Annotated in this window: 54 protein-coding genes (1 of these 54 running past the window's edge); 30 read left to right on the top strand and 24 right to left on the bottom strand. The window is 44.1% G+C overall.

Features of this window, described 5'->3' with window-relative positions:
- Positions 1-1,007: the 5' portion of an arylsulfatase gene (locus tag JZ784_RS08620; protein ID WP_346314563.1), read on the bottom strand. Its footprint begins 622 nt before the window's first position; the window shows 1,007 of its 1,629 coding nt (coding positions 1-1,007); the start codon lies at positions 1,005-1,007; its stop codon lies off the left edge, out of view.
- A 209-nt stretch (positions 1,008-1,216) separates the two neighbouring features.
- Between JZ784_RS08620 and JZ784_RS08615 the strand changes: the two genes are divergently transcribed.
- The 3 genes from JZ784_RS08615 (at position 1,217) to ruvB (ending at position 4,553) form a co-directional block, all read left to right on the top strand.
- Positions 1,217-2,557: a deoxyguanosinetriphosphate triphosphohydrolase gene (locus JZ784_RS08615; RefSeq protein ID WP_346314562.1), complete on the top strand. Its 1,341-nt coding sequence runs from the start codon at positions 1,217-1,219 to the stop codon at positions 2,555-2,557.
- A gap of 141 nt (positions 2,558-2,698) precedes the next feature.
- Entirely contained in the window at positions 2,699-3,301 is a 603-nt protein-coding gene (gene ruvA / locus JZ784_RS08610; protein ID WP_346314561.1) for a Holliday junction branch migration protein RuvA, read from the top strand.
- Between the two features lie 244 nt (positions 3,302-3,545).
- Positions 3,546-4,553: a Holliday junction branch migration DNA helicase RuvB gene (gene ruvB / locus JZ784_RS08605; protein ID WP_346314560.1), complete on the top strand. Its 1,008-nt coding sequence runs from the start codon at positions 3,546-3,548 to the stop codon at positions 4,551-4,553.
- 32 nt (positions 4,554-4,585) lie between these two features.
- On the opposite strand, the gene JZ784_RS08600 is transcribed toward ruvB, so the two are convergent.
- Positions 4,586-5,242 (bottom strand): hypothetical protein, encoded by a 657-nt coding sequence (locus tag JZ784_RS08600; protein WP_346314559.1) that lies wholly within the window; start codon positions 5,240-5,242, stop codon positions 4,586-4,588.
- Between the two features lie 352 nt (positions 5,243-5,594).
- Positions 5,595-6,176, bottom strand: a complete 582-nt coding sequence (locus JZ784_RS08595) for a hypothetical protein (protein WP_346314558.1) — start codon at positions 6,174-6,176, stop codon at positions 5,595-5,597.
- A gap of 300 nt (positions 6,177-6,476) precedes the next feature.
- Here JZ784_RS08595 and JZ784_RS08590 point away from each other — a divergent pair, with 300 nt between their 5' ends.
- From JZ784_RS08590 to pal, 8 genes are all read left to right on the top strand, one after another.
- A complete protein-coding gene (locus tag JZ784_RS08590) occupies positions 6,477-7,826 on the top strand; it encodes an amidohydrolase (protein WP_346314687.1) in 1,350 nt (449 codons plus the stop codon).
- A gap of 311 nt (positions 7,827-8,137) precedes the next feature.
- Positions 8,138-8,548 carry a tol-pal system-associated acyl-CoA thioesterase gene (ybgC, locus tag JZ784_RS08585; protein ID WP_005008678.1) on the top strand — a complete coding sequence of 137 codons (411 nt, stop codon included), beginning with the start codon at positions 8,138-8,140 and terminating at the stop codon, positions 8,546-8,548.
- A gap of 25 nt (positions 8,549-8,573) precedes the next feature.
- Positions 8,574-9,272 (top strand): protein TolQ, encoded by a 699-nt coding sequence (tolQ, locus tag JZ784_RS08580; protein WP_130147075.1) that lies wholly within the window; start codon positions 8,574-8,576, stop codon positions 9,270-9,272.
- The gene (gene tolR / locus JZ784_RS08575) at positions 9,272-9,721 is read left to right on the top strand and encodes a protein TolR (protein WP_346314557.1); all 450 of its coding nucleotides are present in this window, start codon (positions 9,272-9,274) and stop codon (positions 9,719-9,721) included. The genes tolQ and tolR overlap by 1 nt, the downstream gene beginning before the upstream one ends.
- Before the next feature lie 3 nt (positions 9,722-9,724).
- Complete coding sequence (gene tolA / locus JZ784_RS08570; protein WP_346314556.1) at positions 9,725-11,143, top strand: cell envelope integrity protein TolA; 1,419 nt, start codon at positions 9,725-9,727, stop codon at positions 11,141-11,143.
- Between the two features lie 54 nt (positions 11,144-11,197).
- Positions 11,198-11,716 (top strand): TonB C-terminal domain-containing protein, encoded by a 519-nt coding sequence (locus JZ784_RS08565; RefSeq protein WP_346314555.1) that lies wholly within the window; start codon positions 11,198-11,200, stop codon positions 11,714-11,716.
- 189 nt (positions 11,717-11,905) lie between these two features.
- Positions 11,906-13,189, top strand: a complete 1,284-nt coding sequence (gene tolB / locus JZ784_RS08560) for a Tol-Pal system beta propeller repeat protein TolB (RefSeq protein ID WP_346314686.1) — start codon at positions 11,906-11,908, stop codon at positions 13,187-13,189.
- 35 nt (positions 13,190-13,224) lie between these two features.
- On the top strand, positions 13,225-13,794 hold the full coding sequence (gene pal / locus JZ784_RS08555; RefSeq protein WP_130147065.1) for a peptidoglycan-associated lipoprotein Pal: 570 nt from the start codon (positions 13,225-13,227) through the stop codon (positions 13,792-13,794).
- A gap of 106 nt (positions 13,795-13,900) precedes the next feature.
- On the opposite strand, the gene JZ784_RS08550 is transcribed toward pal, so the two are convergent.
- Positions 13,901-14,101, bottom strand: a complete 201-nt coding sequence (locus JZ784_RS08550) for an NF038105 family protein (RefSeq protein WP_005008666.1) — start codon at positions 14,099-14,101, stop codon at positions 13,901-13,903.
- Positions 14,102-14,285: 184 nt separating this feature from the next.
- Between JZ784_RS08550 and JZ784_RS08545 the strand changes: the two genes are divergently transcribed.
- The 5 genes from JZ784_RS08545 (at position 14,286) to JZ784_RS08525 (ending at position 17,569) form a co-directional block, all read left to right on the top strand.
- A complete protein-coding gene (locus JZ784_RS08545; protein WP_346314554.1) occupies positions 14,286-15,260 on the top strand; it encodes a class 1 fructose-bisphosphatase in 975 nt (324 codons plus the stop codon).
- Positions 15,261-15,307: 47 nt separating this feature from the next.
- The gene (locus JZ784_RS08540) at positions 15,308-16,084 is read left to right on the top strand and encodes an RNA methyltransferase (protein WP_346314553.1); all 777 of its coding nucleotides are present in this window, start codon (positions 15,308-15,310) and stop codon (positions 16,082-16,084) included.
- Between the two features lie 156 nt (positions 16,085-16,240).
- Positions 16,241-16,855, top strand: coding sequence for an RNA polymerase sigma factor (locus tag JZ784_RS08535; protein WP_005008662.1), 615 nt, complete (start codon positions 16,241-16,243; stop codon positions 16,853-16,855).
- Complete coding sequence (locus JZ784_RS08530) at positions 16,852-17,175, top strand: hypothetical protein (protein WP_005008661.1); 324 nt, start codon at positions 16,852-16,854, stop codon at positions 17,173-17,175. Before JZ784_RS08535 ends, JZ784_RS08530 begins: the two co-directional genes overlap by 4 nt.
- On the top strand, positions 17,165-17,569 hold the full coding sequence (locus JZ784_RS08525) for a DUF3106 domain-containing protein (protein ID WP_346314552.1): 405 nt from the start codon (positions 17,165-17,167) through the stop codon (positions 17,567-17,569). The genes JZ784_RS08530 and JZ784_RS08525 overlap by 11 nt, the downstream gene beginning before the upstream one ends.
- A 148-nt stretch (positions 17,570-17,717) precedes the next feature.
- On the opposite strand, the gene JZ784_RS08520 is transcribed toward JZ784_RS08525, so the two are convergent.
- From JZ784_RS08520 to cxpE, 4 genes are all read right to left on the bottom strand, one after another.
- Positions 17,718-20,123, bottom strand: coding sequence for a CSLREA domain-containing protein (locus JZ784_RS08520; protein ID WP_346314551.1), 2,406 nt, complete (start codon positions 20,121-20,123; stop codon positions 17,718-17,720).
- 12 nt (positions 20,124-20,135) lie between these two features.
- Positions 20,136-21,965: a rhombotarget A gene (rbtA, locus tag JZ784_RS08515; RefSeq protein ID WP_346314550.1), complete on the bottom strand. Its 1,830-nt coding sequence runs from the start codon at positions 21,963-21,965 to the stop codon at positions 20,136-20,138.
- A gap of 119 nt (positions 21,966-22,084) precedes the next feature.
- Complete coding sequence (gene hda / locus JZ784_RS08510; protein ID WP_005008657.1) at positions 22,085-22,789, bottom strand: DnaA regulatory inactivator Hda; 705 nt, start codon at positions 22,787-22,789, stop codon at positions 22,085-22,087.
- 15 nt (positions 22,790-22,804) lie between these two features.
- Positions 22,805-24,025 carry a chloramphenicol efflux transporter CxpE gene (gene cxpE, locus JZ784_RS08505; protein ID WP_346314549.1) on the bottom strand — a complete coding sequence of 407 codons (1,221 nt, stop codon included), beginning with the start codon at positions 24,023-24,025 and terminating at the stop codon, positions 22,805-22,807.
- 136 nt (positions 24,026-24,161) lie between these two features.
- Between cxpE and purM the strand changes: the two genes are divergently transcribed.
- The 3 genes from purM to JZ784_RS08490 all read left to right on the top strand — a co-directional run bounded on the left by purM (position 24,162) and on the right by JZ784_RS08490 (position 26,542).
- Complete coding sequence (gene purM, locus JZ784_RS08500) at positions 24,162-25,232, top strand: phosphoribosylformylglycinamidine cyclo-ligase (protein WP_005008650.1); 1,071 nt, start codon at positions 24,162-24,164, stop codon at positions 25,230-25,232.
- A gap of 9 nt (positions 25,233-25,241) precedes the next feature.
- Positions 25,242-25,871, top strand: coding sequence for a phosphoribosylglycinamide formyltransferase (gene purN / locus JZ784_RS08495; RefSeq protein ID WP_346314548.1), 630 nt, complete (start codon positions 25,242-25,244; stop codon positions 25,869-25,871).
- Positions 25,872-26,104: 233 nt separating this feature from the next.
- Positions 26,105-26,542, top strand: coding sequence for an META domain-containing protein (locus tag JZ784_RS08490; protein ID WP_346314547.1), 438 nt, complete (start codon positions 26,105-26,107; stop codon positions 26,540-26,542).
- 75 nt (positions 26,543-26,617) lie between these two features.
- Here JZ784_RS08490 and JZ784_RS08485 read toward each other — a convergent pair whose 3' ends face one another.
- Both JZ784_RS08485 and sppA read right to left on the bottom strand, forming a co-directional pair.
- Positions 26,618-27,427: an alpha/beta hydrolase gene (locus JZ784_RS08485; protein WP_346314546.1), complete on the bottom strand. Its 810-nt coding sequence runs from the start codon at positions 27,425-27,427 to the stop codon at positions 26,618-26,620.
- Positions 27,424-28,467: a signal peptide peptidase SppA gene (gene sppA / locus JZ784_RS08480; RefSeq protein WP_346314545.1), complete on the bottom strand. Its 1,044-nt coding sequence runs from the start codon at positions 28,465-28,467 to the stop codon at positions 27,424-27,426. The genes JZ784_RS08485 and sppA overlap by 4 nt, the downstream gene beginning before the upstream one ends.
- Positions 28,468-28,594: 127 nt before the next feature.
- On the opposite strand from sppA, the gene JZ784_RS08475 reads away from it, so the two are divergent.
- Complete coding sequence (locus tag JZ784_RS08475; protein ID WP_346314544.1) at positions 28,595-29,596, top strand: lysophospholipid acyltransferase family protein; 1,002 nt, start codon at positions 28,595-28,597, stop codon at positions 29,594-29,596.
- Here the strand turns inward: JZ784_RS08475 and JZ784_RS08470 are convergent.
- The 3 genes from JZ784_RS08470 to JZ784_RS08460 all read right to left on the bottom strand — a co-directional run bounded on the left by JZ784_RS08470 (position 29,593) and on the right by JZ784_RS08460 (position 34,046).
- Positions 29,593-32,046 carry a DNA internalization-related competence protein ComEC/Rec2 gene (locus JZ784_RS08470; RefSeq protein ID WP_346314543.1) on the bottom strand — a complete coding sequence of 818 codons (2,454 nt, stop codon included), beginning with the start codon at positions 32,044-32,046 and terminating at the stop codon, positions 29,593-29,595. The genes JZ784_RS08475 and JZ784_RS08470 overlap by 4 nt on opposite strands.
- 85 nt (positions 32,047-32,131) lie before the next feature.
- Positions 32,132-32,818, bottom strand: coding sequence for a lipoprotein-releasing ABC transporter ATP-binding protein LolD (gene lolD / locus JZ784_RS08465; RefSeq protein WP_346314542.1), 687 nt, complete (start codon positions 32,816-32,818; stop codon positions 32,132-32,134).
- Complete coding sequence (locus tag JZ784_RS08460) at positions 32,811-34,046, bottom strand: lipoprotein-releasing ABC transporter permease subunit (RefSeq protein ID WP_130147036.1); 1,236 nt, start codon at positions 34,044-34,046, stop codon at positions 32,811-32,813. The genes lolD and JZ784_RS08460 overlap by 8 nt, the downstream gene beginning before the upstream one ends.
- Before the next feature lie 25 nt (positions 34,047-34,071).
- Between JZ784_RS08460 and JZ784_RS08455 the strand changes: the two genes are divergently transcribed.
- Entirely contained in the window at positions 34,072-34,641 is a 570-nt protein-coding gene (locus tag JZ784_RS08455; protein WP_005008630.1) for a PilZ domain-containing protein, read from the top strand.
- Between the two features lie 4 nt (positions 34,642-34,645).
- On the opposite strand, the gene JZ784_RS08450 is transcribed toward JZ784_RS08455, so the two are convergent.
- The 3 genes from JZ784_RS08450 to JZ784_RS08440 form a co-directional block, all read right to left on the bottom strand.
- Positions 34,646-35,554, bottom strand: coding sequence for an EamA family transporter (locus JZ784_RS08450; protein ID WP_346314541.1), 909 nt, complete (start codon positions 35,552-35,554; stop codon positions 34,646-34,648).
- 18 nt (positions 35,555-35,572) lie between these two features.
- Complete coding sequence (locus tag JZ784_RS08445; RefSeq protein WP_346314540.1) at positions 35,573-36,052, bottom strand: YaiI/YqxD family protein; 480 nt, start codon at positions 36,050-36,052, stop codon at positions 35,573-35,575.
- A gap of 247 nt (positions 36,053-36,299) precedes the next feature.
- Entirely contained in the window at positions 36,300-37,088 is a 789-nt protein-coding gene (locus tag JZ784_RS08440; RefSeq protein WP_346314539.1) for a hypothetical protein, read from the bottom strand.
- 422 nt (positions 37,089-37,510) lie between these two features.
- On the opposite strand from JZ784_RS08440, the gene JZ784_RS08435 reads away from it, so the two are divergent.
- Complete coding sequence (locus JZ784_RS08435) at positions 37,511-38,443, top strand: hypothetical protein (RefSeq protein ID WP_346314538.1); 933 nt, start codon at positions 37,511-37,513, stop codon at positions 38,441-38,443.
- A 603-nt stretch (positions 38,444-39,046) separates the two neighbouring features.
- On the opposite strand, the gene serC is transcribed toward JZ784_RS08435, so the two are convergent.
- Together serC and JZ784_RS08425 are read right to left on the bottom strand one after the other, a co-directional pair.
- Positions 39,047-40,126, bottom strand: coding sequence for a 3-phosphoserine/phosphohydroxythreonine transaminase (serC, locus tag JZ784_RS08430; protein WP_346314537.1), 1,080 nt, complete (start codon positions 40,124-40,126; stop codon positions 39,047-39,049).
- A 119-nt stretch (positions 40,127-40,245) separates the two neighbouring features.
- Complete coding sequence (locus JZ784_RS08425) at positions 40,246-40,908, bottom strand: hypothetical protein (RefSeq protein WP_346314536.1); 663 nt, start codon at positions 40,906-40,908, stop codon at positions 40,246-40,248.
- A 158-nt stretch (positions 40,909-41,066) separates the two neighbouring features.
- Between JZ784_RS08425 and JZ784_RS08420 the strand changes: the two genes are divergently transcribed.
- The 6 genes from JZ784_RS08420 to JZ784_RS08395 all read left to right on the top strand — a co-directional run bounded on the left by JZ784_RS08420 (position 41,067) and on the right by JZ784_RS08395 (position 48,890).
- Positions 41,067-42,587, top strand: a complete 1,521-nt coding sequence (locus tag JZ784_RS08420; protein WP_346314535.1) for a TolC family protein — start codon at positions 41,067-41,069, stop codon at positions 42,585-42,587.
- A gap of 18 nt (positions 42,588-42,605) precedes the next feature.
- Positions 42,606-43,787: an efflux RND transporter periplasmic adaptor subunit gene (locus tag JZ784_RS08415; RefSeq protein WP_346314534.1), complete on the top strand. Its 1,182-nt coding sequence runs from the start codon at positions 42,606-42,608 to the stop codon at positions 43,785-43,787.
- A 2-nt stretch (positions 43,788-43,789) separates the two neighbouring features.
- Positions 43,790-44,920, top strand: coding sequence for an ABC transporter permease (locus tag JZ784_RS08410; protein ID WP_346314533.1), 1,131 nt, complete (start codon positions 43,790-43,792; stop codon positions 44,918-44,920).
- On the top strand, positions 44,917-46,014 hold the full coding sequence (locus tag JZ784_RS08405; protein ID WP_346314532.1) for an ABC transporter permease: 1,098 nt from the start codon (positions 44,917-44,919) through the stop codon (positions 46,012-46,014). Before JZ784_RS08410 ends, JZ784_RS08405 begins: the two co-directional genes overlap by 4 nt.
- A gap of 258 nt (positions 46,015-46,272) precedes the next feature.
- A complete protein-coding gene (gltP, locus tag JZ784_RS08400) occupies positions 46,273-47,568 on the top strand; it encodes a glutamate/aspartate:proton symporter GltP (RefSeq protein WP_005008605.1) in 1,296 nt (431 codons plus the stop codon).
- A 158-nt stretch (positions 47,569-47,726) separates the two neighbouring features.
- Entirely contained in the window at positions 47,727-48,890 is a 1,164-nt protein-coding gene (locus JZ784_RS08395) for a type I restriction endonuclease (RefSeq protein WP_346314531.1), read from the top strand.
- Positions 48,891-48,939: 49 nt separating this feature from the next.
- Here the strand turns inward: JZ784_RS08395 and JZ784_RS08390 are convergent, their stop codons facing one another.
- The 5 genes from JZ784_RS08390 to JZ784_RS08370 all read right to left on the bottom strand — a co-directional run bounded on the left by JZ784_RS08390 (position 48,940) and on the right by JZ784_RS08370 (position 56,121).
- Positions 48,940-49,377 carry a DUF5065 family protein gene (locus tag JZ784_RS08390; RefSeq protein ID WP_130147015.1) on the bottom strand — a complete coding sequence of 146 codons (438 nt, stop codon included), beginning with the start codon at positions 49,375-49,377 and terminating at the stop codon, positions 48,940-48,942.
- Between the two features lie 74 nt (positions 49,378-49,451).
- On the bottom strand, positions 49,452-52,433 hold the full coding sequence (gene gyrA, locus JZ784_RS08385; protein WP_346314530.1) for a DNA gyrase subunit A: 2,982 nt from the start codon (positions 52,431-52,433) through the stop codon (positions 49,452-49,454).
- A gap of 820 nt (positions 52,434-53,253) precedes the next feature.
- Positions 53,254-54,186: an FAD-binding protein gene (locus tag JZ784_RS08380; RefSeq protein WP_346314529.1), complete on the bottom strand. Its 933-nt coding sequence runs from the start codon at positions 54,184-54,186 to the stop codon at positions 53,254-53,256.
- Positions 54,187-54,203: 17 nt separating this feature from the next.
- Positions 54,204-54,956: an electron transfer flavoprotein subunit beta/FixA family protein gene (locus tag JZ784_RS08375; protein WP_005008590.1), complete on the bottom strand. Its 753-nt coding sequence runs from the start codon at positions 54,954-54,956 to the stop codon at positions 54,204-54,206.
- 559 nt (positions 54,957-55,515) lie between these two features.
- Entirely contained in the window at positions 55,516-56,121 is a 606-nt protein-coding gene (locus JZ784_RS08370; RefSeq protein WP_346314528.1) for a LysE family translocator, read from the bottom strand.
- Between the two features lie 112 nt (positions 56,122-56,233).
- On the opposite strand from JZ784_RS08370, the gene JZ784_RS08365 reads away from it, so the two are divergent.
- Both JZ784_RS08365 and JZ784_RS08360 read left to right on the top strand, forming a co-directional pair.
- Positions 56,234-56,728 (top strand): Lrp/AsnC family transcriptional regulator, encoded by a 495-nt coding sequence (locus JZ784_RS08365; protein ID WP_346314527.1) that lies wholly within the window; start codon positions 56,234-56,236, stop codon positions 56,726-56,728.
- Positions 56,725-57,366 (top strand): GNAT family N-acetyltransferase, encoded by a 642-nt coding sequence (locus JZ784_RS08360; RefSeq protein WP_346314526.1) that lies wholly within the window; start codon positions 56,725-56,727, stop codon positions 57,364-57,366. Before JZ784_RS08365 ends, JZ784_RS08360 begins: the two co-directional genes overlap by 4 nt.
- Here JZ784_RS08360 and JZ784_RS08355 read toward each other — a convergent pair.
- Positions 57,272-57,643: a hypothetical protein gene (locus tag JZ784_RS08355; RefSeq protein WP_005008580.1), complete on the bottom strand. Its 372-nt coding sequence runs from the start codon at positions 57,641-57,643 to the stop codon at positions 57,272-57,274. The two genes, JZ784_RS08360 and JZ784_RS08355, sit on opposite strands and share 95 nt — an antisense overlap.
- Between the last annotated feature and the right edge of the window lie 28 nt (positions 57,644-57,671).

Here is a 57,671-nt window from a genome sequence, read left to right as displayed (position 1 = left end):
CCAAATACCGGCAAAGCCTCCAGCTGCGCGCCTTCAGCGCCATTATCAGATAAAAAGATGATCATGGTATTGTCATATTGTTGGGTCTGTTTTAAATATTCAATGACACGGCCGACATTCTGATCCAGGCGATCAACCATGGCTGCGTAGACTTCCATTGTCCGTGCAGAAAACTGTTTTTCAGCTTCCGTTAAATTTTCCCAAAATTTAGTTTGCGCCAATACAGGATGAATAGTGGCATTTGAGCTGACCAGGCCTAATTTTTTCACTTGCGCTAAACGCTTTTGACGCAATACCTCTGGCCCTGCATCATACACACCCTGATATTTTTGAATATCTTCCGGATGCGCCTGCAAGGGCCAATGCGGTGCAGAAAAAGGCAAATAGGCAAAAAATGGACGGGTTTGGCGGCTGCCGTCATCTTGTAAATAATCTAATAAACGGTCTGTAAAATAGTCCGAAGAATAAAAGTCTTCTGGCAATGACGTAACATATTCATCATTTTCCGCATATAGGCCACGGGTCACTTTCAATAGGCCTGGAATTTCCTTTTCAGGAATATCGGCTTCAAACGCATAATGATTGGCTGCGCCCGGCAGTAAAGTAAATGATTTTTCAAAGCCGCGGCGTGCAGGAAAGCGTTCTGGCGTTAAACCCAAATGCCATTTCCCGGACATAATGGTGTAATAGCCCGCATCCTTTAACAGCTCTGGCAATGCAGCCACTTGATCATTTAAATAACCTTCATAACCTGTCTGGCCTTTTTGCTCAGGATGAATGGCTTCAGCCATTGCGCCTAAACCCGCTAGATGATGATCTGTGCCAGACAGCAGCATAGACCGCGTGGGTGAACACGTAGACGCTGTATGGAAATTGGTGAGCCTTAGCCCTTCCAAGGCAATGGCGTCTAAATTTGGAGTATGAATTTCGCCGCCAAATGCACCAAGGTCAGAAAAGCCAAGGTCATCGGCAACAATAAGTAAAATATTCGGCTGTTTTGCTGACATGCTATTTTCATCATTTATATAAGAACATGTGCTTAATCTGCCTGAAATCGGCACGTTCAGCCTGTCAAAAACTTGACATTCTCTAGCTCAATTTTTGCAAAGTTAATTACAGTTTCACCCTATTAAAGTGACAGTATATGACGCCTTACCCTAGTTCTTTTTCTGCAAATTTGGCATGATGTTTTGAGTAAATAACTGAATAACGATAAATGATGCAAATGCGTTGGCTAGAACTGCTCTCAACAATCCGTATTGGAAGTAAAAAACAAAATACCGAATTGGCGCGCAGCCCATTCCACAAAGATTATGACCGAATTATTTTTTCGCAAAGCTTCCGCCAGCTGAACCGAAAAACCCAAGTCCATCCGCTGACTCAGCACGACGGCATTCATACCCGCTTAACCCATTCACTTGAAGTGTCCTGCATTGGACGCTCTCTCGGCATGCTCGCAGCGGAAAAAATCAAAGATGAACTGCCGATTTGGATTTCCCCTGCCGATGTCGGAGCCATTATTCAGGCGGCCTGTTTAGCGCATGATATTGGCAACCCGCCGTTTGGCCATGCAGGTGAATACGCCATTCGTGAATGGTTTGACGATGCATCCCATGGCAACTTTTTAGAAAAGCTTTCTGCAGAAGAACAAGCCGATGTGCGCCAGTTTGAAGGCAATGCCCAAGGCCTGCGCCTGCTGACGAAAATTGACTACCATCCGAATGACGGCGGCATGCGTCTGACCTATGCAACCTTAGGGGCTTATTTAAAATATCCATGGCTGTCTAAAACCATCGAGTCGCAAGGCAACACGCCTGCCAGTCAACGCGCCAAATTTGGCTGCTATCAGGCGGAAAAAGAAATTCTGCAGCAAATCGCAGAACAGCTCGGACTGATTCAACTGGGCGATTATCACTATTGCCGCCATCCGCTGACTTATTTACTTGAAGCTGCAGATGACATTTGCTATGCCCTGATTGATCTTGAAGATGGCATTATTTTAAACATGCTGTCTTATGAAGAAGTTGAGCCGATTTTTTTAAGCTTGCTCGGTGAATACAGCGCGCCAACTGAACTGTCGATGCCCGATACCACCTGGCAGCAAAAAATTGCAGCCCTGCGCGGGCGGGTGATGAAGCGTCTGGTTGAAGAAGTCACCTCGGCTTTTGCCAAGCATCATTTTGAAATTTTAAGCGGGCAGCTTTCAGGCAGCTTACTGCAATACTGCGCTGCTGATATTGAGCTAGGCATTAACCGTGCGAAAGATTTAGCGCGCGATAAAATCTTTGAGCATCCGCAAAAAGCCGGCTTGGAAATTATTGCCCATCAAAGCTTGCAGAACATTTTAGATGCCTTTATTCCGCTGACTACCCCGCATAAAACATTGAGCTTTAAAGAGCAGCGCTTAATGGCGATTTTATGCCGTTCTGGCGCGCACTTTGGCAGCAACCATTATGAAAACATTATGCAGGTCTTAGATATTATTTCTAAGTTTTCAGACCACCAAGCCTATAACTTGTCTCAAGAGCTGCAAGGCAATAAGGCCGGCTTAATTTAAGCCAAGACGTTAAAATGAAGCTGTGCAATATGGATTAAGCAGTAAATAGCCTATTTTGCGCTTTTTTAGTTCTCGGCATTTTGTATTTCACCGCAATGCCGATTACTATTCTTTTCATCAACCTAGAAGTGAACAAATTCCATGATCGGATGTTTAATTGGCGAAGTGCTTGCACTGGAAATTTCCACAGTGCTTTTGAATGTGAATGGCGTGGGTTATGAAGTAGATACGCCGCTGTCTACATTCTGCCAGTTGCAGAAAGGTCAGAAAGTTACCTTATGGACGCATTTAGTGGTGCGTGAAGATGCGCAGCTGCTGTTTGGCTTTGCCAATGCGCAGGAAAAAACTATTTTCCGCACCCTGCTCAAAGTCAACGGCGTCGGGCCCAAAATGGCGCTGGCGATTCTGTCGACGTTAAGCGTAGACATGCTGATTCATACTGTAGAACAGGGTGATGTTAAAACCTTGGTTAAAGTTCCGGGCGTAGGTGCAAAAACTGCAGAACGCTTGATGATTGAACTGCGTGACCGTTTCAAAACAATGTCATCCAGCTCTGCGCCAAGCAACTCAACTGCTGAGCAAATCCAGTTTACGGGCAACTCTGCCGTTGCAGAAGCCGAAGCGGCCTTGCAGTCTTTAGGTTATAAGCCTGCAGAAGCACAGAAATTGGTGAATGCAGCCAAAGGGCATTTTACCGAAGCCAGCGACATTATCCGTGCAGCTTTAAAATCGATGAATAAATAACTTTTAGTTTCTAATGAGCTCTGCATCCTTGCCTTTTTGAACTATTGACAATATTTGAGTCATGCAGGCGGCATGGATGCCGCCGTTAAACTGTGCTACAAGGACGTAGCATCAGTTTAACAATTGGGTTTTGTCACTTTTGCCCAGTCAAAAGTGAGAATCGCCTATACAATGGCATATAAAGTTCAATCGCTTTTTGAGGCTGTGATTCCCCCTCAACAATATAGAGATTAGTTAAACACTTATGCAAGACCGTCTCATCAGTGGCTCCGAAAAACCTGAAGACCACTTCGACCGCGCCATCCGCCCGACCTCACTCGATGACTACATCGGTCAGCCTGTGGTCCGTGAACAAATGGAAATCTTTATCGGCGCCGCGCGCGGCCGTGAAGAAGCGCTGGATCATACCCTGATTTTCGGCCCGCCAGGTTTAGGCAAAACCACACTGGCCAATATCATTGCCCGTGAAATGGGCGGCAATCTCAAATCAACTTCCGGCCCTGTTTTAGAACGCGCCGGTGATTTAGCGGCCATGCTCACCAACCTTGAAGAAGGCGATGTGCTGTTTATTGACGAAATTCACCGCCTTTCCCCCGTGATTGAAGAAATTCTTTATCCTGCCATGGAAGACTACCAGCTGGATATTATGATTGGTGAAGGCCCTGCTGCCCGTTCAATCAAACTGGATTTACCGCCATTCACTTTAGTCGCAGCCACGACCCGTGCCGGCCTTCTGACCTCTCCGCTGCGCGACCGTTTTGGCATTGTGCAGCGCTTAGAATTTTACAGCGTTGCAGACCTGACTCATATTGTGACGCGTTCAGCCAATTTGATGGATGTGCCTATTTCCAAAGACGGCGCTCAAGAAGTTGCACGCCGCGCGCGCGGAACGCCGCGTATCGCCAACCGTTTGCTGCGTCGTGTACGTGACTATGCACAAGTCAAAGGTACAGGTGAAGTGACTCAAGACATGGCGCAACGTGCTTTGGATATGCTGAATGTCGATAAAGACGGCCTGGACACACTCGACCGCCGTTATTTAAGCATGCTGCTGGAGCGCTTTGACGGCGGGCCTGCCGGTGTGGAAGCTTTGGCAGCCGCCATGGCGGAAGATTCCGGCACTTTGGAAGATGTTATTGAACCGTATTTGATTCAGCAAGGTTATACCATGCGTACTGCACGTGGGCGTATTGCTACCAATATGGCTTATTTACAGTTTGGTATGACACCACCTGAGCCGAAGGATAAATGATTTAAAAGCAGCTTAGGCTGCTTTTTTAAATATTATTTATAAATACTTTTAAGTTCATCATTCAAATAATTTTGCACCAAAATCTCACCTACTTTAAATTCTTTCACCCATTGATCAAGACTATCACTCAAAGCTAGCTCATTCATATCGGCAGTATATAAACTCCAAGAGAGTAATTGCATTTTTCGAAAATGCTTATTTAGTTTTTCTGAATGTTGGGTTTCATTCCCTAAATATACTCTTAAACGGTTTATAGAACTTTGATAATTATTAAGTAGTATTTTGAAATCCCCGTGATGCCTTGAATGAAAAAAATTATCAAATTTTTGTTGTTGTATCTCACTAATACCTATTTCAATTTGGTTCTGTACATTTCCTGCTAAATAAAGATTATCACCAATTAATTCTTTAATTCTCTGTAGAGTATTATTTTTATTTAATATTTCTAACTCCCTAATTTTTAAAATTTTCTGTTGCTCTATTAAACTTTCATTGGATTGAATTTGACTTTCTGTAGACTTTCTCACTACATAAATTGTAATTAAAAATCCAATAAAACTTATTAAAGCTGATACAAAAATTGATCCAGCCACTACCCAATCTGTGGAATGTGTTAAATCCAGATAAATCTTTTTCTCATTCGACGGCTGTAATACTACTGCCTGCGTGTTTTCTTGTTGGTTTACCAATTTTACCTCTAAAAAATTTAAATAATTTTCAAATATATTTAACTATAAATCATAAACTTATATTTTTATTATTGAGAATTATCACTTCAAAAAAAATCACATGACAGGCGACATGGATGTCGCCCGTTGGATTGACTTGCACTACGCTTTAAAGCAATGCTTAAAGCTTGCTCAGGACATCCTTTCAATCCAACAGAGGAATTTTGATACTTTTGTCCCGTCAAAAGCAAATAGACCAAACCATATAGAAAACTAATCACATCCAACATTAGAAAGAGTATCTGGAACTAAGTTCAATTAGCTCACCCTCTCTACAAAATAATATTCTTGCTTAATTCAACAAATAAAAGATCTAAGACTTAGAAATCACCCTCACTTCTTCCACCAGCATCAACTCGCATGCTCCATTTCCCGTATCTTCACGGCTAAGGGAGCTTCGCCACGTCCAGCCATCTACTGCTTTTACTTCAACCAACTGCCCTTTTAAATAAATCAAATTATCTTGATCAATTTGAGCCAGTTGTTTGGCAATCGCTTTAGTTGCAGGAATTAAATGCGTATTCGCGCTGTGTGTTGAAATTTCATTGACTGGAATTGGCGGATTATTTTCATAACGCCAATAATACCAGCGATTGCTCTGACTAATAGATAACAGCTTATAAACAGCAGGATCAGTCATGCTTCCCCATCCCAAAGCAAAATCAACCGGACTAATTTCAGCCTCTCGTCCAAAACTATAATCTTCGCGTGATAAAACCCGGAACTCCCCCGCATAAGGCTCCAAATTCGTCATGCTATAGCCATCAAACTGATGAACACCTTCAGCCGATTGATAATCAGCTGCATCTGAAATCCCTTGATCCGGTTTCAGCCAATATGACCAAAGCATAAAAGCCATGGCAATCATGATGACAAATTTAAAAAAATGACTCATTTAATACTCTAATACTGCACAGAGCTGTAATGGCCCCATTATCAATTGAATTAAATCGCTGTATCTCAAAGCGAAAAAAGTGTAAACCTAAATGCATAAAACTTAATTTCATATAAAACACATAAATCTACAATACTGAGTACAAAATAAAATTTTGGTATTTCAATCACTAAAACAGAATATACCTTGAAAGTATCTCTTTAATACTTAAAGGGTTTTATCTAGATTTCATTCAGTATGCGATGCTAGAGAGTCACTTTAATTATTTCAAACTCTTCAGGATTGTCCCAAGATATGAACATGTACAAGCAGATTTCTCTTTGCCTGCCGCTGATTTTTTGCAGCCAATTTACCCTTGCTGACTGGATTGATGACGCCGCCAAAAATACCGAAAGCCATGCCATTAAATTACGGCAGCATATTCACCAGCATCCAGAATTGGGCAATATGGAGTTCAAAACGTCTGAACTGGTACAAAAGGAATTAAAATCTTATGGCATTGACGTCCGCAAAGGCTATGCTAAAACTGGCGTAATTGGCGTACTCAAAGGCGCAAAGCCTGGCCCCGTCATGGCGCTGCGCGCTGATATGGATGCTCTGCCCATCGAAGAAAAAACCGGGCTGCCATTTGCCAGCAAAACCAAAGCCATTTATCAAGGCAAAGAAACGCACGTGATGCATGGATGCGGCCATGATGCGCATACTGCAATGCTCTTAGGCGCGGCCAAAGCGCTGGCGGCCAATAAAGATAAAATTGCCGGGACCATTGTTTTTGTGTTTCAGCCGGCAGAAGAAGGCGGAGCTGATATCGACAACTTTACTCAGGGTGATCAGATTGGTTCACGTAAAATGATTGCTGATGGCGCATTGAACAACCCGAAACCTGAAGTCATCTTTGGCATGCACGTTATGGCAGGTATGCCCAGCGGCAATATCTTCTATAAAGATGGCGCGATCCTAAACAGTGCCGACCATCTGCGTATTCAGGTAAATGGTAAACAAGTGCATGGCTCTATGCCATGGCTGGGCCGCGACCCGATTTATGCCTCATCGCAGATGATCAGCAATATGCAAAGCTTAGTCAGCCGCAGAGCAGATTTAACCAAAGGCATGGGCGTGGTCAGTATAGGCAGCATTCAAGGCGGCACTACAGGCAATGTCATTCCAGAACTGGTGAATATGGTCGGCACCATCCGTTCCAACAATGAAGATATCCGTCAAGGCCTTTTAAAAGATTTACCCGCGCTGATCGAACATAATGCACAGGCCAATGATGTGACCGCGAAAGTTGAAATTGCGCCTTATGCGCCTGTCACCAGCAACGATAAAACACTGACCAAACTGATGCAGCCTGCTTTGGCGCAAGTCAATGGCGAAGGGAAGTTGCATGTGCTCGACAGCAATGCCAGCGCCAGCGAGGACTTTGCCTATTATGGGCAACTCATGCCTTCCTTGTTTATCTTTATCGGCGCAACTCAATCAGATCAAGATATGTCAAAGGCTGCGCCCAATCACAGCCCGCTGTTTACGGTCGATGACGCCACCTTGAAAACAGGCATAGAAAGCCATATGCGCTTTGTGATGGAATATCCCAAAGCAGCCGCACAAGTGCAAAATGCATGGCAGCGGAAGCAAAGCCCTGCAAAATAAAATATAAAGAAAAAAAGGTGAATTGTTCCTGTTCACCTTTTTAATGGCTGTGACCGCCATTTCATCTGCAATCTTCTGCAAAACCGCATAAATAAATATCAATTCACAGCAGTATTATGCGAAACATAAAGCACACAAGCGCCCAGGATTTGAAATCTTGTGCCATTGGAGTGAATTTTCAGAGTGCTAAACTGCCCGTCATTGACGCACTTGACGATTTATTGATTTGAAGTCATGTTTAAAACATGCCGATTTCATATTCTCAGTGCAGCTAAAAACTCATCAGATTTAGAAACAGACGGAACACTCTCATGGCGAATAAATTCGAGTTCAATATTCGTGTCTATATTGAAGATACAGATGCAGGCGGCATTGTTTACCACGCCAACCACATCCGCTTCATGGAGCGCGCACGTACTGAATGGCTTCGCGCATCAGGCATTAGCCACTATTGGCATCAAAAAGACTACAACTTTGTTGTGCATAAAATAAATGTGAAATATTCACGCCCTATACTCATGGATGACCTGATTACTGTTACAGCAAGTGTAGTTTCATGTAAATCAACGTCATTTGTATTGCAACAAAATATTTATCGTGGTGAAATCATGCTTGCTTCCGGCGAAGTCGAATTGGCCTGCATCAGCGTAGACGGCATGCGTCCAACACGGCTTCCGGAAGAAATCCGCAAACTGATTCTGAAAGAATTGGAACAAGATTAAAAAAATTAATTGGCTCAATGTAACTATGGCAACTCAACTAGAATCTACCCTTCACGTATCAGATTTAATTTTACAAGCAAGTCCTGTTGTACAGCTGGTAATGCTTCTGCTCTTATTAGCCTCGCTGTACAGCTGGTATCTGATTGCCAAGTTGCATATGAGCTACAAAAAGGCGCAGGCCGATGATGATCATTTTCAAAAAATCTTCTGGTCTGGCGCCGAACTGAATACCCTTTACAACAATGCGCAGCTTAATTCGAAGCGGGTCGGCCTGGAAGATATTTTCTATCAAGGCCTCGGTGAATTTTTAAAGCTGAAAAAACGCAATGCGCCTGCAGCGCAAAGCATTGAAGGCACAGAGCGTATTTTGCGCGTCGGCCTGAGCCGTGACCAAGGCGGCTTAGAGCAAGGCTTGGGCGCTTTGGCCAGCATTGGTTCTGTGGCGCCGTATGTCGGCTTATTTGGCACGGTTTGGGGCATCATGAATGCATTCATTGGTTTAGCCCAAGTTGAGCAAGTGACACTGGCAACCGTTGCCCCGGGTATTGCCGAAGCATTGATTGCCACTGCAATTGGCCTATTTGCCGCTATTCCTGCCGTGTTGGCATTTAACCATTACACAGCCAAAGGTGAAGCCGTCTATTCAGACCGTGCGCTTTTTGCTGAAGAAATGGTGGCCTTGCTGCAGCGCCAGTCATTGGGTTCTGATCAGGAACAGCACTGATGGCTATTCAACGTTCAGGACGCTTCGAGCGCATCAAAAAACCGCTGAAAAGCGATATGAATGTCGTGCCTTACATTGACGTCATGCTGGTGCTTTTAGTCATCTTCATGGTCACTGCGCCCATGATTACGACTGGCGTTAAAGTGGACTTGCCGCAAGCCAACAGCAGCCCGATTCAGTCTGAAGACCGCCCTGCTATTGTAACCTTAGAAGCGGATGGCGCCATTAGGCTGGAAGACGGCGCTCATAAGAATGAAGTGCTGACTTTAGAAGAACTGAAAACAGCGCTGACAGATGCGCAGACACAAGCTCAGGCCAATAATAAACAGCTCAGCGTCCTGATTAATGGCAGTGAATCCCGCCCTTATGGTGAAGTCATCAAACTGATGTCTGCACTGCAGGATGCAGGATTATCACAGGTTGGATTGCTGACAGAGCCGCTAAAGTAATTTATGAAAGATTTTAAAAAGCCACCTTTTAAACAAAAAGCGACTGCAGCTGGATTCACCATCGGTATCCATGTGATTGCAGTTGTGGGCTTGCTTTATCTGGGCATGAGCAAACCGCCTGAGCCGCCCAAGCAAATTAAAACGGTGCTGGTGAAGCCTGAAGATTTAAAGCCGGTGACCCGAGAAGAAACAGAGTTTACTGAAACCGCGCATGAAAATGTCGCCGCTGAGGTCACTCAAACCGCAGAGCCCAGTGTAGAGCCGGCGCCCGTCATTCCTGCGGCACCGCCGCCTGCGCCGGCAGCATTGCCAAAACCTGACGCGGCAAAAGCAGCGCTTCAAGCTCAAGCTGCTGAAAAAGCTGAACGCCTAGCCGCAGCTGAAGCATTGCGCGCTGAACAAAAACGCCAAGCTGATGAAGCCGCCAAGCTGAAAGCCCTAACACAAGCTAAAGCTCAGGCGGATGCAAAAGCTAAAGCTGAGGCTGCACAGCGTAAGATAGATGCAGATGCTAAAGCGAATGCTGAAGCAGCCCAACGCAAAGCCGCAGCTGAAGCAAAAGCAGCTCAGGCCAAAGCCAGTGCAGCTGAGACAAAACGCAAAGCAGATTTAGAAGCGAAACGTCTAGCCGAGAATGCCAAATTAAAAGCGCAGCAAGATGCAAAAGCCAAAGCCGCTTTAGATGCAGAAAAACGCAAAGCAGAAGCTAAAGCAGCGGCAGCTGTGAAAGCGCATGCCGATGCAAAAGCGAAGGCTGCTGCTCAGGCCAAAGCCAATGCAGACGCCGCTAAACGCAAAGCGGATACTGACGCAAAAAATAAAGCCGCAGCCGATGCTAAAGCCAAAGCCGACGCTCAGGCCAAAGCCAATGCAGACGCCGCTAAACGCAAAGCGGATGCTGACGCAAAAAATAAAGCCGCCGCCGATGCTAAAGCCAAAGCCGACGCTCAGGCCAGAGCCAATGCAGACGCCGCTAAACGCAAAGCGGATGCTGACGCAAAAAATAAAGCCGCCGCCGATGCAAAAGCCAAGGCAGATGCCAAAGCCAGATCCGATGCAGAAGCACGTGAACGGGCAGCCGAAGAAGCCAAAGCCTCATCTGCTAAAAAAGCAGCTGAAGAAGCCGCGCAGAAAAAAGCTGAAGCGAAAAAGATTGCATCAACGGCCAAGAGAGATTTTGAAAACAAAATCAAACGCGTTTGGGATACTCCAACCGACTCCGCTGGCAAAACAGCCACCGCCCGAATTACGTTAACTGAAAGCGGTGCAGTGCGTTCAGTGATTGTCTCATCCAGCGATCCAGACATGAAGGCCAGTATTGAAGCAGCTGTACGAGCGGCAGCGCCGTATCCAATGCCTTCAGATCCAGATGCGCGCCGCGAAGCGCAGAATCTGACATCCACCTTTAGATCTTCAAATTGATATAAATCCCCCTGATTCGTCAGGGGGATTTTTTATAGGACTAAGCCCCCAAGAATGCATACCGTTAAACTCTTGCTTCTATTTCCTGTGATGGCAGGTTCAGCGCTAACATTTGCCAGCCCTGCTGACAATCCAATAGCCTCTCAGATTCAGCCCGAAAAAATAGCGGTGAGTTCCGCGAATGCACCCATGGCTGCAGCAAAGGCATATTCTGAGCAATATAAACGTGAACTTGAACGAAAAACAGCAACAGCTAAACGCGCAGCAACAGCTGAGGCTTCTCGTAAATCAGAAGCCAAAAAGCTTGCATCTGAGGCCAAAGCCGAAATTAAGCATTTAATCTTTAGCCATTGGGAAGTACCAGCGGATTCAAGTGAGCAAAAAGCCAATACTAGAATTATTTTAACGCCATCAGGTTCAATTCAGTCTATCGTCATTAGCGACGCACCAAATCAAGCTTTTAAAGACAGTATTGAAAAAGCCATTCACAGTGTTGCGCCTTTTGAACTGCCTGAAAATCCGGATGCTCAACGTGAATCTCGGTTCATTTATATGTCCTTTCAATCTAAATAAGAACATCCGTTAAGCGGAACATTGTATTTTTAAAGAAAGCGTCACCATAAACTGCAATTATTTAGACACGAATTCACAGACGAATAACAGTTTAATCATAATGTTGTTCTTTCAATATTTCAAAAACATGCCATTATGTGACACATTCACAGTAACAAGAAATTCTAGATTTAGAGTATTCAGCGAATGATGGAAATGACGCGAAAACATCTGCTCTGCTTAGCCGTTTTAACAGCACTTAGTCCGGTTTTAATCACACAATCACATGCGCAGCTGCATTTGGAAATCACCAAGGCGCCTGAAGAAGCGCCCAAAATTGCCATTGTGCCGTTCAGTAATGATCAAAACCTGTACCCAATTATTGAAAACGATTTAAACCGTTCTGGAAAATTCACCAGTTCGTCTAAAAATCTGCCTGCAACAGCGGCGATGAACACGCCGAATGCTGAAGCATGGCAAGCCGCCGGTGTGCCTTATGTCGTAACCGGCTCGATGAAGCCTGCAGCTGACGGTTCATTCGAAGTCCACTATCAGCTCTATGATGTGCAGAAGAAAACTTATCTGCTCAATGAGTTGCTGACCATACCGGCTTCCCGCACCCGTCAAGCTGCACATATGATCAGTGATGCGATTTATGAAGCGCTGACAGGCATTCAAGGCGATTTCAGCGGACGCATTGCTTATGTGCTGCGCAACCCGGCAACACCTGAACAGCGCTACACACTGCAAATTGCCGATACTGACGGCGAACAGCCCCGCACTATTTTGACATCCCGCGATCCGATCTTATCTCCTGCATGGACACCGGATGCCAAAAAGATTGCTTATGTATCTTTTGAAACCAAACGTCCTGCAATTTATGTGCAAGACTTGGCAACAGGCAGCCGTGAAAAACTGGCCAGCTTCCTCGGCTTAAATGGCGCGCCAAGCTTCTCGCCGGACGGTAAAAGCATGCTGTTTACTGCTTCCATGCACGGCAATCCTGAAATCTATCAAATGGATTTGGACAGCCGCCAGCTGCAGCGCCTGACCAATGACAGTGCGATTGATACAGAAGCGCGCTATGCGCCAGACGGAAAATCGTTTATCTATACCTCTGACCGAGGCGGTTCTCCGCAAATTTACAAATACAGTTTTGCCGATGGCACCAGCAAACGCTTAACCTTCCGCGGCGCATTCAACGCACGCGGGACATTAAGCGCAGATGGTAAAAAGCTCGCGCTGGTTCACCGGCCGAGCGGCAGCAATTACAAAGTTGCCGTACAGAATATTGATTCTGGCGTGACCAACATCTTAACGCCAACCAGTTTGGACGAATCGCCAAGCTTCTCGCCAAATGGACAAATGGTGGTATATGCGACACGCGAAGGCAGCCGCGGCTTGCTTGCGATTATGTCGCTGGATGGCCGTTTCCGCATGAACTTGCCAAGCGAGCAAGGCGAAGTGCGTGAACCGGCTTGGGCACCAAAATAACGTTTAAATCATAATGAAAGATCATGGAGAGAATCATGAACGCTGTAAAATTATTTGTATTGCCTGTTTTAGCAACTGCCATGATGATGACAGGCTGCGCAAACCGCAAACCGGCTGCCAATGTTGATGCCACTCAAAACCCATCAAGCGCATCGACTGTAAATACAGACGGCTTAAGCGAAGATGCAGCGCTGAATGCGCAAAATCTTGCTGGCGCATCATCAAAAGGCGTAACTGCCGCCAATAAAGCTTTTTTAGCTAAGCGTGTTGTGCACTTTGACTATGACAGCACTGAGTTAAGCAATGAAGACCTGCAAACCCTTCAAGCGCATGCGCAGTTCCTTGTTGCTAACGCAAACTCACGCGTTGCTTTAACCGGCCATACCGATGAGCGCGGTACGCGTGAATACAATATGGCTTTGGGCGAGCGCCGTGCAAAAGCGGTAGAAAGCTTTTTGGTGACCAGCGGTGTCAGCGCAAATCAGCTTGAAGCAGTCAGCTACGGCAAAGAAATGCCAATCAATGCGGGCCATGATGAAAATGCCTGGAAAGAAAACCGCCGTGTAGAAATCAACTATGAAGCTGTGCCTCCACTGTTAAAATAATTTAACGGTGCTGATTTAACTTTATAGAGCGTCCTTCAAAACGGATGCCTATACGAAAAATCGGCATAAAAAAGCACTCATTTGAGTGCTTTTTTATTTGCGAGAATTAAGCCTGCTCAGGCTTTTGCTCCGCAGCTTCTTCATGAGCGCTTTGCATAGATTCAATCAAGTCATGCTTATTGAACTTTTTGTATTCAGGCTTAGACTCATAACCGCTCCAAGCTTCTTTTACATTGTCTTTGGAAATGTCATCCAAATTTAAACCTTCACTCGGAGTTGGAGTCGCATCAAATTTTTGAGTGGTCATTGTTGTGCTCCTTGTCATTCCCTCTGTTTCCTGCTTTCAACATAGCATGTTCTGAGAGACTTGCAAGGGCAAAATCGCGTCAAATAACACAGTTTAATTTTTCTTTTCCCTCATTCTCATCTAAAATGAAGGGTTATTCTATTCCGATCATTTTTGACCGCTTTTCTTTTGGAGCATTCCGGTTATGTCACGTTTAAGCTTATCCCAATTTCTACAACAACAAAGCGGAAATTTAACACCTGCCCTTGCACAAGTTATTGAAACAATTGGAGATACATGCAAAGACATCGACCTTTTGCTTCAAAAAGGCGCTTTAGCGGGCGTATTGGGCAGCGCGCAGCATGAAAATGTGCAAGGTGAAGAGCAAAAGAAACTTGATGTGATTTCAAATGATTATTTAATTGATGCATTAAAAGTTCATCCGCATGTTGGCGGTTTAGCATCAGAAGAGCTTGATGAATTTACCCCAGCGCAAGAAAATGGCGATTATCTTGTCCTGTTTGACCCGCTAGACGGCTCAAGCAACATTGACATCAATATGTGCGTAGGCACAATTTTCTCTATTCTTCCAGCTAAAAATGCCGTAACTCAAGCAGAAGATTTCATGCAGGCAGGCGTTCACCAAGCTGCCGCAGGTTATGTGCTGTATGGCCCTTCAACCATGATGGCGCTGACTGTTGGCGCTGGCGTAGTATTCTTTACTTTTGATCCAGACAGCCAAGAATTCCTGCTGACCAAAGATGCGATTACTGTCGCTGCGGATACTAAGGAATATGCCATCAATGCGTCCAATCAGCGCCACTGGGAAGAGCCCGTGAAGCGCTATGTAGATGAACTCCTTGCAGGCAAAACCGGCCCGCGCGAAAAAGACTTTAACATGCGCTGGGTAGCATGCATGGTTGGCGATATTCACCGTATTCTATGCCGCAGCGGCATCTTCATGTATCCGTACGATTTTAAAGATCCGAAAAAAGCAGGACGTCTGCGTTTAATGTACGAAGCAAACCCAATGAGCATGCTGATGGAACAAGCTGGCGGCTCATCTACCACTGGCCGTGTCCGCATCCTTGACATCCAGCCGACTGAACTGCATCAGCGCGTGCCAGTCATCATCGGTTCTAAAAACGAAGTCGATCTGGTTACCGGCTACCATAACTAATTTAACAGCGGTGATCAGCCTGCCTGATCACCGTGGACTTATCTCCCATGTCTACAATTTTTCTTGAGTCTAAAGACAACCCGAAAATCAAACATTTGCGCGGGCTGATTGAACAGAACTCATACCGCAAAAAACAAGGTCAAACCGTTCTGGAAGGAACGCATTTATGCCTTGCATGGCTGCAGGAAAACAGAAGAATCAATTCTATTTTCACCACAGAACATGCCCTGGCACATCCAGACTTTGAGGAAATTCTCAAAACGTATACAGGCCATATCTTTGTCATTGGCGAGTCGCTGTACAAAGACTTAAGCACCCTAGGCACTACACTGGCCTGCTTAGCGGTGATTGACTTGCCAAGCTCTAGCCAAGCGCTGAAATTTGATGCTGACACTTTAATTCTAGAAAATGTCCAAGATCCAGGCAACGTCGGGACATTGCTGCGCTCTGCAGCGGCGGCCGGCATTAAGCAAGTGGTTTGCACCAAAGGTTCAGCATCACTTTGGTCACCGCGTGTGCTCCGTGCAGGCATGGGTGCGCATTTTTCATTGCATACTTTTGAAAATATCGCGCTCGAAGACATCTTGCCCCGTTTTGAAATTCCTGTATATGTCACCAGTTCACACCGCTCGGCCAGCTTATATTCAAAAGATTTAAGCAAAGCATGTGCATGGATACTGGGCAATGAGGGTCAAGGCGTCAGTGAATACGCTCTGGAAAATGCTGAAGCTGTGGTTATTCCGCAGCCAGGCGGTCAAGAGTCGTTGAATGTTGCCATTGCTGGTTCAATCTGCTTCTTTGAAATGGTCCGCCAGCGCCTGTAATACGTTATTCTATTTGAATGGGCTCCGCCCAGTTTAAAAATAGATTAAACTAGAAAAATAACAATTTATTTGTCAACCAAGCCATCGCTTTTAACGTTATATGTACATGAACTTAAAAGCGATGGTGGGTATCCAATGACAGGATTTTCCATCTCTATGGATTTAGCGCCTAAACAGTCAGATACAGCAGATTCAAGTGTTCTTAAGAGCACGGTAGAATCTCGCCTGAAAAACTTCATGAATGAAGTCACTGGCCGCGCTCTGGTCATGATGGAAAGCGCAACCCAAAACCAGCATGGCATTGCCATGGATTTGGTTCAGGAAGCCTTCATCTCGCTGCATAAGTCATATGCAGAGAAATCCACTGAAGAATGGTATCCCCTGTTCTACACCATCCTGAATAACAAACTGCAAGATTGGCGACGTAAAGAAGCCCGCCGCGCTCAGCCCTTTTCTTTTTTCAGAAAAGTTAGCTTAGACGATGATGAAATCGAGCTGAATGATGTTGTAGATGAATCAACGCCTAATCCGCTTGAATTTATTGACCGTGCCGTAACGGCCGAAGAGATTCAGGAAGCCATCGCACAGCTGCCAGTCCGGCAGCAGCAGGCATTTATGCTTCGTGCATGGGAAGGCTTTGATACACATACAACAGCACAGATTATGAATTGCACTGACGGCAGTGTAAAAACCCATTATCACCGTGCTATACAAGGCTTACGCGCTTCATTAGCACACTTGAATCCGCATCTGGGAGGGTCATCCGAATGAAACAAGATGATTTCTTAAAGCAAGTAACTTCCAAACTTGATGGACTCGCACAGCAACATGCGCACAAACCTGCTGTAATGAATAATGTTCTTGATGAAATTCAAGAACGTGAAACATCGCACTATGGCTTGTGGAAAATGTCAGGCTTTGCTTTAGCAGCTGCGATTGCAGGCTTTATTGTGCTGCCGAATTCAGTGACAACACTGAATGAAAAACCGCAGAATCAAGTTGTTTCAGCACCTAAGCTTTCACCTCAAATGGTTGAAGACTTAGAAATGTTAATGGTTTTAGGCGAGGACAAGGCTCCCCATGGCAGCTAGAAAGTTAGCAATCGCTTTTTGCGCATTCGGGTTCCTGCAAACCAGCTTTGCAGGCTTTGAACGTTTTTGGATTTTTTCCAAAGATGCAGATACTCAAGTGAATGAAACTTGGGATTCATTGTCTGATACTGAACAAGCTGCACTAATCAAGCGTTATCAGTCTCTTAAAGAAATCCCCGCTGAACAGAGTGTCAGCTTACAGCAGCGGATGGATTGGTTTAATCAGCTTCCAGAAACTGAAAAGCAGAAAATGCGCGAAACATGGCAAAAAATGAGCAGCCAGGAACGCCGGGAATTAGCGTCTCGCTTGCAAAAAGCGCCACCCGATGAACGTTCCGCCATCCGCGAAGAGTATATTAATAAATATCTGACACCGGAAGTGACACATCACTGATTTTGAGCGTTATGTTTAGATAAAATAGGGCGAAAAACGCTCTGCCATGCACTCAGTCTAATCTTCTAACCACCGCCTAAACGCCCAATAATCAAAATTTCAGCAACAAAAAGGCCTCCATTAATAGAGGCCTTTTTACTTTTTAAAATCAGCGTCTTGTAAATTTACGCATTCTGAATACCGCAAGGCCAGCCAGAACAATCAAGCCAAAGACATTTGATGAACCGCCGCCGCTGGAGCTTTCATTTGTATTTTTCGCTTGGTTCTGCAGATAGATGATGGCCTCATTCGACTCAGCGCCTTCCGCATCATAAACCTTATAGGTAATTGGATAACTGAACTGACTGAATGCATTCTTAACCGAAAACTTAATCTTGCCGCCATAGCAGACATTGCGCACATCACCGCCAGGGCAAGGGCCGCTGTATTCAGCTGTAAAATTCAAACCCGCAGGAATACTTTTAAAATAAATCGGGGTATTTTTACCGTCTGCATTCTGATGCCAAATAGATTTACCTGCAGGCAAAACTGAATTTGGACCATCTCCGTCATCTGAGTCATTTTCTAAGGGGCTTACTGTCACTTCTAAATTGGTATCAGAACTAATTGCATAAGTATCATCTTTAGCAATCGGCGCGATATTAACAAAACGGGCTTGCATTATGCCTTTGGTGACAACACCGCTGTTTCTGTCCTTAATGGCGTAAGAACAGTACTCCGCTTCAGATGAATTCGTTATCTTGCCATCGGTACGGTACATAATGGCGCGCTTAAGATCCGACTTCCACTCACATATTAAATTTGAATCTTTCACAATTTTAGTCAAATCAATAGTTGAATTTTCACCTGTTTGAACACCTACGCCAAGCGATTCAACCGTAATCTCATAGTTTTCTTCATTGAGCGGCTTGATTAATTGAGCGCTGCTGTTCGGAACAGCTTCTTCCTCACGCAACGTCATACTCAGCGGGTCAACAAATACTGTTCTATAACCTAAATATTGCTGAGTGTATTTCAATAGATCAGATGCAGTATTGTAGTCATCTTGATACATTACCAAATAGTCTTTATTGGTGCTGGAATTATCCAGCAACGCTTTGAGGCGGTCTTTTTCTGCTTTTAAGCCATCGACTAATGTCACTGCAGAAACATTGCTTAAGTTAACAATATCGGCAGCCGTTAAACGTATGCGTTCAACAGAACCGATATCACAAGAGTTACGCTTGGCCGGGTCAAGTGTCAACGTCCCGTCTTCTACTCTCGCTAAGCCGCGCTGGTCTGTACTTGAACAGCCTGTTCTTTCAAGGTCAATCAGATCGTTTGCTGAATTATTTTGTTTTGGATAATACAGCGGTAAAAACAGATTATATTGTGATGCTTCCTGATAACTTGAAAGCACGCTGGATAAGCTCATACTCGCAACATCAATATTGTTTTCAACTTTTAAATCTGTAGTCGCTGACTCTGGCGGTAAAATACACGCATTTGCGCCGGTCAGCGCCAAGGCATTATTTTGAGCCCATACCGATGCCTTTTCTATAAGCACATTGTTACTGCTGCTGTAGTTGCACGCATTGCCGCTATTAAATGCTAAAACATTATAGTTCAATGATTTAGATCCATTTTCATCATACAACCAAGCCGTTGGCGCCTGATTTTCTACAATGGTATTACTGACAAAGCTTAAAATAGAGCTATCGCTTAATGGATGATTCGCAAAAGATGCTGTATGGATGATGGCAATGTTTGCACGGTTTTTTGCAATTGTATTTGTACTTAAGGTAACACTTGAATTTCCACACACATCAACCGTACTGGAACTATCTTTAACTAAGCCATTTTTTACAATACTGCTGCCAGACACAGTAATGGCAGCTTTAGTATTCAGCAAATTCGCTTCACAGTCCATGGCAAAAACACTGCCCTGTTTAGCATCATTCCCTTGCAATAGCGTCTGATTAACCGTAACCGTCTTTTCGCCTTTATCAGGAACCAGATATATTGCACCGCCGCTCTTATCCGACACAGACGAGGTAATTGCACTTGCATCTAGCGTTAAGGCGCCGCCAATAAAAAGCGCGCCGCCGTCATTTGCTGAATAGCCATTGGTTAATTCAACATTACTCAAAACTAATGTAGCTTCGCTTTCAACGGTATTAAAGAGACGCGTCTTGTTTTGACCATCAATTTTTGTTTTGAGCGCTCCTATTAATGGATAATCATTGGTCAATGGGCTTTTCTTTTCCCAATCGGCGGCCGTTTTACCCAAAATAAACACTTGCGAAGCCGGCTTAAGCTCTTGATTCAGCTTATATGTTCCTGCTTCCAGCTGAATATAGTCTTTTTGTCCAACTAGTGTATTGCCTGCCGTACAACCGCCAATGCCTTTATTTTTGGCTGCTGTTTCGATGGCTTCCCTTAAAGAACACTTACTTGGATTTTCACCATTTTCATCATCAAAAGTATTGACATAAATAATATCGCTCTGCGAAGCCATCAACGGCATTGCCGCTATCACCATAAGCGCTAGCAGACCTTTTTTATAATTTTTCATGGATACCTATCCCTATGATTTTTTATAGCGTCGCAATCCTGCTAAACCTAAAAGTGCAAATACACTCAAGAATCCAAATGAACCGCCAGATGTTTCAACTGTCTTACTTTCCATTGTATTTTCAGTTTCTTGAACCACGTTAATATTAATTTCCATATACGGTTTATTGCTTGTATTAAAACGTGTAGAAGAGGTGACTACCCGGATCGTAAACATATCCGCGCCGCGCCATGCACCATTAGGCGTATAAACCAAGTTGCCCTGCAGATCGATGGTCAATGAGCCCTTAGATGGCGTTTCACGCTGCACAATTTGAAGACATCCGTCTTTCCATGCTGCTCCAGTTGGATTTTTACCCAATAAGCGTTCGCATTCTTCCTTAGGCATTAAATCGCTGTCTCCAAGATAATCAGCAATCGAAATTTTAGCGACGTCCCCAACTAAAATATCCTGACCTGCTAAACTTGTAGCCGTAGGCACGACAATTTCTATGGCGCCACGGTCGCAAGCAGCCGGATCGGCATCACGGTTTACGCTCCGCTGATCAGATGCTTCACACGTAACAAAGGCATCCTTTCCATTTGATTTAAGCCCTTTATTGACGATCAATGAGTCTGCAATACTGTTATAAGACAATAAAATACGCGGGCGGAAATAGCCTGTAAAAGCTTTTTCGACCGTGCGGTAAGGGCAAAGCAATGCCGTTGTATCATCTTTTAAAGATGCGCATTCGCCTTCCACATTTGATCCAGCAAATAGCTGTGTTCCATTCCAAATACCATTTGGATAAGATACATTTCCAGTACCGCAAACCGGAGAAACTAAATTGTTCCACAGAACACTTTGATCGCCCGATTCAAAGCGGCAGTCACTCCCGCCTGTAATTACAGGATAAGGGTTGCCAATCAAAATACTATTGCTGATATATGCTTTGGCTTTCGGCGCATTCAAAATCAAGCCTGAACCATTGGCGACCATGGTTAAATTGTTCAAGCCCATTCCATCAGTGACATTTGCAACAGCACCTTTGTTGCTGAAAAAAGTACTGTTTGAAATTTTGTACATGCTTAAAGGAAATGACACCAATTTTTCATCGCTCAGCCCCTGAGCTGCATAAATATTGGCTGAAGCCGCAGCGGCGGTTTCGTTATCGCGGAAAACTGATCTTGAAATAAACACAGATGGCGCTTGCGTGTAAATGATTCCGCCTTCTGCGGCCTTATTTTTTTCAAAGAGGCTATTTAATATTTCTACTGTACTGGCATAAGCAGGGTAATCACTATTGACGCCTACATTATAAATTGCACCGCCCTGATCCGCCCAGCCGCCTGATAATTTAACGGTATTTAACTGCAGGCGTTCGTTATTATAGATTAAGCCGCCTTTATCAGCGCATTTTTGAACGCCGCATCCCGCCAAAGTCAGTTCTTTAAAGGTAATTAATGCGCTGGATTGATTGTTCGCATCATCAATGACAAAGATGTTTGATGCGCCAGTCATTTTTAGCGTCGCATTATTCATCCCTTCCGCCACTTCATCTGTGACATTGGTTGAGTAATCCGTACGGATGAGCAATGCAGTTTTGATATAAAGCGGGGACTTAACTTTATATTCTTTCTTTGCTTCCAGCAAAATATTTGTCGACGCGCCTGTGCCGCCGCACCCCATATAGCCTGCTTCTGGCCGGTCGTCTGCAGGAATATTTAAATACTCAATGGCTTCGCGAAGTGAACACTCGGTGTCATCCTTTACAACATCTTCAGTCGTCGTAATATTAATATCAGCACTGTAAGCATGTCCTGCAACACACAGCATACCTATGCCTATGCTCCGTTTGAGCATAACCTTCTCCTTGTATCTTTTTATTTCTTTTTTATTCTTTAGCCGCAAATTCCCTGCAGCATCGAATTATTTTGTGTACTTTGTCATAGCTTGAGTAATTACTCAAGATTTTTTACAGTTTATCGATATTCATCAATCAGCGCATAAATCTGCCGTAAAGCGGCATTGCTGAGCTTGGTTTTCTCCCCTTTCAGCAGCTGAATCAGCTGCTCTAAAGTCTGCAGCAAAATCGAGGCTTGATGCGGGCCGTGCAATAATAAATAGTCAACAATTTGCTGATCGATATGGATGCCTCTGCGCGAAAGCACAGATAAAACCAAAGCCTGCCTGTCCGCATACAAGCTGCCATTCGGCACTTTAACGCTGACCGCCTGAGTCAAGCGGGACTGCAAATCCGGGAGTTCCAATTTCAGTTCAATTGGCGCAAAACGGGATGAAAAGACTAGTTGCCCGCCGCCTTCATTATTGTAATTGATTAAATGAAAAACTGCTTTTTGCCAATGCGGCACGCCGCTGATCGCTTCAATATCATCTAAAGCGACCAAATCGTATTGATCGAGCGAGGTAATGGCTTCTGTTGGCGCATCCAATAGCTCTAATAAAGAAACTTTAATTGCCGATTTGCCAATTTCTAAATACGAATCACAAATTGCAGAAAGCAAATGGCTTTTACCGGTTCCCGCACCGCCATAGATATAAAAACGGTTCATTAAGCCCGCATGCAGCTGACGCACGCCATCAATGACATGTCCCCAGCCTGGCCCAGAAAAATCACTAATTCGGGCATCCAGCTGAGGTTCAATATCTAACTGCAATTGACGCATATATCTATACGGGCCTTATAAATCTTTATTTTCAGATACATCGATCTTACTCGATTTTTCAGGATCTTGCAGAGTTTTTGCTGCAGTTTCTTTTAACTCTATATCAACGTTGGCCTGCTCGGTTTCAATCAAAATTGAACCTGCATTTGCGGCATGCGCCACAACAGCATCTGAGCCATACAGCTGACTGCGCTCATAGTATTCACGCACATGGCGAAGCAGCACGACAATGATGGCGGCAACCGGCAATGCGATCAGCATGCCTAAAAATCCTGCCAGCTGCGCGCCCGCCAAAACGGCAAAAACCACAGCCACAGGTGAAAGTCCAATTTTATCGCCCAGCAGGAAGGGCTGCAAAATATAGCCTTCCACAGCCTGGCCAATCATAAATACAACCAGCACTAAAAACAGCTGCATCCAATCCAGTCCAAACTGGAACAGTGTTGCAATGACGGCAGCAATAATACCGACGGCAAAGCCAAGATAAGGAATAATGCTGGCAAGGCCTGCAATCATGCCAATAATCAGCCCGACTTCGATGCCGATGATCTGCAAGCCGACGGCATAAACCACGCCCAGTAAAAACATCACCAGAAATTGGCCTTTGACAAAAGCGCCCAATACACTGTGGCATTCACTCACAATTTTCAAGGTGCTTTTTTCATAAGGGCGAGGGATTAATCTGCGGAAGCTTTCAAGCATGCGCTCCCAATCCAGCAGAAAATAGAAAGCGATGATGGGAATAAGAACAACCGTACCGCCAATCTGGATAAAGTTCAGGCCTGATTGCGCAACCTTCAGCAGCACCGCCTGTATGCTGTCGGCGCTGTAATTGGTTTGAATGTAATCCATAATGGCTTTAGACATTTGTTCAGTGTCTATTTCCATCGGCATTAGATTAAAGGTGTGGGACAGCCAAGGCAAAAAGGTGTAATTCACCCAGTGAATACCTGCCGGAATGCTGGTCTTGGCATACATCAGCTGCTGCCAGACAAGCGGCACCAAGTACCACATCGCCCATGTCAGCACCAGCCCGATGCCGACAAATACAATGCTGATAGACAGCCAGCGCGGCAAACCGATGCCATGCAGCTTATTCACAAGCGGACTGAATAAATAGGCAACTAAAAAGGCAACAATAAAAGGAAGCACAACCGGCTTCAAAAGGTACAGTACCCAAAGGATCAGCACTATGCCTGCAATAATAAAAATGCGACGTAAGGTTTTATCAACCATAAAAATTCGCCCTTTTTTCAGTTTAATCGTTATAGAGATAAAAAATATTTCAGTAAAGATAGCATTTTAGCGCATAAATAACATATGTGTTTCGTATATTCAGGTATAATCGCCCCGCGAATGCGGAGACTTCATTATGAGCAACTCAACTTCTACCCCAAACACTGGTTTAAGCTATAAAGATGCAGGTGTCGATATTGAAGCGGGCGACGCGTTAGTCGATCGCATCAAATCTGTCGCGAAACGTACTGCACGCCCTGAAGTAATGGGCGGATTAGGCGGCTTCGGCGCTCTTTGTAAAATTCCTAAAGGTTATGAAGAACCTGTTCTCGTATCTGGCACAGACGGTGTTGGTACAAAATTACGTTTAGCATTGAACTTAAACCGTCATGACACGATTGGTCAAGATTTGGTTGCAATGTGTGTAAACGATCTTCTTGTCTGCGGTGCAGAGCCATTATTCTTCCTTGACTATTATGCGACTGGCCACTTAAACGTAGATGTTGCTGCAAATGTTGTCACTGGCATTGGCAAAGGCTGTGAGCTTTCAGGCTGTGCATTGGTTGGCGGTGAAACTGCTGAAATGCCAGGCATGTATGAAGGTGACGACTATGACCTTGCAGGTTTCTGCGTAGGTGTTGTGGAGCAAAGCAAAATTATTGACGGCACTAAGGTTAAAGCGGATGACGTTTTAATTGGTGTTGCATCAAGCGGCGCGCACTCTAATGGCTACTCTCTTCTTCGTAAAATTTTAGACGTTAAAAACGTTGACCTGACTCAAATTGTTGACGGCCGCCCACTTGCTGATACAGCAATGGAACCGACACGCATTTATGTCAAGCCAATTCTTGAGCTGCTTAAGCAAGTCGATGTTCACGCCATGGCGCACATCACTGGCGGCGGCTTGCCAGGCAACCTTCCGCGCGTTCTGCCGAATGGCGCTCAAGCTGTTGTCAATGAGTCTTCTTGGGAATGGCCAGAACTGTTCAAACTGCTTCAAAAAGAAGGCGGTGTTGAACAATTCGAAATGTACCGCACATTTAACTGCGGCGTAGGCATGGTGCTTGTTGTTGATGCAGCTGATGCGGATAAAACGATTGAAGTTTTGACTGCTCAAGGCGAAAAAGCTTGGAAAATGGGTAAAATCCAAGACAATGCAGCATCAGTAGAAGGCGCTGACGAAAAAATCCGTGTGATTTTTGCATAAGCACTTTTCATGACTAAAATTGCTGTTCTTGTTTCAGGCAGCGGAAGCAACCTGCAAGCCCTGATTGATGCCAATCTTTCAGGGAAAATTGTCGGAGTAATTTCCAATAAGCCTGAAGCTTATGCTTTAAAGCGCGCTCAAAATGCAGACATTCCAACTGCAGTGATTGAACACAAGCAATATCCAAACCGCGAAGCCTTTGATGATGTCATGCATCAGCAATTGCTGGAATGGGATGCTGATTTGGTGATTTTAGCTGGCTTCATGCGCATTTTAAGTGCGCAGTTTGTCAAAGCATGGGAAGGTAAAATGATTAACATCCACCCTTCCCTATTGCCAAATTATAAAGGCATACATACGCATCAACGCGTCCTGAATACCGGCGACACACTGCATGGCTGTACGGTGCATTATGTTACTGCAGAGCTGGATGCAGGCCAAGCGCTTGCGCAAGGCGTGCTGAAAGTGAATGGACATGATAATGCACATACCTTGGCAAATCGTGTTCATGTGCTTGAGCATGTGATTTATCCGCAAGTCGCTGAATGGATATGCAACGGCACGATCCAGCATACTGAACACGGTGTACTGTACCGTGGTCAGGCTATGAAAGAACCTGTACAATTCTGCAAGCTCTAAGCAATTATAAAATTTAATAATGAACGCATCTTCGGATGCGTTTTTTGTTTTTGCACCTGAATCGACTCAGCATATGCTTAAAAAATAAATGAAAAAAATACGTTGTTTAAAATATTAAAAATTTATGATGAATATGTTTTTTTTCGTTAATTGAATCGTTTCCACATCATTAAAAATATAAGCTGATAAAACTTTAGAAATTATGACATCCCTTTAAATGCGGAGAAAATCACATGTTAAAAACCATCAAAATCACCACTTGTGCATGTATAACATTAGCGATGGTTGGTTGTGCTACGACACAAAATCCAGCCACTGACCGTAATTTAGATAAGCTACAAAACAAAAACTGGGTTGCAAGTGAAATTCAAGGCGTGAAGCTTGAAGCTGATCCTGCTAATTCAAATGTACCGAGTATTTCTTTCGACAATACCCGTGTCAGCGGATCGGATGGCTGTAATCGATTCATGGGTGGATATGCTGTACAAAACACTAAAATCCAATTTTCCAACCTTGCATCAACACAAAAAGCCTGTTTGACCGCAACAAACATTCCTCAAAGCTTTAATCAAGCATTGAACCAAGTCACTCATTATGATGCTTCTAAAGATGAGCTGAAATTTTTAGATACCAATAACAATGTTATTTTGAAATTTGAAAATGCGAAGTAATTGTTAAATTTAACGACCTACTTTATAAAAAAGCACTCCATGGAGTGCTTTTTTAACATAACGATTTTTAAAAACTTAAGATTGAACATTATTAAGTTTGATTAAGTCTTTGATCAACTTCACAGTTTCTGCTGGCTGTTCCAATGGGAACATATGACTACCCTGAGCAACAGTGTACGGTATGCCAAATTTCTTTTTCACCATTTGCGGAAAGCCATGCCCAATAAATGGACCATTTTCCGCCGCCACATAATACGCAGGCACCGCAGGTTTAGGCTGCGGAAGCCACCACAAAGAAGGGTTGGTTCTAAAGATCTTGACTTCATCCATTTTAGAAATCGTCAGCTCTACCCCGCCGCGCACTCGATCATCCATTAATGCATGATCAATATACGCTTGGAAACAGTCCGCATCAAAATACTGATAAAAACCTTTTGCACGCAGCAATTCTGCCGCCTGTTCACGGCTTTCCCAATGGTCACGGCGCCGCAATGACAAAGATGCTGGAGACATCTGATCCACTGCTTTCAGTTTAAGCGTCTTCGCAATATGCAATGCCAAAGACTCTTTCCCCATAATCAACGGCGGGTCCAGCATAATCACCTGCTCAAACAATTCAGGACGCGCTAAAGCCGCCTGAAAACTCAGCACTGCGCCTAGCGAATGCCCAAGGCCGATGACTTTTCTGCCATTGGCTTGCCGCACAATGCTGTCAATCACCTGCTGCGTCAGGCTGGCCCAGTGATTATCAATCGGATAGCGCTTGTCTGGCCCGAGCAAAGGCACATAAATAACATCGTATTCATCGCTCAGCAGATCAAACAGCTTTTGATAAACTTTTGATGGCACGCCATTGGCGTGCGCAAAGTGAATTAATCGTTTCATTGCAATTTTGTTTGACTTTCAGACTGAACTTGCTGTGAAAGTGATGAAGCAAAACCTTGACCGATTGAAGACCCCATACGGCCAAGAACAGAATCAAATGGGCTGTATTCAATTGTGTAGTTCACTGCTTTATCAGTTTTCAGTTCACGCTTTAAGGTATTTAAACTGCCGACACGGTCTGCAATACCCAGTTTAACCGCTTGCTCGCCAGTCCAGAACAAACCGGAGAAAATCGCCGGATCATTGGATTTCAGCTTTTTGCCGCGGCCTTGTTTTACAGCATTGATAAAATGATCATGCACATTATCCAGTACGCCCTGAACATGCGCTTTTTGCACAGGATCTACTGGCTGCGTCATGGATAAAATCGCTTTGTTTTCCCCCGACGTCATGGTGCGGTCTTCAACGCCTAATTTTTGCATTAAGCCATTCACACCGTAATTCGGCATGATCACGCCAATTGAACCCACTAAGCTTGATGGATTGACAATGATTTCATCTGCTGCAGATGCAATATAATATGCACCCGAAGCGCCTGTATCACCAATCACTGCATAGATTTTTTTATCCGTATGCTGTTTTTTCAGATACTGAATTTCTTGCCAGATTTCATCTGACTGAACAGGCGAACCGCCTGGTGAATTAATATTCAGCACTACTGCTTTGCTTTGCTTATTTTCAAATGCTTTTTTCAAAGAACGGATGGTATTGGTGCTGTTGACGCTTTGCTTATCTGCAGCAATTGTCCCCACTATATCGACCACAGCAATGTGCGAGCCAATTGATCCTACATCATCTGTCGATGCTGTACTGCAGCTTTTCCCTAAAGCAACCAAGATAAATAAAATGTAGGCAAAAGTTAAAAACTTAAAGAAAATTCCCCAGCGGCGGGCGCGGCGCTGCTCTACAACCGAGGCTAAAACCACTTTTTCAAGCAGTTTCCATTCATTGCCGGTTGGCTGCTGGTTGCCTATTGGCAGTTGACTATTCTGTTGCGTATTTTGTGTTTCGTTTTCAGGTTTTGGTGGCCAATCGGACATAAAAAATCCAATAAAACAGTTAAGAAGTACCTCATTATATACACTGAAAGTACCTAAACTGTCTAAACATAGTATTTTATCCTATAATAAATTCACTATTTTCTTTTTGCATTATTGATTACACGCAATGACCGAACAGAATCCGCAGAATACAACGTATCGACTATTGAAATTTATCAGCCGTCAACCTATTCAATTTTCTCGTTTTATTGCAAAAGCGCTTGCAGGTTTAGTCAATGCTTTAAACATTTCAAAAACATCAGAAACCATTCGATTGAATCTGCAGTTGGCATTGCCAGAACTCAGTGAGCAGCAGCGTGAACAAATTACGGCTCAGGCCATCCGCAATGAATTACTTTCCTATTTTGAGTTTTTCAGCATTTGGGGATCCAGCAATCAAAAAAATCTTTCCCGTATTCACCAGGTTTACGGTGAACAGTATTTTCATGACGCTTTGGCTGAAAATAAAGGCCTGGTCTTGATTGTGCCTCACTTTGGCACTTGGGAAATCATGAATGCATGGTTTGCCCAGTACACTCAAATGACCATCATGTATAAGCCTGTAAAAAATCCAACCGCTGATGCCTTTGTCCGCGATGCGCGCAGCCGCGAGCAGGCCCATTTAGTGCCAACGGATGAATCAGGTGTTCGGCAGATTTTTAAGGCGCTCAAGCAAGGCGGCACTACGGTTATTTTGCCAGACCATACGCCAAATGCTGGCGGTGAAATGATTCCTTATTTTGGCTTGCCCTTAGCCACCAGCAACTTAAGCGCCAAACTGATTCAGAAAACCAAAGCCAAAGCGCTTTTTCTATATGCCCTGCGCAACGCAAATGATGGCTTTGACATGTATATCGAACCCATCGATGAAGCCATCTATCAAGGTACAGCGAACGATGGCTCAAGGGTTATTTTTACAGCTTTAGAGGACTTAATCCGAAAGTATCCAGAACATTATCACTGGAGCTATAAACGCTTTAAAGCCAGTCCTGCCACGGATTCCATTTACCATCTGCCCATGCATGAGGCTGTAGCCCTGGCGCAAAAAATCCGAAATGAAACAGCGGCAGAAAAAAACATGGCGGCTGCAGATTTCACAGGAAACACTTCTGCCCCAGCGGCCAACTAATCCCTGCGCAGCCACTTCCATTGATCCCTTGCAAAATGAAGATGAATTTTTCCATCCTGCTGCAGAAATTGAATGTTTCCCTGCTGGCTCGTCGTCAGCAGCGGAATATTCAGCTGCGACAGCCGCGCTTGCGTTAATGCGCTTGGATGCCCATAACGGTTAAATTTTCCTGCTGATGCAATGGCTAATTTCGGCTGCAGCGCTTTTAAAAACCCATAAGCTGAACTGTTGCGGCTGCCATGATGGCCTAAGATCAACACATCTGCTTTTAAATTTGGATACTGCTGCATCAGCTGAAATTCCGTTTCCCAGCCCGCATCCCCCATCAATAAAAAGCTCCGGTACGGCGCAGCATTCTTCAGCTGCACATACAGCACACAAGAGTTTTCATTTTTACTCCGCCCGGCCATGCCCAGCTGAGGCTTTACTGGCGAAAGCACCTCTATGCTGAGCTGATCATTCCACTGCCAGCGCTGTCCTTGATAGCAGTAATCAAATGAGGTTTGAGCCGGCATCTCTGGACGCTCACTGGACGTCAGCTGATGGATCGGCAAATCATGCTGAATTGAAAAGTAGCCGCCGCTATGATCCTGATCCAGATGGGTCAATACCAGCTGATCCAATTCACTGACTGCATTCACTGAAAGAAATGGCAAAATAATTTGCTTGCCGATACTGAATTTTTCCTCATCAGGATTGCCTCCCATATCGACCATCATCGTATGATGCTGATCTCTGATAAAAATCGCCTGCCCTTGCCCGACATCTAAAACATTCAGCTCGAAAGGATGCGGCATCAGACTTTTCAATACCAAAGCCAGCAGGCCTAAAACTGCCCAGCTCTTTGGCAAAACCCCTCTGGGCAGAAACAGAATCAGCAGGCTCAGCGCCAAAAGCCAGACCATATTTCCGCTCATAGCCACTGGCATCAGCGCTGGCTGAAATAAAGCGTCCAGCCCGTCTAAAAAAGCCAGCAGCACGGCCAGGCATTGATCGTTCAGCAAAAACAGCAGCGACGCCATGCGCTCGGAAATATAATAGCTCAGCGCCGCCGCGATATCTAAAGGCACAACGATCAATCCAAGCCAAGGAATCGCCGCGATATTGCTGAGCGGAGTAATCCATGAAACCTGCTTAAAAAATAGAACCATCAGCGGGACTAATGCTAGAAAGATTTTCCATTGCGATTCGGCCAATAACCGCAATGATAAAATTGCCCTCGCCCTCCAGCCGGTTTGCCGCTGAAGCTGGGACTGCTGTTGCTGCAGCGTCTGATAAATGCGCAATAAGATAAAGCATGCGCCATAGGACAGCCAAAACGCTGCAGATAAAATGCTGAATGGATCCATCAGCAATAGCAAAGAACTACTCAGCAGCGGTAATTTCAGCGGCTGTATTTTTTGCTTCAGCAGCAAAAGCATGCTGCCTAAACAGCACATCATGAGTGTCCGCACTGCTAGAATTTCAAACCCGGCAAACAGACAATACATAAAGACGCAGCTTAAAAATGGTAAAATCAGCAGATGCTGTCTGGGCATCATTAAATACAGCTGCGGCCTATAGCGCGCAATTAGGCGCTGCAGCAGCCAGCTGACCATCATGGCAAAAATCACCACATGCGGGCCTGAAATCGCCAGCAAGTGACTCATGCCAAAACGCTGAAACTGCATTTTTGTTTCTTTGCTGAGCAGGCTTTCATCGCCGGTAAGTAAAGCCAGCATCAAGCCTTTATGCCCCAAAGGCTGATGCTGAATGAATCCCCTGAAATTCAAGCGCTGCTGTTCTATCCAGAGCGGAAATTGATAAACCCAGCGCTGATGCTGTCTAATATGGCCTGCATAACCCAGGGCATACATCTGCTGCTCGGTCAGGGGCTCAATCTGTTTAACGCGGAATCCTGAAGCAATATTTTGCTGCAGATACCATTTTTCCTGATCAAATGCCCCCGCGCTGGCATAACTCTGCGCTGGCCTCAGCTCACCGCGCAATCGGTAATAATGTCCTAATTGCAGCTCCTGCTGCGCTGAATGCAGATTCGCCAATGGAATATAGGCCAAATATTGCAGCGGCAGCTTAGCGTTTACTGAGCCATTCGAGTGCAGCACAGAAACTTTTTGCTGGACGCTTCGATCACTCAGCTCGTTTAAACGTTCTATATAAACAAGCAACTCTCTGGATTCCGGCTCATGCTCCACTTGCATAAGGCGCTGATCTAATTGGCTATTGGCATAGCCAAATCCTAAGTATGCAGCCAGCAGTACACTCAGGCTGATATTCAAAATTTTGAGTAATAGGCTTTGAATCTGAATGAACGAATGCATCATGCGCTGCACGATCAGCCAGATAGCGGCAGCGCTGACCGCAGTCCAAAAACTCACCTGAGGACTGAGCCACATTGCGCCCATACAGGAAACGCCCAAAATCCAGCCCAGGCAAAACCATTGCAGCATTTTTTATTCTATTTTTTGCTTTATTGCGCGCAATAATAAAGCCCGCCGAGGCGGGCTTCAATCTATAGCGTAAAGTTCAAATGAATTAGGCTTTTTCAACCCACAGGCCATCTTGCATATGCAGAACAGCATCTGCCGACTGCGCTAAGTATTCATCATGGGTGACAATCAGCATCGCCATGTTGAATTCTTTACGCAGCTCGGTCAGCAGCTCAAAAATTTTCACCGCTGTTTTGCGGTCTAAATTGCCTGTAGGCTCATCCGCCATCATTAACTTCGGCTTTGTCACCAATGCGCGGGCTAAAGCCACGCGCTGGCGCTCGCCGCCGGAAAGCTCCCCTGGCTTATGCGTTAAACGGTGAGATAAGCCTACGCGTTCAAGCAAATATTCGGCCTGCTTTTTCACGTCTTTATACGCCGCGCCTTTGCGCAGCATCAGCGGCATGGCCACATTTTCCAGCGCGCTGAATTCTGGCAACAAATGGTGAAATTGATACACAAAGCCGAGATGTTCATTACGAATATAGCCGCGTTCTGCTTCACCCAAAGTATCAAAACGCTGACCATTAATCAGCACTTGACCTGAAGTCGGTAAATCTAAACCGCCCAATACGTGCAACAAGGTGCTTTTGCCTGAGCCGCTGGAACCGACGATCGAGACAAACTCGCCCGCCTTGACTTGCAGTGATAAACCGCGGATCACATCAACAGAAGATTTGCCATCGGTAAAGGATTTAGTAATATTTTGCGCATCTAAAATTACATTACTCATAACGCAATGCCTCCGCTGGCTGAATTTTCGCTGCGCGGAAAGCAGGATAAATCGTTGCAATAAAACTTAAGCCGAGTGACAAGGTCACAATAATCAGCACATCCTGCCAGCGCAAATAAGAGGGCAAATAGTTAATAAAATAAGCATCAAACATATTCAAGCCTAGGCTCGTGTTGAGCCAGCCCACCACGCTGCTGATGCTGGATGCGGCGATAATGCCTAAGATAGCGCCAGAGACCGTGCCAATCACGCCAATCACGGTACCCTGCACCATAAAGATTCGGGTAATGGTTGCAGGCGATGCGCCCAATGTCCGTAAAATTGCAATATCCGATTTTTTATCAGTCACCACCATCACCAGCGAAGATACAATATTAAATGCCGCCACCAAAACAATCAGGAACAGCAATAGGCTGACCATCGCTTTTTCCATCTGAATCGCACTGAACAGATTGCCGTGCGTATAAGTCCAGTCGGATGCATAAAAATTGGCGGGCAAGTCGCGGACAATTTCCTGAGACACCTGCGGCGCTGCAAAAATATCATCCAGCTTCATGCGGATGCCTTGCGCGCCATCCGGCAGGCGAAGCAAAGTCGAAGCATCATTCAGGGCAATATAACCCATCATTGAATCGACTTCAGCGCCAATACTAAAAATGCCGACAATTTTAAAGCGCTTAAAGCGCGGCACAACACCCGCAGGTGACGGTGTCGCTTCCGGTAAAACCAAAGTGATGCTGTCATTCAAGCCTAGGCCTAATGCATCTGTCAATTGCTTGCCCAGCACAATGCCGAATTCGCCTTTTTTCAGATTATCAATACTGCCTTCAACCATATGGTCTTGAATAATCGAAACCTTTTTTTCGTACTCCGGTTCTATCCCCGTGACCATTACCCCAGAGACCTGGCCTTGCGCTGTCAGCATGCCCTGAAGCTGCGTAAACGGCGCTACGCCTTGCACATGCTCATGATGCTCAATTTTCTTTGCAAGTTCCGGCCAATTTGTTAAAATTTGTGTTGAAGAAACAGTGGCTTGAGGTATCATTCCCAAGACGCGGTTTTTCAGTTCTCGGTCAAAACCATTCATCACGGATAACACGGTAATGAGTACAGCTACACCTAGGGTAAGGCCGATCATCGAAACCAGAGCAATAAAAGAAATAAAGTGGTTACTGCGCCGTGCGCGAGTGTATCTCAACCCTATATACAGCGAGATTGGTTTAAACATAACCATCTAGTCCGAGGTAATAATTATGGAAAATTTACAGCATCAAAGCGGAAACACGGAACGCCGCGTTATGTCACGCATCGATGCTGCCTTGAGGATCAATTATCAGATCATTTCTGATGATGTAGCGCTGAATGATCCTTACGATCCTAATTTTGTCTTGCCGCGCTATTTTCTACTACTTGCAGAATTAGATCAATTTGATCACGCGCTTAACTACGAATTAGAACAATTAGCTGAGAAAGATCAACAAATTGCTCGAATATTATCCTTATTTAATCAAAAGTTAAACCTGATTACGGGATCTTTGTATGATGCAATTGTACAAAGCATGTTACCTATTCCAGAACATGTGAATTTTTCAGAGACCGGCTTAAGCTTTTTCAGTGAGCATCCCATACAAGAAGGCACTTACCTGCACCTCACGCTCAGCCATCCCGAAAATTTCTTTCATATCGCCGCGACTGCGCAAGTGGTTTACAGCCGCCATGAAGAAAATGGTAAGTACCGCACAGGGGCTTATTTTATTACCCTGCATCCGCAAGACCGCGTCAAGCTCTCAGAATGCGTCTCTTTAACCCAGCATAAGGACTGAAGCTTTATTCAGCCTTAATTTTTTGGGCGAGTGCTCTGCTCGCCTTAAAATCCTGATAAAAATATACAAACAGGCCCGTCAGCAGCACAGCGGCTCCCACAAACACCATCATGGTGATTTTTTCATCATTCAGCAGCGCGCCAACCAGCATCGCAATCATCGGCGTCAGGACTGTGGTTAAAGACAGTGTGGTCGCCTGAACATTTTTCACCAATTTAAAATAGCAGAACATCGCCACCAGCGACGCCATGACTACCGCATACGCCAATCCAAACAGCGATCTGGCGCCCGGCATTGCTGTTGGCGCATAAGACCAGATAAACGGCAGCAGGCATAGTGCAAATAGCGCAGATACCAGTATTGAACCAGTCGCCTGCGCCATCGGCTCAAGCGGCGCATTCACCTTTTTCACCCAAAAAATTGAAGCGCAATAAATGAATACGCTCAGCAGCATCAACGCAATGCCGATGGGCTGTACATGATGCTCACTGCCGCCAATGCAAATAATCCCCAGCCCGCCAACAGCAATTAGCATACCCAGCCATTGCATGCGCCGGAGGCGGATTTTGAACACAAAAAAACCGATCAATCCGGTAATAATCGGCGCAAGGCCGAACATTAAAGCAATAATGCCTGAACTGAGATAGGCCGTCGCCAAATAGGTGAAAATTTGCGAGCCGATGAAACTGCATGCGCCCGCCACATAGCTGTGAATTGACAGCGCATTCAAAGGCAGTCTCGTGTGCAGGATCAGCATCAGCATTGCGGCTAAAGGCAGAGCAATAAAAAAGCGCAATGCGAGGGCCCATAAGCTGTGCAGATCAGCCACACTCCAAACAATAGCGAGTGGCGTCGTAGACCAGATAAAGACCAGCAAGGCATAAGTCGACATTAAGTTGAGTTTTGAGGGCATGATGGCCTTGTTTGTTCCTTAATGTTGAGCTGTTTTACGCTTTTGCTTCTGAATGGTTTGATCGAGACTACTTGAAAATTCACGCTTATCCCGCTCTGAAATAGGCGGCGGCCCGCCCGTTTGAACTCCTGCGCCGCGCAGGCTGTCCATAAAATCGCGCAAATGCAGGCGCGCTTTAACATTGGCAGTGGTATACACCTCACCGCGCGGATGAATTGCAATACCGCCCTTTTCAATCACTTGCGCCGCCAGCGGAATATCTTGCGTCATGACGATGTCATGCTCTTTCATCCGGTTGATAATTTCTTGATCGGCCGCATCTGCACCGCTCATGACCTGAATTGAGTTGATGCGCACAGATGGCGTAATGCCGACATTTTGGTTCGCGACAAAGGTCACTTCAAGCTGATAACGGTCCGAAGCACGAATAATTACTTCACGCAAAATTTTAGGCAACGCATCCGCATCGACCCAAAGTTTAAATGGCAGCACAATCATTTCCAGTGCAAAAGTATGAACTTCATTTTAACAAATCTACGTGACAGAAATACGTGAAATTGCTCTATTTTGTGTACAGTTTTCTCAAAAATTGAGAAAGCTCAATGCATCAGCTGCGTATTCTTATTTTAATGGACACTCAGTCCCACACATAAATGAACAAAAATTCCTATCGAACTTAGGCACTTTAATTAGGTTCTATCAAAGCGAATTCGTATAATCGCGATTATGTTAAATGTAACTAAAATCAGTTACTTTCTTGAGATGGTGGAGCAGAGTTCCATGTGCCTAATAAGCGCCAAATTGCACTATCTATTTCTTGCCATCTATCCCAATTACTCAAGTTCATTTCCCATTGAACCCAGATACCGCCATATTTATTGGGCTCATAACTTTCTCCTCGAATTTGAATAAATCGATTATCTGCCGTATTTTCTAAAGCAATTACATCTAATAAAATACCTGTAACATCATATTTTTTGGATTTTCCATAACAACCATAGAAATTATCAGCTACTTTTTTTTTGTAACAGGTCAAACCATATTTTTCAAATTTTGAATTTTCTTTAAAAAATTCTTTTCGTTGTAAAAATGTCTTATAGGTATCTAAATTTTGCTTTCGCATATCCATGGTAAGACCTTCAATCCGAACTCTCACTTGATCATCATGATCAGGTAAATAACCATCTTTTGCTTGAAAATCTAAATTACTTAATTTTAAATCAAACTGTAATTGTCGATTCGAATCAGGCATCGGCAAACTATCTGCTTCTTCTTGCGTAATTACTGGAAATTTTTCAGGAACATAATTTATGGGAAATTGCCCTAAATAATGTTCTCGAGCGGGTCTATAAAACTCATAATCAAATTGATCTGGTATATGTTTTCGGCGTGGTCCAAGTTTAGCTTTTACAATAAGTTGTGGATTTTGTTTCCATGTCACTATTTCCCCCTCTTGAGGAATATATGGTTTTTCTTTAGGTGTACATCCTATAAGAAAAACAAAACATAAAGAGACCACTATTCTTTGTTGCATTATTTTTTCTCTTTAATAGAGTTTATTTTTAAAATTTGAATCAGTTTAATTTCTCTAAAATCAACATAATACAGCTTATGCGAAATTCTTAAATTTATTAAATATTTTTCAATCACTTATCATGTAACGAAAAGCCCAAACCTGCCAATCTTGACTTTTTTGATGATTTTTCATGTTCCACGACTTGATGCAATCTCATTGAACGCTAAAGCAGAAAAATGTCCAGATGAAATAAGTATAGATGTCCGAGCCGTTATTGATTTTGCACATCAGCATCTTGAGCATTCACTTCTATGCAGCCGTTTTGACATGGTCTAGACTGAAAATAACGGCTGAATACGGAATATTTAGCGCCCAAGACTTGAAAATTTCAAATAACCCTCGATTTAATACATAAATACAACCCAACATCAATCGTGCTTATGAAAAATCAGAACAGACCAGAAATGATCACTATTGAAGATCAGAACTTCGGTAGCCACATTGAACACTGGAATTTATTAACAGAACAACCGTGTACCGATGTTCCTCAATGGCTCGGTCAAGCTCTGGATGCTCCAGTGATGCCAATGGGCTTATGCGCTGCAGAATGCGATATGGACACTGGCACCTGGCTGATTCAGGGCCCCAGTAAAGCGTCAGTGCAGCTGACTCAAGTGATTGAAGTTGAAAACAACAAACCCAAAGCGGTAAAAACTGCATTTCCGTGCTTCGACAGCCCATATAAATTCAAGGCCAGCATTGACCGGATTATTACCTGCAAGTCCAATATTCAAGCCGTACTGTGCTTAAATTTAGGCGCCGACACTTCGGTATATGCCTTTGACAGCCTGTACAGCGTTAACCACAGCCAATACGAAAAGGGTCAGGACTATTTGGTGCAGCTGAATGGCTGGGCCTATGAGTTAGAAGCCGTTGCCGAACATGAGCAGTTAGTTGTCGATGACCCGGCCTCAATCAAACACCACCGCGCTTTAAACGATATTTTAGCCGCCAATAATGGTGTGGCGCCTGCGAACCTGCAGGAACAGATTGAAGCTTGGGAACCTCAGTCTGAAGATGATAAAGCCCCTGTCACTGTCGATTTTTCGAAAATGGTGGCTTACCTGTACGGCGAAAACATGGGCCAGGAAGATGAAGCCTGGTTCCAAGGCAATGTTGTCGGCAAGTCATCCATGCAGTTTATGGATCAGGACTATACGCTTTACGATGTCACTTTAATTCACGAAGAAAACCAGCCCGCCGTGCTGATCCGCATTGCCACAAAAGACCCAGCTTACAAAGATTATGAGGTTGGCCAGTTCATTCGCGGCAACATTTGGATTCAGGCAAATATCTACACAAAATCTGCTTAATTTAAATTCAAAAAGCCTCTTTCTGTACAAATCAGACTTGGGCTTTTTTTATTTTAGCTGATAGCCAATTTCATTACATAATTGATAATCAGCCAAAATTTTATCCACAATTAATAATCAAAAGTCAGCATTTTAAATTCAAACTTAAATGCACTTATCCACATTTATAAATTCAAAATTAATCCTTTTGCATGATTATTTAATATTCAATTATGAAAATTTTAAATCCTTAATTAAATTTTATCTGACTGAAAATATGTAATTTTTTATGCTTCTCACCCATCTTTTAAAATAAATCAAGCGGTTTAGCAATTTTAATCAAGATAGTACTTTATTTAATCAAAATTTTATGGTAAAAATAAAAATTAGAAATAGGATTTAACGATAAATAGATCGGACAATAAATATCTATGAAAATCGTGCAAGAAGAAAACATACAGCAAGCCGGACACAGCCTGATTTCTCGATATCATGTCGAGCCTATGGCCTGCCTATTTTTTGTTTTAGGCATGATGATCTGTGCATATTTACTCCACGCTTTTATCCTTTAATTCAGCAGATACAAAAAAGCCCATCTTTCGATGGGCTTTTTTTCTTCAAGGATTATGCATTGCGTTTCGCAAAGCCATCCATGAAATTCACCAGCGCCTGCACACCTTCTAAAGGCACTGCATTGTAAATACTTGCACGCATGCCGCCAACAGAACGGTGTCCCGCAAGGTTCAGCAAATGATTTTCTTCCGCTTCTTGCAAGAATTGCTTCTCAAGCTCAGGATTTGCTAACGTAAATGGCACGTTCATGATTGAGCGGTTAGCTTTTGCAATCGGGTTCGCATAAAAATCGCTTGAATCGATATAGCCATATAGCAATTCGGCTTTTGCCAAATTCGCTTTATAAATGGCGTCTACACCGCCCTGTTCAAGCAGCCATTCAAAGACCAAACCAGACAGGTACCATGCATATGTAGACGGTGTGTTCACCATCGAATCATTTTTGGCTTGCGCAGCGTATTTTAAGATGCTTGGAATTTCAGGTTTTGCCTGATCCAATAGATCGTCACGAACGATTACAATTGTTAAACCTGCAGGGCCGATATTTTTTTGCGCGCCCGCATAGATCAAGCCGAATTTAGACACATCTAAAGGCGCAGATAAAATGCTTGATGAGAAGTCTGCAACCAAAGGCTTATCTGTTTCCGGGATATTTGCAAACTGAATACCGCCAATGGTTTCATTATCTGCATAATGCACATAAGCGGCATCGTCAGATAAGTTCCACGTGCTTTGATCAGAAATCGCCATTTTTCCATCTACGGTTGTGCCCGCTTCAATGACATTAATGTCGCCATAGCGCTGCGCTTCCTTGGTCGCTTTTTCAGACCAAATACCGGTATGGATATAATCCGCTTTGCTGTTTTTGCCCAGCAAATTGAGCGGAATTGCAGAGAATTGCAAAGATGCGCCGCCTTGCAGAAACAGCACTTTATAATTCTCAGGAATGTTCATGAGTTTGCGTAAATCCGCCTCTGCCTTTTCTGCAACTGCAACATAATCTTTGCTGCGGTGGCTCATTTCCATAATGGAAAGACCTTTGCCATGCCAATCCAGCATTTCAGCTTGGGCTTTTTCTAAAACGGCAGTAGGTAATGCAGCAGGACCAGCACAGAAGTTGTACGCGCGCATGATTTTTCCTTTCAGAGTGAGACACAATAAAATGATGGCATTTAACCACAGATAGACGGTGCTTGCAGTAATTTATCCTGAAAATATTTCAATGCTGTCGGACATTTAAAGCTAAATCTTCAATAAAGATCTGATCTTTTTGCAGGTTTGATAATTTCAATAAAGGGCTCACCTGCCAGCAAATAGCTGACGATTCTTAAAATTAACGCGGGAATTACCACAATGGCGTGAATCAGCATGGCTACGCTTAAATAAAAAGCAAACTCAACCCAGCGCAGCCAAGGCATAAAAACGGATTTTTTGCTTTCTAGCTTTTGCTGCTTTAACTGAGATAAAGGCGCATCACCATTTGCATCAATCCATTGCCGTGTTTTTAAATCATAGGTATTTGAGCTCATCAGCCCGCGGCCATAAGCGTGCACAATCCGTTTCGGCTTTAAGAAAAAGCCTGTAGACAGCGCAATCAAATTCATCACGCCTAAAATTGGATGGCGGAACATTGAGCCTGTGCCCAGCTCCCAAGCGCTGACCTCGCCTTCGCCAATCCGCCCAACCGTATAGCCCGTCAAAATATGGTGCATATCGTGATATTTTAAATATTTATGGCGCACGCCAATATTGGGCATTGGCACAATTAAACAGCCTGTATATACACCTACCGTCAAAGGCTCACGGTCACCCACAATTGGGCCAAAGCCATTTTTTTGATAAAACAGCGCAATCGCTTCATTTAAGGTATATGAATCTGAAAAATTATTTGGCGCTTTGACTTGTAAATCCATCTTATATTTATTAAACATGATGATGTGAATATAATATAGCCGATTATTCTGATTTATTACATCCTGATAACAATTTCAAAAAAATGAACAGCTGTATAAGAAGCATATCGCTGAACGGTTGCTTTATACTGGGTTTGACGATACGGAGAATCTATTTGATGTTACAGCATTCATCAAGTTTATGCAGATCTGAACAACAACAAAATCAAGCGAACAATATAACCAGCGCTATAGTGAAAAGTTCAATTTTTACGGTTTCATTACTGTTCAGTTCGCTTTGCCTTGCCCAAAGCATCAGCTTTCAACAGGCTGAGCAAAACGTACTGCAAGACTCTTACAGCACCAAAGCCAATCAGGCATTGCAGCAGGCATCACAGCTGGAAGCAGAGGCAGTCAAAGGCCTTGGGCTGCCGCGGGTCGATTTAAACGTGCGCGCTTATGCCTTTCATAATGAATTGGATATCCCATTAGGGGCCATCAAAAACAATTTAGAGCAGTCGCTGTCAAATGGCGTCAACAGCAAAATTGATGAATGGCAAAATTCTAACCCGAATCTCGGCGGTTTAGCCGACCCGCTGAAAGAAGGTTTAAACCAAACCATCCATGATGGTGTCGGCTTAATTCCAGATGAATATCAAGTGGCATTAAATGATCAGGTGATCCGCCCAACCGTATCCATTATGATGCCTTTATATACAGGCGGGCTGACTTCCAGCGCTAAAGAAGTCGCTAATATTAAAGCCCAGCGCAGTCTGCTCAACACCAAACAGCAGCAGGATGTGCAGCGCTTTGAACTCATACAGGCTTATTTTAATGCGCAATTGCAAAAACAGCTGCAGGCCAGCAGTCAATTTAATTTGCAGTCCATGCAAAAACATTACAGCAATGCGCTCAAGCTGGAACAGCAAGGCTTTATCAGCAAAGGCCAGCGCATGCAGTTTGAAGTCGCGCGTAATAATGCCGAACGCGCCCATCAAAATACGCAAGCCGGCTATAAAGCCAGTTTATTTCAGCTGAATAACTTACTGCAAAGCAGCCAAATTACTGACCTGAGCACTCCGCTGTTTGTCAATTCGACACAAAACTTGGCTTTAAACAGCCTATTGAAAAGTTTTCCTGAACAGTCTTCACTCATTCAGAAAATGCAGATGGATACGCGGCTGGCCAAAGCCAATGTCAAAGTGCAAAACGCCGCTAAAAAGCCCAGTGTCTTTGCTTTTGGCGAATATAGCCTGGACGATAAGCAAAACTGGATTGTCGGTGTGGCAGCCCGCTACAACTTATTCTCAGGCATCGATAAAAACAAAAATGTGCAGGCAGCCGAGTTGCAGCGTTATGCTTCAGAGCTAATCACTGAGCGCGCCAAGCAAGAAATTGAGAACATTATTTATAAATCTTATAGCGAAGTGGTCACTGCACAGCAAAGTGACCAATTGCTGCAGCAAAACGTAAAAGCCGCCCAAGAAAATTTACGCATTCAGGAATTGTCTTTTAGAGAAGATATGGGTACGGCAACACAAGTGATTGATGCGCAGAATATACTCAGCGGTTTGAAAACAGAAACAGCGCTAAATGCTTATAAATATGTCATGTCACTGGCAGCTTTACTGCAAAGCCACGGTTCGATTGAACAGTTCCAGGGCTATATCAATCAGCCCAATACACGCTATGTCCGCTAATTTCAGATGGGGAATCCTATGAATCAAGATCAAAACTCACCTGAATCTGAAGAGAAGCCTATTTCACCTGAGCAGTCCAATCATGATGCTCAGACAAACTCCTCTGTATCTGAAAGCGCGAATGCCAATCATGAAAAAAACTTAACGGCTCCCAAAGATGATTCTGAGCATCAGCAGACGGAGCAGTCCGCCGTTGCGCCGCAAAATCCTAAAAAATCTGCAGCCGTTAAAATCGCCGTCTGCATGGTATTGATTCTGCTGCTTGGATTAATTGCTTTTGGCTTATGGAAAAGCTATCAGCCCAAAGAAGTCGAATTGCAAGGCCGGGTGGAAGCCGAAACCATTCATGTCTCCACCAAAGTGCCGAGCCGCATTGAAGAAATGTATGTGCATGATGGTCAAAAAGTCGTTAAAGGCCAAGAACTGGTGAGCCTGTTCAGCCCAGAAGTTGATGCGAAGAAACAGCAGGCGCTTGCAGTACTGCAGTCTGCTTTAGCGTTGCAGTCAACGGCAGACCGCGGTTCACAGGAAGAAAACATTGCCACGCTGTATGCCAACTGGCAAAGTATGAAAGCGCAGCAGAACTTAGCGCAAACCACCTATCAGCGCGGCGCCAAACTGTTTCAAGAAGGCGTTATTTCACGTCAGCGCAGAGATGAAATGCACGCCGCTTCTATTTCCGCGGCTGAATTAGCAGAGGCTGCGTATCAGCAGTATGCCCGCGCCAAACGCGGCAGCACGCCAGAGCAAAAATCTTCTGCAGATGCGCAGGTCAGCATTGCCAAAGCCGCTGTGGCTGAAGCAAATGCTTTAGAGGCTGAAACTAAATTATTGTCGCCGATCAATGGAACGGTATCTAAAACCTACGGCAAACCCTCAGAGCTGGTTGCCATGGCTGTTCCTGTGGTCAGCATTATTCAAGATGATGATCTGCACGTCAGCCTGAATGTCCGTGAAGATCAATATCAGTCTGTATATAAAGCCAAAACCATGCGCGGCTATATTCCTGCCTTGGGCCAAACGGCTGAATTTAAAATTAAATATATTGATGCTGAAGGTGATTTCGCCACCATTAAAACCACCCGCCAAACCGGCGGTTATGACATCCGCAGCTTTAAAGTGCATCTTGCGCCTGTACAGGCCATGCCGGATTTAAAAGTCGGCATGAGCGTATTATTTAAAGTGAAAGAGGCGCAATAAATATGCGGGCAGGCGTTTGGCGTGAATTGCAGTATTTACTTAAGCACAAATGGGACTTGTGCTTAGTCACCCTTGCGCCTTTATTTATTGTCGTGCTGTTCAGCAGCATGTTTGCTCAAGGCAAGCCTGAACATTTGCCGATTGCCATTATTGATCAAGACCGCAGCAATTTAAGCCGCAGCATTGAGCATCATTTAGCCCTGAGCAGTGCTGTTAAAATTGCGCTCATCAGTGACAGTCAAACTGAAGTCGAGCAGCAGCTGAATCAAAATAAAATTTGGGGCTATGTGCACATTCCAGCGGGTGCAGAACAGCGCTTGGTGCAAGCCAAAGATGCTGAAATCAGCATTGCCTATAATCAAAGCTATTTTAGTGTGGGCAATACCATTTCATCTGCCATGCTGCTGGGAACGCTGCAGGCCATGGCTAATTTTATGGGTCAGAATTACTTTGAAAATACCCTACCTTATTTAGATGTGCCAACACCGAACGTCAAAGTTTCTCCGCTATATAACCCCGGGCTGAATTATGAGTTCTATTTAGAACCCTACATGATTCCAGCCATTTTGCATTTGCTGCTCTGCTGCTGCGTGGCTTTTTCTGTTGGGCAGGAACTGAAATTTAACACCGCACAGCAATGGCTGCATGGGCAAACGCTGTTCAGTGCATTGCTGTCCAAAAATTTGGTCTATATTTTAATTTTTAGCATTTGGACATGGCTGTGGATGATTTGGCTGATTGGCATCCGCGGCTGGTTTGTCGCAGGCCATTTATGGCTGATTCTGCTCGCTCAGATTTTACTGTACAGCGCCTATGCCTTTATCAGCAGCGCAATTGTGCTGGCCACAAAAAACCTGTCGAAAACCTTTGGCGTGATTGCCGTCTACGGCGGTTCATCGCTCAGCTTTGCAGGCGTGACCCTGCCCCTCAATAATGCCCCGATGTTCACCCAGTTTTGGGCGCATATTATCCCCTACACGCCTTATGCCAAACTGCAAACCGAACAATGGGTGATTGGCAGCCCGCTGTCATCTTCCTTGCAGCCTTTTGCCCTGCTAATGGTATATAGCGTGCTGTATTTTGCACTGGCTTATGTCTTCTTGAAAAAATGCGCCAAGGAGATTCTGTCATGAAACAGTTTTTCCATTACTATATTCAAACCTTTAAGAACATTGCTGCCAATTCATCTATCTTGACCACGCTGATTCTGTCGGTCTTTATGTACAGCTTTTTTTATCCTACAGCTTATCAGGCGCAGCAAGCGCAGGCTTTGCCGATTGTGATTGTCGATGAAGAACAAAGTGCAATGACATCCGCAATTATTGGACAAGTCTCTAACAGTCCAAATGTAAAGATTAAGGCCGTAACGGCTAACTTTTTAGAAGCTGAACAAATGGTTCAGCGCCAGCAGGCGGATGGCATTTTGCTTTTGCCTGACAATTTATCCAACAGCATCCGCCATGGCGAAGTGGGCGGAGTCGGCTTATATCTCAGCGCTGCGAATTTTCTAAAAACCAAACAAATTGGCCTTGGCCTCGCTACATCTATTGAAAATGCGCTGGCGGAACAAGCAGAAAAGTTTGGCAATATTTCGCATTTCTCTCCTGCGCTGTCCATTCATCAAATACCGCTATTCAACACCTTGTCTGGCTATGGCAGTTATATTTTCCCTGCAGTTGCGCCGCTGATTATTCACCAGACCATTGTACTGGGACTGTGCATGCTGCTGGCAAGTTACCGTGAACAGTATCAATGGAAACCGGCTGCAGCTGAATTTTGGGCAATTTTCGCGGCCATACTTACGATTGGCTGTTTGGGCTGCTTCTATCTGTTCGGCTTTACCTTCTGGCTGTACGATTATCCGCGCGGCGGAAATTTTATGGGCATGCTGATCGCGGTACCGGTATTTATTGGCTGCATCATTGGCCTTGCTATGCTGCTGGCCTCTTTTTTAGACATGCCTGAACGGGCTGGGCATCTGATTGTATTCACCTCAATTCCGCTATTTTTGCTCTCTGGCACGGCTTGGCCGCACGCAGCAATGCCTTTGTGGATGCAGTGGCTGGGCAATTTTTTGCCTTCTACCCAAGGCATTCAAATGTTTATCCAGCTGAACCAAATGGGTGTGCCGACCAGCATTGTTGTACCTAAATTAATCTATTTAAGTGCCTTTGCCGGCGTTTGCCTCTGCTGGTCTTACTATAGATTAAAACTTAAGCCAAACTAGTCAATTATTAATCATTTTTATTCATTGCATAACTTAATTTTATTATCTAGATCGGATTATTAAATAAAACTGAAAGAAAAAACACCAATCAACAGCAACATCATAAAAATAGTTAGCTCATTTTTCATAAAAACTTCAAAATAGACTTAACCCAATCTGCCAAAATTTCTCTTGCCTTTGCAGCGCCATTTTTTGGATGCAGCGCAAGAGTTCATGCAGATTTTTTTTGTCCCTAATTTAGTTTTTTCAGAGCTGAGTATGAAAAAAATTAAGATGAGCCTTGCATGGCAAATCGTAATTGCACTCATTTTAGGTATACTTTTAGGCTCTATTCTCCACTATTCTCCTGAATACCGTGATGCCTTAGTAAATAATTTATTGACCCCGCTGGGTTCAATTTTTATTAACCTTATTAAAATGATTGTAATCCCGCTTGTAGTTTCAATGCTGATTTTAGGCATTGCCAATGCAAGTCATGGTTCCAATGTGGGTAAACTGGGTTTCAAAACCATTTTGTATTTTGAAATCATTACCACTATTGCAATTATTGTCGGTTTAGTTGCAGCCAATGTGTTCCAGCCCGGCGCTGGCATTGACATGTCGACCCTGACCCAAGTGGATATTTCCAAATATCAGGAAACATCCCATGAAGTCAGTTCGCATTCACATGGATTGGTGCAAACTGTATTATCTTTGATTCCGCCAAACTTCTTTGCTGCTTTAACCAGCGGGCAAATGCTGCCGATTATTTTCTTCTCGGTGCTGTTTGGTATTGGCTTAGGCTCTTTATCAAAAGAAACCAAACAGCCGCTGATCAGTGTTTTGCATGCCGTTTCTGAAACCATGTTCAAAGTCACTCACATGATTATGATGTTTGCGCCTTTAGGCGTATTCGGCTTAATCGCTGCGACTGTCGCGAACTTTGGCTTCAGTTCATTGCTGCCTTTAGTCAAGCTTGCATTATTGGTATATGGCGCTATTTTCTTCTTTATTTTTGTCGTTTTAGGATTTGTTGCCAAAATTTGCGGTTTCAGCATTTGGGCGATTATTAAAATCTTAAAAGATGAATTGATCTTAGCTTATTCAACTGCCAGTTCAGAGACAGTACTGCCGCGCATTATGGAAAAAATGGAAGCTTACGGTGCGCCAAAACCGATTACCAGCTTCGTGATTCCAATCGGCTATTCATTCAATTTGGATGGGTCAACACTGTATCAAAGTATCGCTGCAATCTTCATTGCGCAGCTGTACGGCATTGATTTAAGCCTGGGCCAGCAGGTCATTCTTGTCCTGACACTCATGATTACCTCTAAAGGCATCGCTGGCGTTCCTGGCGTGTCTTTCGTCGTGCTGTTAGCAACGCTGGGCAGTGTCGGCATTCCGCTCGAAGGCCTTGCATTCATTGCCGGTATTGACCGTATCTTAGATATGGCGCGTACTGTTCTGAACGTAATCGGCAATGCATTGGCTGTTCTTGTGATCAGTAAATGGGAAGGTGAGTTCGATTACGAAAAGCAAAAGAACTACGATCCTAAGCTGCACAACACACTCTAAAATTGACTGCATATAAAAAGGACGCCTCGGCGTCCTTTTTTATATTTTATACAGAAAAAATAATGAGAAACGCCCATGAAAGCATATTTAACATCTAAGAAAAAACAGCTATATTGATTAAAAATCATACAAATACTTATAAAAGCAGGGGACGTTTTATGGAACACTTTATCAACAAATTAAAAGACCATATAGAGCATGTAAAACGCGTTGGAGCACACTGCACCACTGAAGAAACAACGAAACAAGCGCTTATTTTACCTTTGCTGGATATTCTAGGATTTAACCCTTACGATCCAACCAAAGTGCTTGCTGAATTTTCTGCAGATTTCCCTGGAGCCAAGTCAGCAGAAAGAGTGGATTACGCTTTGTACTGCAACGGCCAGCCTGTTATGTTTATTGAGGCCAAACCATTTGCCGCCAACTTAACCAATCATGCGCCTCAGCTTTCAAGATATTTTAACAGCAGCCTCGGCGTCACTATTGGCGCAATCACAAATGGCAAAGAGTGGCGTTTTTTTACCGATCTGATCAATACCAATGTTATGGATGAAAAACCATTTCTGACCATTGATTTTACCAAACACAATGCAGAAGAACTGACGCAATTGGCAGAGTTCAAGCATGATAATTTCCATGCTGAAAAATTGCGCTTTTTCGCTGAAGAGAATCAATATATTCAGCAATTTAAAACCGTAATTAAACGCAGTATCAATGAAGCCGATTTAGATTTTGTCCGCTATGTAGCGCAACAAGCAAACATCCCTCGGCAATTGAATACTAAATTTCTAGAAAGCATTCAGCCTTTTGTTAAACAGGCTGTAGAGCAAGCGATCAGCGATACTGTAGTAAAAGGCCTTTCAGCGCCAACGATTATCACCGCACAGCCCGTTGAAATAACAGCCAGCCATAATGATGATCAACCCCCTGCACAGCCCGCCGCTGCAGATATCATTCATGCGGATAACAGCAAAATTGTCACGACAGTACATGAGCAGATCCTGTATCAGGTTGTTCAAGAGCTATTGCCTGAACATGAATTAACAGCGAAAGATACCGAAAGCTATTTTTCTGTCTTATACCAAAATAAAAATAACCGCTGGCTGTTTAGATATGATGTAAACCGCAAGCGTCCGACCATTCAGTTTATTGTCCCAATAAATGAGATACGCCATTTAGAACTCACCCGAGCGGGCCTTGAAGTGCAGGCGAATGGCGTCATCTTTTTAGATAAACCTGAGCATATCTATAGAACTGTTGGAATATTGAATGATGCTTTGGAATATTGTCTGAATGATGACCACTTTAAACGCAATATTTAAAATAAAAAGGACGCCTCGGCGTCCTTTTTATTTTGCGCTAATTCACGCTTTAAATCTTCTCGCCAAAGACAGACACGCTTAAATCACGAATTTTTGCGCTGCCGCCTGCCTTGTCAAAACTGACATCATACTGCACTAAATTTTTGTCATATGCATATTCATACGTCACCGTATATTTGCTGGGCTGATTGGTTGCCTTGACTATGTTTTTCGCGACAATTTTTTTTGTTTTATAGTTTTCCTTTGGCAATCCGCGCGCAAATTTATGCATTTCTTTTTCATTGCCGCTGAACCTCGCCTGCAGTTCCGGCTCTAAACGCGTCATCAGCTGGCTAAAATTTTGTGCACGCAAGTCATCATAGGCAGCTTGGGCCGCCTGAGCCTGTGCTGCGCTCGGGTCAGGAATCGCATTCATCGCTTGCTGACCCAATTTCTCACAGCCGCCTAAAGCCAGCGCAGACGCCAATACAGCATATTGAAGCTTCATCATCATTCTCATCCATCTATCTAGGGCCGACATAGAAAAAAGGACGCCGAAGCGCCCTTTTTATTGATTTAAAATCAGTCTTCTTCAGGCTCATTCAAATCAGATTCATTTTCTGTATTTTCAGCAATGATTTCATCATCTGCCGTCGATTCAGCGGATGTAGCTAAAGATGCATCATCCAGCAGTTCATCATCTTCTTCCACAGCTTCAATCGCCTCTACGCCAACCAGTGTTTCATTTTCACCTAGACGGATTAAACGCACACCTTGAGCATTACGGCCAGTTTGCGCAACTTCTGACGCACGGGTACGAACCAAAGTACCGCCGTCGGAAATCAGCATCAACTCTTTAGACGCATCAATGGCAACTGCGCCGACCAGCTCGCCATTACGCTCAGAGGTCTTAATTGCAATAACGCCCTTACCGCCGCGTTTTTTGGTTGGGAAGTCATCGACTGGCGTACGCTTACCGTAACCGTTAGCAGATGCGCAAAGCACTTCGCCTGTTTCAGGCACTACCACCAAAGAAACGATGCGGCTGACAAATGCAGAATCTGCCACGTCATCATCCGAATCCGTATCTGCATCTTCTGCATCTTCCGCTTGCGCTGCACCGATAGTGACACGCATGCCGCGCACGCCTTTCGCAGAACGGCCCATTGCGCGAACATCTGTTTCAGCAAAACGGATCGCCTTGCCTTCGTTCGAGAACAGCATGATTTGCTGTTCGCCGTCAGTGATGGCTACACCAATCAAGGTGTCTTCATCATTCAGCTCAATTGCGCGTAAGCCGTTGGAACGGACATTCGAGAACTGTTCAAGTTCAACACGCTTGATCGTACCCGCTTCTGTCGCCATAAAGACATAGAAGTTTTTACGCAAGTTTTCTGCAAGTTCTGCAAATTCAGCGACAATTTCATCGTCCAAATCAGTCGTAGAAAGCTCGATACCCAGCTCTTTCAGCTGTTTGCGCAATGCATCAGAAAGGTCATCGCCATCAGCCAGTTCTGCAAACGCCGCTTCCAGCGCGTCATAATGCGCATTGACGATTTCATTTGCTTTCAGTCTTTCAGCATTCGCTTTCACGAAACTGCGGAAGTCAGCAAGACGCTCTTTGAATTTCTTCGGCGCATCAATCACCGGCAAGATTGCTGTGATGGTTTCATCAGCATCCAGCGGCAGCAGGTTCACCATCGGACGGCCTTTTGAACCGCGTGAAGCTTGCGGCACTTCAAATACTTTCAGGCGGTAAACTTTACCGACATTGGTAAAGCACAATACCGTTGCATGGTTTGATGTCACAATCAAATGCTGAATGTAATCATCCGCTTTCATTGAGGTCGCAGACTTGCCGCGGCCGCCGCGGCGCTGCGCCGCATAGTCAGAAAGCGGCTGGGTTTTTGCATATCCTGTTTGAGAAACAGTGAGCACAACCTGCTCTTCTGGAATCAAATCTTCACGCGAGAAGTCAATGCGCGACTCTACAATTTCGGTACGGCGCGCATCGCCATACTGCTGCAGAATCAATGCAAGTTCTTCTTTAATCACATTCATCAACAAATTAAAGTCATTTAAAATTGCTGTATATTCAGCAATTTGACCTAAAATTTCAGTATATTCAGCATGCAGTTTATCTTGTTCAAGGCCCGTTAAACGGTGTAAGCGCAATTCTAAAATTGCGCCAACTTGCGCTGGAGACAAACGGTAGACATTGCCTGCCAGTCCGAATGGACGGCTTAGATCTTCCCCTTCAATTTCATCTGGACGGATTGAAATTGAACCTGCTTTTTCCAGCAAAGCAACAACACCGCCCGCAGCCCACTCACCTGCCTGTAAACGCTCACGCGCTTCACTAGGGTTCGCAGACGTTTTGATGGTTTCAATAATGGCATCAATATTGGCTAAAGCAACCGTCAAACCTTCTAAGATATGGCCGCGTTCGCGCGCTTTGCGCAATTCGAACATGGTGCGGCGCGTAACCACTTCTTGGCGGTGACGGACAAAGGCCGCGATAATATCTTTCAGGTTCATCAATTTTGGCTGGCCGTTGTCCAGGCAGACCATATTGATGCTGAAAGAGTTTTCCAGCTGAGTATTTAAAAATAGATTATTGACGATCACTTCGGCGTTTTCACCGCGCTTCAAATCGATGGCGATACGCATGCCGTCTTTATCTGATTCGTCACGAAGCTCAGAAATACCTTCCAGTTTTTTCTCTTTCACTAACTCCGCAATACGCTCAATGGTTTTTGCTTTGTTAACTTGATAAGGAATTTCTGTAAATACGATTGTACCGCGGCCAGTTTTCTGGTCTTCTTCGATATGATATTTACCGCGGATATGCAAGCGCCCCTTCCCTGTCCGGTAAGCGTCTACAATGCCTGATTTGCCGTAAATAATGCCGCCTGTAGGAAAGTCTGGACCAGAGATGTGCTCCATCAATCCTTCAATGCTGATTTGCGGATTATTGGCATAGGCCAAACAAGCGTTCACAACTTCAGTCATGTTGTGCGGCGCCATATTGGTCGCCATACCGACAGCAATACCGGTTACACCGTTAATCAGCAAGTTCGGCACACGGGTTGGCATGACTTGCGGAATACGCTCAGAACCGTCGTAGTTGTCTTCCCATTCAACTGTATCTTTTTCAAGATCAGCCAATAGTTCATGGGTTAACTTGCGCATACGGACTTCGGTATAACGCATCGCCGCAGCGCTGTCGCCGTCGACCGAACCGAAGTTGCCCTGACCATCAACCAATTGATAGCGCAAGCTGAAATCCTGCGCCATACGGACGATGGTTTCATAAACGGCGGAGTCACCATGCGGGTGATATTTACCGATCACGTCACCGACTACACGGGCAGATTTTTTGTACGCTTTGTTGTAGTCATTGCCCAGCTCGTGCATTGCGAAAAGCACACGGCGGTGAACAGGTTTTAGACCATCCCGCACATCCGGCAATGCACGCGATACAATTACGCTCATCGCATAATCGAGATATGAACTTTTGAGTTCATCCTCAATGGCAATCGGTCTAATTTCCGATACGCTCATGCATACTCCTTATTATACAGGTAAAAATGACCCGCATTTATATGTCGTAAATCCAGCTAAAATTTCACTCAAAAGCATGAGTCAAAATGTAAAATACAGCCGTAAATTATAGCATGAACAGCCTCTTCCTGTGAGTTTTTTAAGGTCGCTTATTTAACTAATTTTCTTTCTTTTCATATATTATACGTAGAATGCTTTTTCCAACAATTTAGAAAATATGTCCAAAAACTATAACTACCGTGTTTCCAAAAAAAATTTCAAAAAGCTTAACAGCATGAATGACCATATGCTTTTTGGAGTTGGGCGAATGTTTACAAATGAACCTTTTTCAGACACATATCATCAAGAAATTTTCCCAATTAAAATTAAGCATAAAAAAATTTGTAAAGCATATATCAAAGACGTCGTTATACCGAATTATTTAAATTTCTTATATGATCAAGTGCATGATAATTTCCCTGATCTTCAAATAGAAAACTTTACGTGCCATACCACAAAAATTAAATCCTTAGAACTCGAATCCCACATTAAGGACAAACTCAAATATTCATTAATAAAATTACAGCCTGATTTGAATCTAGACAAAATTTTTCAGCATGGCCTTCATTACATCGCATGGAAAGTTACTGATAATATTATGTTTATGAATAATGATTGGAACTTAGATTTCCCAACATGGAAATGTGAAATTTGCTTTCAGAAAATAAGCTACAGCCTCTTAATCATGCATTTAACACATGGTCTCGTCATTATCTCGTTTTTATCTCAAACATCATAAAAAAACGCTCCAAAAGGAGCGTTCTTTACACATATCCAAGAATTAGATTTTAGAAACCAATTCCGGAACTACAGTGTTCAAGTCACCGACTAACCAGTAGTCAGCTACTGCATTGATAGGCGCTTCTTCGTCTTTGTTGATCGCTACGATCACTTTAGACTCTTTCATGCCTGCCAAGTGCTGAATCGCACCTGAGATACCTACAGCAATATACAGTTCTGGCGCAACGATTTTACCCGTTTGACCAACTTGCATGTCGTTTGGTACGAAGCCAGCATCTACTGCAGCACGTGACGCACCTTGAGCAGCACCTAGCTTGTCAGCCAATGGGTCAAGCACAGTGTGATAGTTTTCACCTGAACCAACACCACGGCCGCCAGATACAACAATGCGAGCAGCTGTTAATTCTGGACGTTCAGATTTCACGATTTCTTCTGAAACGAACTTAGAAATGCCAGCATCGCCAGTTGATGCAACAGCTTCAACGGCAGCAGAACCGCCTTCAGCAGCAACTGGATCAAATGCAGTACCACGTACAGTTGCAACAACGATTGATTCGTCAGATTGAACTGTAGCAATCGCGTTGCCAGCATAGATAGGACGCTTGAATGTATTTGCTGAATCGACTGCAATAATGTCAGTGATCATGCTGACATCAAGAAGCGCAGCTGCGCGAGGCAGAATGTTTTTACCAGTTGTTGTAGACGCAGCAAGAATGTGCGAATAGCCGGAACCGATAGAAGCAACTAATTTAGCTACGTTTTCAGCCAATTGGTTTGCATAAGCCGCGTCGTCAGCAAGCAATACTTTGCTTACGCCCGCAACTTTAGCCGCTTGGTCTGCAACCGCTTGCGCGCCTGAACCAGCAACCAATACAGTGATATCACCACCGATTTTTTGCGCTGCAGCAACAACGTTAAGAGTTGCACCGTTCAGTGCTTTGTTGTCGTGCTCAGCGATAACTAAAATACTCATGATTTTATCCTTCTGTATTAGATCACTTTCGCTTCATTTTTCAATTTTTCTACAAGCTCGTCCACAGACTTCACTTGTACGCCAGCTTTGCGTTCTGCAGGCGCTTCAACTTTAACAGTTTTAAGCTTCGTTGCAGGTGTAACGCCAAAATCAGCCGGTGACTTGGTATCCAGCGGTTTTTTACGCGCTTTCATGATGTTTGGAAGCGCTGCATAGCGAGGCTCATTCAAACGTAAGTCAGTAGTGATGATTGCAGGAAGCGCAAGCTCTACAGTTTGCAAACCGCCGTCAATTTCACGAGTCACTTGCACTTTGTCGCCGTCAACTTTAACTTCTGAAGCGAAAGTACCTTGGCCTGCACCAAGAAGAGCGCCAAGCATTTGGCCAACTTGGTTAGAGTCGTCATCAATCGCTTGCTTGCCAAGAAGAATCAATTGAGGCTGTTCAGCATCAACTACGCCTTTAAGAATTTTAGCAACTTCAAGCGCGCCCAGCTGGCTGTCATCCGCTTCAACCAGGATGCCGCGGTCAGCGCCAAGCGCCATAGAAGAACGGATTTGTTCTTGCGCTTCTTTAGGACCAATAGAAACAACAACGATTTCTGAAACAGTCCCTTTTTCTTTTAAGCGAACCGCTTCTTCCACTGCGATTTCACAGAATGGGTTGATTGACATTTTAACGTTCGTTAAGTCAACACCACTGTTGTCCGGTTTAACACGGACTTTAACGTTGGCATCAACCACACGTTTTACAGCAACAAGAGCCTTCATGTAATCCTCGGCTGTTTTAGCAAATGTAAATATTGAGAAAAGTTATATTAACTCTTCACTTTAAATTTTTTAGGTGCCCTATCTTGCAATGCACATGGCATTTGGGTCAAGTCACAATTATCGAAAGACCTGTAAAAATGCGTAATTTTCCTTGAACTTAACGTTCACACTTTTTCCGGACTATTTTATTTCATTGTTTTAGCAAAAGATTCAGTCAATTTTTAACCATTGATTTTTATTATCTTTTTACTTGATGAGCTTCATCAAAAGTTTTGATTTAATCGTTCTTTCAAATCAGCCATTCATCTTGTTTATGCAGAAATGTCCTGCCGGCATATCATCTGCCTTTATGTCATTTAGGATAGATGCTCTATATTTGCAGCATTTTCTTCAAACATTCATCTTTCTGTAAAATACAAAATTACAGCAGCATTTATGTGCATTGAAGCTTTACTGGTTCAAGCTTAGTGCATTGCAGAATTGAACAACCCAAAAGCCTGCTGAATTCAGCAGGCTTTTTAGCCGCTCAAACAGAAAGTTCAGCACTCGGACAGGCATATTAATTCGCCATCAGCCACGCTGCGGCCAGTCCCAATAAGCCGCCCGATGCGCCATCTATCCACTTCTGCTTACGTTCATCAATATGGGTTTTCTGGCTGATTTTGCTGAAAATCAGGCTCAAAGCGCAGTACACCACAAAAATCAGGCCAATAAACACGAAAGACAGGATAAGACCTTGCGTGACCGTATTGCCTGACTGATCGATAAATTGCGGCAAGATCGCAAAATAGATGAGCATGCCTTTCGGATTGAGCAGCGCAGTAAAGAACCCTTTTTTGATGGGGTTTGAACTGCTGTGATTTTCAACAGACAATTTTTTATTGCTGAACACCGATTTGATCAAATGCGTTGCTAAATAAAGCAAATAGGCAATGCCAAGCCAGCGGATGGCTTCAAACAAAACTGGAAAAGACACAATAATCGCCGCGATACCCAGCGCCACTAAAACAGAATGCACCAAATAGCCAAAACAAATACCTACAGTCGCCATTATGCCTGCTTTTGCATCTTTGCCCATGACTTGAGACAGAATGAACAGCATATCTGGCCCTGGGGTAAAAATTAGCGGTGTAACCGTTAGTGCAAAGAGTACTAATACAGACATTTCCTTTTCCTATCACTGTATTGATGGAGAAAAATAGTATCTGCGAATTGATCTAAAATAGGATTTCATTTATTCTAATTTTATTATTAATTTTAGAATTATATTCTAATTTATGAAGATTTCTTCTAAATCTGTTCTAGTCAAACTAGATCGAATCGATAAAAATATCATTCATGGCCTGCAGAACAATGGCCGGATGCAAAACAACGATCTTGCGCGCGAAGTTGGCCTATCGCCTTCGTCCTGCTTGCGGCGCGTGAAATTGCTGGAAGAGGCCGGCGTCATTCAAAGCTACACCACAGTGGTCGATCCGCAAAAAATCGGCTTTCAGCTGCTGCTGTTTTCCCGCATTTGGCTGGTCGGCCAAGATGCCGAAACGATTGATACCTTCATTGAAGCGATGAAAGAACTGCCGCAAGTGATGGAATGCTACATTATTTTAGGGGAATGCGATGCCATGCTGAAAGTGGTTGTGCCGGATTTAGAAAGCTACCGTAAATTTCAATCCACGCATTTAACCAAACGCAACGGCATTACCAGTGTAAAAACAGATGTTCCGAGCCAGATCGTTAAGCAAAGCTATCAGCTGCCTTTGGAAGATTTATGATGCAAAACTGCCCAAACACTAAACCGCCAGTCATTTTAGAAACTGCACGGCTGATTCTCAGACCGTGGAAAACTGAAGATTTGGCGCCATTTGCGCACATGAATGCCAATGCTCAAGTCATGCAGCATTTTCCACAGATGCTGAACACACAAAAAAGCGATGCGCTGGCAAAAAAATTTCAGCAGCAGATAAATTTAAACGGCTGGGGATTCTGGGCGCTGGAATTAAAGCAAACGGGACAGTTTATTGGATTTACTGGGCTGCATTTTCAGCCGGACTTATTTGAATTTTCTCCATGTACTGAAATTGGCTGGCGCTTAGCTGCCGAATTTTGGCATCAAGGCTACGCCACTGAAGCAGCGGACGAATGCCTAAGATTCGCCTTTGAGGTTTTGCAGCTAAAAACAGTGAAAGCATTCACGGCCGTTCAAAATAAAGCGTCTGAAAATGTGATGCTGCGTTTAGGCATGCAGCATCAGGGCTATTTCAATCACCCGAAACTGAATTCAAATAGCCCCTTACTGCGTCACACGCTGTATTGCATTAAACAGGCTGATTTTCTAAAAAATCACGGTGAATATGGCTTAAATCAATCAATTCATATTGAGCCAGCTCAAAGATTTGCCAAACCTCAATAAAGTCCTGCTTAGAGTCAAAAGAAGCCGTCGGAGATTGCGTTTCTTGCCATTGCAAGTCAGAAATCCAAAGATAAGCCTTTTGTGTATCTGCATGAATGGCTTGCACTTTACCATTGGCATTCACCCCCTGCACAACTGCATTTACAGGAAGGGACGGCTCAATATTGGGCAAACTGATTTCCACAAAATGCTTCACTTGCCGAAGGCCATAACCAGCAAAAATCTCTTTTTGTTTAGAGCTGAGCTGATCATACTTTTCTTGAATATCCAAAATCATTTCTTTTGCCTAGTTTTCAATTAAATTC

Origin of the sequence: Acinetobacter sp. CWB-B33 (genome assembly GCF_039655955.1) — a bacterium.
GTDB classification, from domain to species: Bacteria; Pseudomonadota; Gammaproteobacteria; order Pseudomonadales; family Moraxellaceae; genus Acinetobacter; species Acinetobacter bouvetii.
This window is presented reverse-complemented; position numbering and strand designations above follow the sequence as displayed.

Coding starts and splice junctions, on each gene's coding strand:
- JZ784_RS08405 (WP_346314532.1), top strand. CDS start 44,917: ATGAAACAGTTTTTCCATTACTATATTCAAACCTTTAAGAACATTGCT.
- JZ784_RS08490 (WP_346314547.1), top strand. CDS start 26,105: ATGTTAAAAACCATCAAAATCACCACTTGTGCATGTATAACATTAGCG.
- purN (WP_346314548.1), top strand. CDS start 25,242: ATGACTAAAATTGCTGTTCTTGTTTCAGGCAGCGGAAGCAACCTGCAA.
- cxpE (WP_346314549.1), bottom strand. CDS start 24,025: ATGGTTGATAAAACCTTACGTCGCATTTTTATTATTGCAGGCATAGTG.
- lolD (WP_346314542.1), bottom strand. CDS start 32,818: ATGAGTAATGTAATTTTAGATGCGCAAAATATTACTAAATCCTTTACC.
- ruvA (WP_346314561.1), top strand. CDS start 2,699: ATGATCGGATGTTTAATTGGCGAAGTGCTTGCACTGGAAATTTCCACA.
- JZ784_RS08485 (WP_346314546.1), bottom strand. CDS start 27,427: ATGAAACGATTAATTCACTTTGCGCACGCCAATGGCGTGCCATCAAAA.
- tolR (WP_346314557.1), top strand. CDS start 9,272: ATGGCTATTCAACGTTCAGGACGCTTCGAGCGCATCAAAAAACCGCTG.
- JZ784_RS08525 (WP_346314552.1), top strand. CDS start 17,165: ATGGCAGCTAGAAAGTTAGCAATCGCTTTTTGCGCATTCGGGTTCCTG.
- JZ784_RS08380 (WP_346314529.1), bottom strand. CDS start 54,186: ATGAGTATTTTAGTTATCGCTGAGCACGACAACAAAGCACTGAACGGT.
- JZ784_RS08375 (WP_005008590.1), bottom strand. CDS start 54,956: ATGAAGGCTCTTGTTGCTGTAAAACGTGTGGTTGATGCCAACGTTAAA.
- JZ784_RS08455 (WP_005008630.1), top strand. CDS start 34,072: ATGGAAAATTTACAGCATCAAAGCGGAAACACGGAACGCCGCGTTATG.
- tolA (WP_346314556.1), top strand. CDS start 9,725: ATGAAAGATTTTAAAAAGCCACCTTTTAAACAAAAAGCGACTGCAGCT.
- gyrA (WP_346314530.1), bottom strand. CDS start 52,433: ATGAGCGTATCGGAAATTAGACCGATTGCCATTGAGGATGAACTCAAA.
- JZ784_RS08545 (WP_346314554.1), top strand. CDS start 14,286: ATGTCACGTTTAAGCTTATCCCAATTTCTACAACAACAAAGCGGAAAT.
- gltP (WP_005008605.1), top strand. CDS start 46,273: ATGAAAAAAATTAAGATGAGCCTTGCATGGCAAATCGTAATTGCACTC.
- JZ784_RS08475 (WP_346314544.1), top strand. CDS start 28,595: ATGACCGAACAGAATCCGCAGAATACAACGTATCGACTATTGAAATTT.
- JZ784_RS08410 (WP_346314533.1), top strand. CDS start 43,790: ATGCGGGCAGGCGTTTGGCGTGAATTGCAGTATTTACTTAAGCACAAA.
- JZ784_RS08595 (WP_346314558.1), bottom strand. CDS start 6,176: ATGAGTCATTTTTTTAAATTTGTCATCATGATTGCCATGGCTTTTATG.
- JZ784_RS08590 (WP_346314687.1), top strand. CDS start 6,477: ATGTACAAGCAGATTTCTCTTTGCCTGCCGCTGATTTTTTGCAGCCAA.
- sppA (WP_346314545.1), bottom strand. CDS start 28,467: ATGTCCGATTGGCCACCAAAACCTGAAAACGAAACACAAAATACGCAA.
- JZ784_RS08450 (WP_346314541.1), bottom strand. CDS start 35,554: ATGCCCTCAAAACTCAACTTAATGTCGACTTATGCCTTGCTGGTCTTT.
- JZ784_RS08535 (WP_005008662.1), top strand. CDS start 16,241: ATGGATTTAGCGCCTAAACAGTCAGATACAGCAGATTCAAGTGTTCTT.
- JZ784_RS08365 (WP_346314527.1), top strand. CDS start 56,234: ATGAAGATTTCTTCTAAATCTGTTCTAGTCAAACTAGATCGAATCGAT.
- JZ784_RS08440 (WP_346314539.1), bottom strand. CDS start 37,088: ATGCAACAAAGAATAGTGGTCTCTTTATGTTTTGTTTTTCTTATAGGA.
- tolB (WP_346314686.1), top strand. CDS start 11,906: ATGGAAATGACGCGAAAACATCTGCTCTGCTTAGCCGTTTTAACAGCA.
- JZ784_RS08460 (WP_130147036.1), bottom strand. CDS start 34,046: ATGTTTAAACCAATCTCGCTGTATATAGGGTTGAGATACACTCGCGCA.
- JZ784_RS08530 (WP_005008661.1), top strand. CDS start 16,852: ATGAAACAAGATGATTTCTTAAAGCAAGTAACTTCCAAACTTGATGGA.
- JZ784_RS08435 (WP_346314538.1), top strand. CDS start 37,511: ATGAAAAATCAGAACAGACCAGAAATGATCACTATTGAAGATCAGAAC.
- tolQ (WP_130147075.1), top strand. CDS start 8,574: ATGGCAACTCAACTAGAATCTACCCTTCACGTATCAGATTTAATTTTA.
- JZ784_RS08415 (WP_346314534.1), top strand. CDS start 42,606: ATGAATCAAGATCAAAACTCACCTGAATCTGAAGAGAAGCCTATTTCA.
- JZ784_RS08445 (WP_346314540.1), bottom strand. CDS start 36,052: ATGATTGTGCTGCCATTTAAACTTTGGGTCGATGCGGATGCGTTGCCT.
- JZ784_RS08540 (WP_346314553.1), top strand. CDS start 15,308: ATGTCTACAATTTTTCTTGAGTCTAAAGACAACCCGAAAATCAAACAT.
- JZ784_RS08520 (WP_346314551.1), bottom strand. CDS start 20,123: ATGAAAAATTATAAAAAAGGTCTGCTAGCGCTTATGGTGATAGCGGCA.
- JZ784_RS08360 (WP_346314526.1), top strand. CDS start 56,725: ATGATGCAAAACTGCCCAAACACTAAACCGCCAGTCATTTTAGAAACT.
- JZ784_RS08390 (WP_130147015.1), bottom strand. CDS start 49,377: ATGAAGCTTCAATATGCTGTATTGGCGTCTGCGCTGGCTTTAGGCGGC.
- JZ784_RS08370 (WP_346314528.1), bottom strand. CDS start 56,121: ATGTCTGTATTAGTACTCTTTGCACTAACGGTTACACCGCTAATTTTT.
- JZ784_RS08395 (WP_346314531.1), top strand. CDS start 47,727: ATGGAACACTTTATCAACAAATTAAAAGACCATATAGAGCATGTAAAA.
- purM (WP_005008650.1), top strand. CDS start 24,162: ATGAGCAACTCAACTTCTACCCCAAACACTGGTTTAAGCTATAAAGAT.
- serC (WP_346314537.1), bottom strand. CDS start 40,126: ATGCGCGCGTACAACTTCTGTGCTGGTCCTGCTGCATTACCTACTGCC.
- JZ784_RS08615 (WP_346314562.1), top strand. CDS start 1,217: ATGATGCAAATGCGTTGGCTAGAACTGCTCTCAACAATCCGTATTGGA.
- JZ784_RS08565 (WP_346314555.1), top strand. CDS start 11,198: ATGCATACCGTTAAACTCTTGCTTCTATTTCCTGTGATGGCAGGTTCA.
- JZ784_RS08420 (WP_346314535.1), top strand. CDS start 41,067: ATGTTACAGCATTCATCAAGTTTATGCAGATCTGAACAACAACAAAAT.
- ruvB (WP_346314560.1), top strand. CDS start 3,546: ATGCAAGACCGTCTCATCAGTGGCTCCGAAAAACCTGAAGACCACTTC.
- JZ784_RS08425 (WP_346314536.1), bottom strand. CDS start 40,908: ATGGATTTACAAGTCAAAGCGCCAAATAATTTTTCAGATTCATATACC.
- hda (WP_005008657.1), bottom strand. CDS start 22,789: ATGCGTCAATTGCAGTTAGATATTGAACCTCAGCTGGATGCCCGAATT.
- rbtA (WP_346314550.1), bottom strand. CDS start 21,965: ATGCTCAAACGGAGCATAGGCATAGGTATGCTGTGTGTTGCAGGACAT.
- ybgC (WP_005008678.1), top strand. CDS start 8,138: ATGGCGAATAAATTCGAGTTCAATATTCGTGTCTATATTGAAGATACA.
- JZ784_RS08355 (WP_005008580.1), bottom strand. CDS start 57,643: ATGATTTTGGATATTCAAGAAAAGTATGATCAGCTCAGCTCTAAACAA.
- JZ784_RS08550 (WP_005008666.1), bottom strand. CDS start 14,101: ATGACCACTCAAAAATTTGATGCGACTCCAACTCCGAGTGAAGGTTTA.
- JZ784_RS08470 (WP_346314543.1), bottom strand. CDS start 32,046: ATGCTGCAATGGTTTTGCCTGGGCTGGATTTTGGGCGTTTCCTGTATG.
- pal (WP_130147065.1), top strand. CDS start 13,225: ATGAACGCTGTAAAATTATTTGTATTGCCTGTTTTAGCAACTGCCATG.